Raw genomic sequence first — 54877 nt, 5'->3', positions numbered from 1 at the left:
CTCACGACGATGTACCGGTGCGCTCGCTGCGAACCGTCGCCCTGCTCTTCGTCGCCACCGGCGTCCCGTTCGGCCTGTTGTCGGGCGCTGCCGCCGGATTCGTGATCGATTCGGCGAGGGCAGGCCTCGCGACGGGCATCGGCGCCGGACTCGTCTTCGGCGGCCTCATGGCCGTCCTCCTGGGCTCGCTGGACGCGGTCGCCGACCGTGCCCCGCAGGACGCACGGCGCGGTCCGCGGCAGGACACGACGGTGCCGGTGCGCGGGGGCGCTGACCTGCCCGACCGGATCGTCGCCGTCCTCCGGGGCCTGCCTGCCGAGATCCGGGAGGCCGACGTCGGTGCGGGCCGGTACCGAGCCCGCACCCGGTGGTCGTGGAAGAGCTTCGGCGAGGAGGTCACCGTGCAGCTGACCGGCGATCCGTCCGCTCCCCGGGTCGTTGTCTCGAGCCGACCGGTGATCGCCACCACCGTGGTCGACTACGGAAAGGGACGGTCGAACGTGGCCGAGGTGGCCGACGCCCTTCGCCGGGGGCACTGCCCGACGGGTGATCGTGGCCCGGCGGCCGGACAATCGGGCGTGACCATCGCCGGCCGGTTCGACGCCGCACTGGACGACGTGGACGAGTCCGGGCTCCGCGGGCCGGAACTGCTGCCCGTCCGGCTGGCCCGCGCCTGCGCCCGGACGCTGCGGGTGGACGGGGCGGGGATCAGCCTCGTCGACTCCGCGCAGCAACGGGTGCCCTCGGCGCGAGCTCCGACGAGGCGGCCGTCGCCGAACGGCTCCAGTTCACCGTCGGCTCCGGGCCCTGCATGACGGCACAGGAGACCAGGCAACCGGTGTTCGCCGTCGAGGACGACCTCCGGCGGCGCTGGCCGGTGTTCACCGACCTGCTGCTCGGCTCCACCCCGTTCCGCGCCGTGGTCGCCCTGCCGCTGCAGCCGGCGCTGGCCGGGGCGGGGGCCATCGACCTGTACTTCCGGAGGTCCGGCGACGTCCCCGACCTCGACGTGTTCGAGGCCCTGGCGGTGGGCGAGCTGGTGACCTCCGCCCTGGGCGATGCCGCCGTCTGGTCGTCCTGGTCCCCTGCCGAGGGACCGGACTGGATGCACGGGCCGACGCCTCGGCGCCGGGCCGCGGTGTGGGAGGCCCTGGGCAAGGTGAGCGTCGAGCTCGAGGTCGGCACCCCCGCCGCCCTCGACCTGATGCGGGGCTCGGCGTACGGCCGGGGCGCGACGCTCGAGGACCTGGCCGCCGGCTTGCTGAGCGGCGCCGTCCGCGCCGTCGACCTCGCCGCCGGCAACCGCTGACGGCCAGCGGCTCAGCGGGCGAACGGGCGGACCGCGACCCCGCCTCGGCCAGCGCCGCGCGCACGCCGCGGGCGAGCCGCACGGCACCGGGGGTGTCCCCGTGCAGGCAGACCGACTCCACCGGGACGAGCAGGGTCGTCCCGTCGACGGCGTCGACGACGCCCTCGGTGGCCATCCGCACCGCACGGGCGGCGACGGCCGCCGGGTCCTCCACCAGCGCGCCCGGCGCGCGACGCGGCACGAGCCGGCCGTCGGCGGTGTAGCCGCGGTCGGCGAACCCCTCGGTCACCGGCCGCATGCCGGCGGCCTCGGCCGCGCGGAGCAGCGCCGAGCCGGGCAGGCCCATCAGCGGCAGCCTGCGGTCGAAGGCGAGCACCGCGTCCACGACCGCCTGTGCCTGCGCCTCGTGCGTGACCGCCGCGTTGTAGAGGGCCCCGTGCGGCTTGACGTAGGAGACCCGGGTGCCGACGGTGCGCGCGATCCCGTCGAGAGCGGCGAGCTGGTAGAGCACGTCGTCGGCCAGCTCGCCGGGGTCGGCGTCGATGAACCGCCGACCGAACCCGGCGAGGTCGCGGTAGGAGACCTGCGCGCCGACCGCGACCCCAGCCGCCGCGGCCCGCGCGCAGACACGGCGCATCGTCGACGGGTCACCGGCGTGGAAACCGCAGGCGACGTTCGCGCTGGAGACCAGCTCGAGCAGCGCGTCGTCGTCCCCGAGCCGCCAGACCCCGAAGCCCTCGCCCAGGTCGGCGTTCAGATCGATGCCGCGCGCGTCGCCCACGGGCGCATCCTCGCACCGGGGACGCCGGCACCCCACCTCCGGCGGGGCGCCGGGCGGCTCAGAGCTCCGGCTTGAGCTGCACCTTCACGACGCCGTCCTCCTTCTCCTGGAACTTCCGGTACATCTCCGGCGCCTCGGACAGCGGCACCCGGTGGGTGGCGAACGTGTCCACGCCGAGCGGGTCGTCGTCGGTGAGCAGCGGCATGATCTGGGGGATCCAGCGCTTGATGTTGCACTGGCCCATGCGGAGCTGGATCTGCTTGTCGAACATCGTCATGAGCGGCATGGGGTCGGCTGCGCCCCGTAGACGCCCGACAGCGAGATCGTGCCGCCGCGCCGCACCATGTCGATGGCGGAGTACAGCGCGTTGAGCCGGTCGACACCGGCGTGCTCCATGATCGGTGCGGAGATCGCCTTGGGCAGCAGTCCGGCCGCCTTCTGGATGAAGGACGTCGCCGGCGACCCGTGCGCCTCCATGCCGACGGCGTCCAGCACCGAGTCCGGGCCGCGGCCGTCGGTCATGTCCCGGAGGGCGTCGCCGAGGTCCTTCTCGTGCTCCCGCAGGTCCACGACCTCCACGCCCTGCAGCCGCGCGCGGTGCAGTCGTTCCGGGACCAGGTCCACGCCGATGACCCGGTAGCCCTTGTGCTTGGCGATGCGGCAGGCGAAGTCACCGATCGGGCCGAGGCCGAGGACGACGAGCGTCCCGCCCTCGGGCACGTTCGCGTACTCCACGCCCTGCCAGGCGGTCGGCAGGATGTCGGAGAGGTAGGCGAACCGGTCGTCCGCCGGCCCCTCCGGCAACGGGATGTGGGTGAACTGGGCCTGCGGCACGCGCAGGTACTCCGCCTGTCCGCCGGCGACCTGACCGTAGAGCTTGGAGAAGCCGAACAGCGCGGCACCGGTGCCGTGCTCGCGCACCTGCGTGGTCTCGCACTGGGTGTAGAGCTGCTGGTCGCACATCCAGCAGTGCCCGCAGGAGATCTGGAAGGGGATGGCGACCCGGTCGCCGACCTTCAGGTCTCCCACCTCGGACCCGACCTCGACGACCTGGCCCATGTTCTCGTGGCCGAGGATGTCGCCCACGCCCATGAACGGCGCCAGCGGCTCGTAGAGGTGCAGGTCGGACCCGCAGATGTTGCTCGTCGTCACCCGGATGACCGCGTCGGTGGGCTCCTGCACGAACGGGTCGGGCACCTCCTCGACGCGCACGTCGCGCTGTCCGTGCCAGGTCACTGCCTTCACGGGTTCTCCCGTCGTCGTGCGCGTCCGGGGCCGGACGGCGCTCCGGCTCGGGTGCCCGGTCCGCGACGTGCGCAACCGCACGTCCGACGCGCGGGAGGACCGGAATGCCGCCCTCCACCCCGGCGCTGGGACCAGCGTGACGGCCGGTGATGCGCTCACCCTCTTCGACGACCCGAAGCCGGCGCCCGAGGTGCCGGTCGACGACCGGATGCTCCGGGTGCGGCACATCTACACCGAACCCGCCGCGGCAGCCTCGGCCCGCGGACGCCAGGTGATCGCCCGGTTCCCCGGCGCCGAGGTGCCCTCGCACTGGCAGATCCCCGACCTGCACGGCAACGCCGGCAACGTCGACCGCTGGGTCCGCGTGAAGACCGAGACGCTGGTGCTCGGGGTCAAGAAGTCGCTCTCGGCCCGCCTTAACAAGCGCTCCGCCAACTGGATCGCGCCCTCCACCGCCAACGGCTGCGCGATGGCGTGCGCCTACTGCTATGTGCCGCGCCGCAAGCGCTACGCGAACCCGATCACCGTCTTCACGAACATCGAGCAGATCACCGGGTACCTGCGCCGGCACGTGGCCCGTCAGGGCGAGAAGCCGGCCCCGACCAGTGCGATCCGGTCAGCTGGGTGTACGACATCGGCGAGAACAGCGACTGCTCGGTCGACGCCATGGTCAGCGACAACGTGGCCGACCTGATCGCCACGTTCCGGCAGCTGCCGACCGCGAAGGCCTCGTTCGCCACGAAGTACGTCAACCGGCACCTGCTCGACCTGGACCCGGCCGGCCGGACCCGCATCCGCTTCTCGGTGATGCCCGACCGCGACGCCCAGGCCCTCGACATCCGCACCAGCCGGGTCGCCGAGCGCATCGCCGCGGTCGACGACTTCGTCGAGGCCGGCTACGAGGTGCACCTGAACCTCTCCCCCGTCGTCCTCCGGGACGGGTGGGCCGAGGACTGGACGACGCTGCTGCGGCAGCTCGACGACACCCTCTCGCCGGCGGCCAAGCGGCAGGCGGCCGCCGAGGTGATCCTGCTGACCCACAACCGCGACCTGCACGAGGTCAACCTCGGCTGGCACCCGCGGGGCGAGGAGCTGCTCTGGCGACCGGACCTCCAGCAGCCGAAGCGGAGCGGCAACGGGCAGGACAACGTCCGCTACCGCGACGACGTCAAGCGGGCGGGGTCCTCCGGCTGCGGACGCTGATCGCCGCGCACGCACCCTGGCTCGACGTCCGGTACGCCTTCTGACGGCCGACCCGGGCGGCTGCTCATGCGCGGACGTCGACGTGTCGATGTGTCGACATGGCGACTGGTTTACGATCTGCTGTCGGCACGTAACGCACTGTGTGACAGAGTCCCCGCTGCGGCCGTCACGGGGATGGCCGCGTTGTGGTGTGCGAGGAGACGATCGTTGAGCTGGTCCATGACGAACGCCTCCTCACGCGCCCTGCTCGCGGCGTTGCCCGACACCGTCGTGGTCGCCGACGCGGAGGGCCGCATCGCCTACGTCAACGCGGCGGTGTCGGCGCTGCTCGGCTATCGGCCGACCGACCTGCTGGGCCGCTCCCTCACGGTCCTGATGCCCGAGCGCTTCCGGAACTCGCACGGCGCCGGATTCCGCCGGTTCCGGCTCACGGGTGAGGGCGAGCTGGTGGGTGCGACGACACAGGTGCCCGCACTGCACGCCGGCGGTCAGGAGATCGCGATCGACCTGACCCTGGCGCGACTCGAGCCCACGGCCGGGACCTCCCCGACGACGCCCTGGTCGTGGCCGTCCTGCGGGACGCCAGCACCACGATCCTGCTCGAGCGGCAGCTGCAGGTGAGCCGGTACCTGCAGGCGACGCTGCGCGTCACCGCGGCGCTCACGGAAGCGCGGGACTCCGGCGTGGCGTTCGAGCGACTCCTGCCCAGCCTCTGCGCGGAACTGGACTGGGACGCCGCCACGCTCTGGCAACCAGAGCTAGCAAGCGGCCGGCTGGTCCATACCGGTACGTGGGCGTCGCCCGGCGCTCCCGTGCCGGCGCTGGTGGCCGAGTCGGCCGGCCGCTCGTTCGCCCGGGGGACGGACTCCCCGGTCTGGCCTGGCAGGCGGGAGAGCCGGTGGTCGTCGCCGACCTCTGGCACGATTCCCGCTTCCTGCGCCCCGAGGCGGCCCGGGCCGACTCCCTCCGCACGGGTGTGGCCTTCCCGGTCATGCGTGGCCACACCCTGCTCGCCGTCTGCGAACTGTTCTCCCGCGACCAGCGGGACGTGCCGACCGAACTGCTCGACGTCCTGGGCAACGCCGGTCGCCAGATCGGCCAGTTCCTCGGCCGGCTGCGCGCGGAGTCCGAGGTCAGGGAGCTCGCGAACACCCTGCAACGGAGCCTGCTGCCCTCCCACCTGCCCGCCGTCCCGGGCGTGGACCTGGCCGCCCGCTACCGGCCCGGGGGCGGTTCGGCGCTCGTGGGGGTGACACCTACGACGTCATGCCCCTGCCGGACGGCCGGTGGATGGTGCTGATCGCCGACGTCTGCGGCACCGGGGCGGAAGCGGCCGCCGTCACCGCCCTGACCCGGCACACCGCGCGCGCGGCGGCCGCCGCCGGCAGCCCCGCCGAGATCCTCCGCGCCGTCAACGCCGCCCTGCTGCAGCAGCAGGAGACCGAGGCCGGCCCGCTGCGCTTCGTCACGGCCTGCTGCCTCGTCGTCGAGCCGGGCCGGCACGGACTCCAGCTACGGGCCGCCGTCGCCGGCCATCCGCTCCCGTTGCTGCGCTCTCCGGACGGATCGGTGGCCGAGGTCGGTGTTCCCGGCCGGGCACTGGGCATCGCCGCCGACGTGGACTTCGCCGAGGCGGTCGTCGACCTCCCGCCAGGGAGCACGCTCGTGCTCTACACCGACGGCGTCACCGAGGCCCGGGACGACGCGGGGATCCAGTTCGGCGAGGACGGCCTGGCGGAGGTGCTCGCCGGGCTCCGGTCGGGCGACGCCGAGACCGTGGTCGCCACCGTCACGACGGCCGTGGAGGCGCAGCTGACCGGTTCCCGGCACGAGGCCGACGACCTCGCCGTCCTGGCCCTCGCCGTTCCCGCCTGAGCCGACGTCCCCGGATCCCGCCCGGCTACCGTGGCGGAGTGGCTCGGGTGGCGGTCGTCGGCGCGGGCCTCGGCGGCCTGGCCGCCGCCGCACGGCTGGCCGCGACCGGTCACTCGGTCACGGTGCTCGAGCAGGCGGCCCGCGTCGGCGGGAAGCTCGGCGCGTTCGAGCGGGACGGCCACGTGTTCGACACCGGCCCCAGCCTGGTCACGATGCCGCAGGTCTACCGCGACCTGTTCGCCGCGACCGGCGCGCCCCTGGAGGACGCCGTCGACCTCGTCCGCCTGGACCCGGCGGTCGCCTACCGGTTCGCCGACGGCACCCGGCTGGCCCTGCCCGGTTCCCCGGACGGCATCTCCCGGGCGCTCACCGGCGCCCTCGGCCCCGGTGCGGGGGCGCAGTGGGCGGCACTGATGGACCGGGCCGCGCGCATGTGGCGGGTCAGCGAGGAACCGTTCCTGCGCCGGCCGCTCGAGGGCGCCGCCACCCTCGCCCGCCTCGCCCGCAACCCGGCCGACGTCGCGACCATCGCTCCCTGGCAGACGCTGCGCGGTCTCGGGAAGACACGGCTGGACGACCCGCGCCTGCGCATGCTGCTGGACCGCTACGCCACCTATTCCGGCTCCGACCCCGGCAGGCTCCCGCAGTGCTGGCCACCGTGCCGTACGCCGAGCAGGCGTTCGGGTCCTGGTACGTCCGCGGCGGGCTGCACCGGCTGGCGCTGGCGGTGGCCGAGCGGGCCACCGGCAGCGGCGCCGTGCTGCGGACCGGGAGCACCGTCCGCCGGGTGCTCGTCGAGGGCGGCCGCGCCGCCGGTGTGGAGCTGGCCGGCGGCGAGCGGCTGCGCGCCGACGTCGTCGTGTCCGGCGTGGACGCGACGGCGCTCTACGCCGACCTGCTGCCCGCCGATCCGCGCACCCGCCGGAGCCGCCGCGACCTGACCCGGGCCACGCCCTCGCTCTCGGGAGTGGTGCTGCTGCTCGCCCTGCGGGGCGCACGCCGGGGTTGGCCCACCACACCGTGCTGTTCCCCTACGACTACGACGCGGAGTTCGACGCCGTCTTCGGCACCGGTCGCTTCCGGGGCGCCCTCGCCCGGTGGCCGACCCGACCGTCTACGTGAGCGCGCCGGACGACCCGGAGCTGCGCCCGGACGAGGACAGCGAGTCGTGGTTCGTGCTGGTGAACGCGCCGCGGCACGACCCCGTCGACGGCGTCGACTGGGACGAACCGGGCCTGGCGGCCCGCTACGCGGACGAGGTCCTCGCGGTGCTCGCGCGGCGCGGGCTCGACGTCCGCGACCGGGTGCGCTGGTGCGAGGTACGGACGCCGGCCGACCTGGCCCGCGACACCGGCAGCGTCGGCGGATCCATCTACGGCTCCTCCAGCAACGGCGCCCGGGCGGCGTTCCTGCGCCCGGCCAACGCCTCGCCCGTCCCCGGTCTGTTCCTGGTCGGCGGCTCCGCCCATCCGGGCGGCGGCCTGCCCTCGTGACGCTGTCCGCGCAGATCGTCGCGGACCTCGTCGGACCTGCGTGACCGGGCCGCCGGGTCAGCCGGGCAGGGACGCGGTGACGGTGACGACCGGCATCCCCGCGGCGAGCGGCCGCGCCGGCCCGGCCAGGAATCCCGCCGCGGCCAGCTGCCCCGCCAGGGCGTCCGCGTCGGAGAGCTCCATCTGCCCCTCCTGAGCCTGGAGGAGCAGGTCGAAGTGCCGGCTGAAGAACTGCGGTGCCGCGACGGTGGTCACCACGACGAGCACGCCGCCGGGGGCGAGGAGGTCCGCGATCCCCGGAGGAATCCGACCCTCTCGGCCATGGGCAGGTAGTAGAGGACGTTGGCGAGCAGGGCCAGGTCGAACGGTTCGGCGAAGGCGCCCGAGGGTGGCCCGCAGCCTTCCGCACGTCGGCGTGCAGCACCGCGGCACGCCCGTCCAGCCCACGTCCGGCCAGCGTGCGACCCGCGAGCTCCACGGCGTCCGGGTCGACGTCGATGCCGACGCCGTGCGCCTGCGGAGCGGCCTCCAGCATGGCCGCGAGCTCCAGCGCGGCTCCGCAGCCGACGTCCAGCACCCGTCGCGGGGCGTGCTCGGTGACCGTGCGGCGCAGCACCCCGAGGACCAGGGGCTCGAACCCACCGGACAGCCGCGCGATCAGCTCGCCGCTCTCCGAGATGTCCCGGCGCCGCGGCCCCCGGAGAGCAGCGCCCCGAGGTCCCGGTACAGGCCGGTGTGGAAGCCGGGAAGCCCTCGTAGGAGGCGCGGACGAGCGGATCGTCGATCGCCGCCCGGCCCCGCCCGGTGAGCCGCCAGGGCCCCTCGCCGCCCGCACCGCGGACGAGCCCGACCGAGGCGACGACCCGCAGGAAGGTGCCGAGCAGCTTCTCGTCGGTCATGCCGGTCGACCGCGCCAGCTCGGCGGTGGTCGCGCTCCCGGCGGCCAGCGCGTCGAGCACACCCGTGCCGATGGCGGCGCCCGCGACGTTCAGCCGGATGGCGGCGGTGCCGTCCCGCGTGGCCCGGAGCCGCGCCCGCGGGTGCCCGGTGCGCAGGACCTTCCAGAGCGCGGGTGCCTCGATGAACCGGGCCACGTCAACCTCCTCCGACCGCCGGACCGCCACTCTCGCGAGGAGCGGTCCCGCGCGCCAGGCTCCCCGCGCGGTGTCGGTGGTCGGTGCCAGGCTGACCCGGTGCGCACCGACCCGCCGGACTCCGGCTCCGAACGCGACCTGCTCTGCGCCGTCCTGGACTTCCAGCGCGAGACGGTCCTGCTCAAGGCCGCGGGCCTGACCGCCGAGCAGCTGGCCCGGACCATCCCGTCGTCCTCGCTCACGCTGGCCGGGCTGCTCAACCACCTGGCGCTGGTCGAGAACTCCTGGTTCCGCGAGCGCTTCGCCGGGCTCCCGGAGGACGCGCCATGGGCCGGGATCGACTGGGACGCCGACCCCGACCACGAGTTCCGTACGGCGCTCGACCTCGGGCCCGACGAGCTGCGTGCGCGGTACACCGAGGCGTGCGCGCGCAGCCGGGCGGTCGTGGCCGCGACGGCGAGCCTGGACGTGCTCTCCGTCGCGACGTCGTCCCGGACGGGGAACCGCTGGGACCTGCGCTGGGTGCTGCTGCACATGATCGAGGAGACCGCCCGGCACGCCGGGCACGCCGACCTGCTGCGCGAGGCCGTCGACGGGACCACCGGGGAATGACTAGGCGGGGGCGACCGGACGGCCGCCCCGCGTCAGTCGCGGACCGTCCCGTCCTGGTCGACCGGCGCCCCAGCCTCGAGCCAGCGCAGGAGGGTGCGCGCGCCGAAGCCGGTGCCGCCCTTGACCACCTCCGCGTCGTCGGAGCCGGCCCGCGCCGGGCCCGCCACGTCGAGGTGCGCCCAGGGCAGGTCGCCGGCGAAGGGCCGGAGGAACAGGGCGGCGGTGGTGCCGCCCGGTCCCCCGGGAGCGTTGTTCGCGTCGGCCACCTCGCTGTCGAGCAGGTCCGCGTGGTCCTCGAGCAACGGCATCCGCCACGAGGGCTCGCCGGCCTGCGCGCCCGCCGTCAGCAGGGCGTCGGCGAGACCGTCGGTGGTGGCGAACAGGCCGGCCGTCCGCGTCCCGAGGGCGACCTTCATCGCGCCGGTCAGCGTCGCGACGTCGACCAGCACCGTCGCACCCAGCTCCAGGCGCGCGTGCGCCAGTCCGTCGGCGAGCACCATGCGGCCCTCGGCGTCGGTGTTGAGCACCTCCGTCGTCCGCCCGCCGACGTGCCGGACGACGTCGGCCGGGCGGTAGGAGGAACCGGAGACGGCGTTCTCGGCCGCGGGGACCACCGCGGTCACCGCCACCGGCAGCTCGAGGCGGGCCGCGGCCTCGATGACGGCGAGGACGGCCGCGCCGCCGGCCATGTCGGTCTTCATCTCCCGCATGCCCGCGGTGGGCTTGATGGAGAGACCGCCGGTGTCGAAGGTGATGCCCTTGCCGACCAGCACGGGGTGCGCGGAGCCTGCGGTCGGGGGCGGTAAGCGGCCACGACCACGCGAGGCGGGGACGCCGATCCCCCGCCGACGGCCAGGACGCCGCCGAACCCGCCCGCCCGCAGCTCCTCCGGCCCGAGGACGGTCACCGTGACGTGCGGCAGGGCCCCGAGCCGGTCGACGGCCTGGTCGGCCAGCCAGGCCGGGTCCTTCACGTTGCTCGGGGTGTTGACGAGGTCCCGCGCCCAGGCGACCGCCTCCGCGGAGATCCGGCCGGCGTCCCCTGCGGCGGACACGGCCGGGTCGTCGGCGTCGGCGGCGACCACCGTGACCGCCGCCAGCCGCGGCGGGTGCGGCCGGGAGAGCTCCCGGAACCGGTAGCCGGAGAGCAGGGCGGCCTCCACCGCGGCCCGCACCTCGGCCGCACCGGCCGGGGCGACGGTGCTGTCGAGGGGCAGCACGAGGCGCCGCGCACCGTGCTCGGCGAGCGTCTGCGCGCGGCGGACGGCAGTGGCGACGTAGCTGCGCAGGTCGGGGAGCGTTCCCTCGCCGACGCCCACGGCGACGACGCTGCGCGGTCGCCGCCCGGCGACCGGCACGTTCGTCACCGACCCGGCCGCGCCCTTGTTGCCGGTGTCGGCCAGCGCGCCGGTGAGCAGTTCCGGGCTCACCGGCGGCGCGGTCGCCGAGGCGTCCAGCCACGCCGGCAGGGCGCCGCCGGCGCCGACCGGAACGGCCAGGACGTCGTCGGGCCCCAGCACCGGGACGTCGGACACGACGTCGACCCGCGGCAACGGCGCGGCCCCGGTCGCCGGCGTGCTGCCGGCGGCCGGGGCCGTGTCGTTCGCGGGGCTGCCCGGGGCAGGCTCGCGTCGGTGTTCAGCTGGTCGCGCCCTTCAGTGCCTCCGACAGCGCCGCCGCCTCGTCGGGCGACAGCTCGACGACCAGGCGACCGCCCCCTCGAGCGGTACGCGCATGACCAGGCCGCGCCCCTCCTTGGTCACTTCGAGGGGACCTTCACCCGTGCGCGGCTTCATGGCCGCCATGCGTGCCTCCTTCGTGAGCCCACCACTCCTGCCGGGGCAGAAGCGGTGCGGCGTCCGTCGCTGCTGTGCGCTCTGCGCCAATGATCCCGTATGGACGGCTTCCGTCCAACATGAGGTCCCCGCAGGTCACTCCGACGCGTTCGCCCGGAAGCAGTCGGCGACGTGGTCGTCGACCATCCCGGTGGCCTGCATGAGCGCGTAGGCGGTCGTCGGGCCGACGAAGACGAAGCCGCGCCGCTTGAGCTCCTTGGCCATCGCCACCGACTCCGCGCTCGTGGCCGGCACATCGGCGAGCGTGGCCGGGCGGGCCCGCGGGCCGGCCGGCGCGAAGGACCACAGCAGCTCGGACAGACCCTCCGGCAGCGCCTGCGCCGCGCGGGCGTTGCGCACCGCGGCGGAGATCTTCGCCCGGTTGCGGACGATCGAGGCGTCGGCCATCAACCGCGCCTCGTCGTCGTCGGTGAGCTCCGCGACCGAGGCGATGGCGAACCCGGCGAACGCGGCGCGGAAGGCCGGCCGCTTGCGCAGGATGGTGATCCAGGAGAGCCCCGACTGGAACGCCTCGAGGCAGAGCCGTTCGAAGAGTGCGTCGTCCCCGTGGAGGGGCATCCCCCACTCCTCGTCGTGATAGGTGACGTACTCCGGCGTGCTGGTCGCCCACGCGCAGCGGGACCGCTCGGCATCCACGTCGCGGACGCTAACGGTCGGGTCCGACAGCCGGCCGGATCAGGGGACCGCCGAGTCCACGTCGGCCAGCTCCGACGGTCGGGTGCGCACGGGCGTGCGCCGGGTGGCCAGCGCGCAGCCGGCCAGCACCAGCGGCAGGCCGACGGCGATCCCGAGCGTGAACGGCTCGCCCAGCAGCCACACCCCCAGGAGGACGGCGACGGCGGGGTTGACGAACGTGATCACCAGGGCGCGCTGCGGGCCCACCTCCCGGATGAGCGCGAAAAACAACGCCAGCGCCACCGCCGTGCAGACCACGCCCAGGGCCGCGAGCGACACCGCCGCCTCGCCGGACGCGTCCACGACCTGGCCCGCTCTCGGCAGCGCGAAGGGGGCGTAGACGACGGCGGTGACGAAGAGCGCGATCGAGCTCGCCGCCACCCCCGGGACCTCGGGCAGCTTGCGGCTGACGACCAGCGGCGCGGTCGCGTAGCCGACCACGACGAGCGCCACGGCGAGGATCGGCAACAGCTGCGCACCGTCGACGTCGAGACCGAGCAGCGCCACGATGCCGACCACCCCGAGGCACATGCCGGCGATGCGGACGGGTGTGAACCGCTCCTCCTCCCCGGCCAGGCGGCCCGCGAGGGCGGCGACGAACGGTACGGCGGCCACCAGGAGCCCGGTGAGCGAGCTGGACAGCGTCTGCTCCGCGTAGGACAGCAGCAGCCACGGCCCGGTCATCTCCAGGACGGTGAAGGCCAGCAGGGGCTTCCAGTGCCGCAGCGCCGGCCGGAGCTGGCCCTTCGCGATGGTCCAGGGCAGCAGCAGCGCGGCGCCCACGACGCAGCGGGCGAACACGACCACGACCGGCGAGACCTCGTCGACGGCCACCTTGATCAGCAGGTACGGGATGCCCCAGATGACCGACATGGCCAGGAACAGCGCCCATCCGCGCCGGCTCACGACCGCGGCCTCTCCGTCGTCACCGGAGCATCCTGACGCACGGGCCCGTGCGCCCGGCGACGGGTCAGCCGCGGGCGGCGACCGCGGCGAAGCGGGCGAGCGACCGGCGGATGCCGGCGCGGGCGAACGGCCCCACCAGGAACCAGCCGAGCACGCCCAGGTACCCGTAGGGCAGGTACAGCCGCTCGGTCCAGACGAGCGTCGAGTGCTCTCCGCGCGGCTCGATCACGAAGATGCCCGGACCGCGGATCAGCCGGCCGGTGTGCTGCACCTCGACCAGGCGCGGCGGCTCCCACTTCGTGATGATCATGGTGTCGAGAACACCGACGTGCCGCCCCCGGGCAGCGGCAGCCCCGTGCGTGCGGCCAGCCGGCCGTGCAACCGCTGGGCCGGACCGTCGACGGTGCGGACATCGGTGGCGAGCATCCACTCCCCTGGCGCTCCCAGTCGGTCAGCACCTCCCAGACCCGCTCGGGCGGGGCGTCCACGTCGATGCGCTCGACCAGCTCAGGCACGCGGGTCCTCCTCGTCGTCGGCGGTTCCGGCGTCGTCCGGCGCCGTTCCCTGCTGCTGCTTCGGCGCGGTCACCGGCGCCGGATGCACCCGCGCGCGGAGGGCGGCGATCTCGGCGTCGCGCTCCTCGAGCGCCAGCGCGAACTGGTCGAGCAGCCAGTCCACCTCGGCCATCCGGTAGCCGCGCGCCACGACCGACAGCTGGAGCGCGCGCACGTCGTCCGCGGTGACCGGTCGGTCGCCGGGCAGCGCCACGGGCGAACGGTCGGTATCGGCCGGCGGCTGCGTCTCCCCGCGGCCGAGCAGCAGGGAGGCGCCGAGGAAGAGCAGCGCGCCGACGACGAGGACCCCGACGACGAAGGCGACGAACGAGAGCATCAGGCCTCGAGCGGGCCCTGCTCGGCCGCGACGTGCTGCATCCCCCGCCGCCGTCGCCGCTGCGCCGCGCCTGGTCCGCCGCCTGGATGACCGACATGACCTCGCCGATGTCGTCGGTGACGGTGATCAGGTCCAGATCGGCGGCGTTGATGGTGCCGGTCGCGGCCAGCGTCGTGCGGATCCACTGGAGCAGGCCCGACCAGTACTCGGTGCCGAACAGGATGACCGGGAAGCGGGTGACCTTCCGGGTCTGCACCAGGGTGAGGGCCTCGAACAGCTCGTCGAGCGTGCCGAAGCCGCCCGGCAGGATCACGAACGCCTGCGCGTACTTCACGAACATCGTCTTGCGCACGAAGAAGTAGCGGAAGGCGATGCCGACGTCGACCCACTCGTTGAGGTCCTGCTCGAAGGGCAGCTCGATACCCAGGCCGACGGAGAGGCCACCGGCCTCGCAGGCCCCGCGGTTGGCCGCCTCCATCGCACCCGGTCCGCCGCCGGTGATGACCGCGTAGCCGGCCTGCGCCAGGGCGGCGCCGATGGCGACGCCCGCGGCGTAGTGCGGGTGGTCCCGCGGAGTCCGGGCGCTGCCGAAGACGCTGACCGCCCTCGGCAGCTCCGCGAGCAGCCCGAAGCCCTCGACGAACTCGGACTGGATGCGGAGCACCCGCCACGGATCGGTGTGGACCCAGTCGCTGGGCCCGCGCCGGTCGAGCAGCCGCTGGTCGGTGGTCGAGCCCTCGTTCTGCGCCGGCTCGCCCCGCGCAGCACCACCGGGCCGCGGTGCCGGGTGGGGCGGGGGCGGCGGCCGTCGGTCGGCTGGGCGCCGGACGCAGGCGGGTTCGGCGGGGTCGTCATGCGGTGCTCCCGGACAGGTAGGCGGTCAGTGCGTCTTCGGCGGGGCGGAGCCGGTCGACGAGGACGTGCTCGTCCCGGGTGTGCGCCAGCTGCGGGTCGCCGGGGCCGTAGTTCAGCGCGGGGATGCCGAAGGCGGCGAACCGGGCGACGTCGGTCCAGCCGAGCTTGGCCCGGGCCGGCCGGCCGACGGCGGCGAGGAACGCCGCGGCGGCCGGCTCGGACAGCCCCGGCATGGCGCCACCGGCGTTGTCGGTGACGGTGAGCGTGGCGCCGGCCGCGATGGCGTCGGCGAAGACCTCGCGCACGTGGGCCTCGGCGGCGTCCTCGTCGCGGTCGGGCGCGTAGCGGAAGTTGACGGTGAGCGAGGCCTCGTCCGGGATCACGTTGCCGGCGACGCCGCCCGTGATGCCCACGGCGTTGAGCCCCTCCCGGTAGGTGAGCCCGTCGATCTCCACCTCGCGCGCCTGGTAGGCGGCCAGCGTCTCGAGCGCCCCCGCCAGTCCGTGCACGGCGTTGACGCCCAGCCAGCTGCGGGCGCTGTGGGCGCGGCGGCCCGTGGTCTCCAGCCGCGCCCGCAGGGTGCCCTGGCAGCCGCCTTCGACCTCGCCGTCCGTGGGCTCGAGCAGGATCGCGAGGTCGCCGTACAGCCAGCCCCGGCGCTCCCGGGCCACCCGGCCGAGGCCGTTCTTGACGGCCTCGACCTCCTCGTTGTCGTAGAACACGAACGTCAGGTCGTGCGCGGGCTCCCCGCCCGGGCCGCCGAACCGGCCGGCGAGCCGGAGCATGACCGCGTCGCCGGCCTTCATGTCACTGGTGCCACATCCGTACAGCCGCTGCACCCCGTCGACCTCGCGCAGGTCGGAGGGCAGGTTGTCGGCGATCGGCACCGTGTCGAGGTGGCCGGCGAGAACCACCCGGGTCGGCCGGTCGAGGTTCGTGCGGGCCAGCACGCTGTTGCCGATCCGCTCCACCTCGAGCCCTCCGAGGCCGCGCAGGGCCGCCTCGACCGCGTCGGCCAGCGGCTCCTCCGCGCCGGACACCGACGGCGCGTCCACCAGGGCGCGGGTGAGGGTGAGGACGTCGGCGGACAGGTCGAACTGCGGGAGGTCCGTCACGACCGCCGAGCCTAGGGTAAGGACCCTCCTGCCCCCGCCCTCGCTCGCTCGCGGCGGCCCTGCAGGAGGGCCGCTCCAGCACGTCGCCCCGCTCGGGCGAGCCTCCGGACGAGGCCGCTGCCGTCCGGGACTCGCTGGCGCACGCCCCGGGTCCCTGCAGCCAGGCCGCCCATGGGGCTGGGTAGCGTCGCAGCCGTGACCGCCTCTTCGTCGTCCGCCGTAGCCGCCGGCCTGGCCACCATCACCGCCTCCGGGACGGTGCTGGACACCTGGTACCCCGAGCCCCGCCTCGGCGCTCCCGAGGGCGCGCACGCCGGCACCGCCCGGCTCGGCGCCCTGGAGCTCTCCGGCGAGCTCGGCCCCGACTACGGCGGCCTGGTGCGCCGGGACGAGGCGCGCGGGGTGGAGATCATCGCCGTCCGCACGGTGATCCCCGACCTGTCGCAGCCCCCGGTCGACACGCACGACGTGTGGCTGCGGCTGCACCTGCTCTCCTCCCGGCTGATCCGGCCGCACGGCGCCGACATGACCGGCGTCTTCGGACTGCTCACCAACGTGGCCTGGACCAGCGCCGGACCGGTCGAGGCGGCCGGGTTCAACGCCCACCGGCTGCGTGCCGCGGTCGGGCACGTGACCGTGTTCGGCGTCGACAAGTTCCCGCGGATGGTCGACTACGTCATCCCCTCCGGGGTCCGCATCGCCGACGGCGACCGCGTGCGCCTGGGCGCGCACCTCGCCGAGGGCACCACGGTCATGCACGAGGGCTTCGTCAACTTCAACGCCGGCACGCTCGGCCCGTCGATGGTCGAGGGGCGGATCAGCGCCGGCGTCGTCGTCGGGCCGGACAGCGACATCGGCGGCAGCGCCTCGATCATGGGCACCCTGTCCGGTGGGGGTACCGAGACCATCTCCATCGGCAGCGGCTGCCTCCTGGGCGCCAACTCCGGCATCGGCATCTCCCTCGGCGACGGGTGCGTCGTGGAGGCCGGCTGCTACGTGACCGGGGGCTCGCGCGTCACGCTGCCCGACGGCTCGGTGGTCAAGGCCCGGGAGCTGTCCGGCCGCAACGGCCTGCTGTTCCGTCGCCACAGCGTCACCGGCGCGCTGGAGGCGCTCCCCGCGACGGGAACTGGGGGCGCTGAACGCCGAGCTACACGCGAACTGACGTGGGCATAGGTACCTATACCTGCACTTTCCAGCCCGAGACGCAGGTATAGGTACCTATGCCCCTCAGCGGAGGTTGGCCGGGACCTCTGCGGGGACGTCGAGGTGCTCCAGCAGCGCGACGGCGAACTGCTGCGGGCGTTCGACGTGCGGCGAATGGCCCACATCGGGGAGGACGACCTCGCGGTAGGCGCCGCCGGTGGCGGCGTAGCGGTCGAGCACCGCGCGGGTCTGGGCGACCATCGGCTGGGGCGGGAAGGCCTCCGCGCCCGGCCAGCCCGGCACCGCCCCCACCGAGCCGAGGAACGCCAGGTCGAACGCCGAGGCGTCGGAGACGATCTGGTCGAGGTCCCCGCGGACCCACAGCACCGGTGGCTTGGCCGGAAGGTCGACGATCCCGGACACGTCGAAGACCGTCGGTGCCATCGTGTTCAGCACGCCCCGCGCGCCGGGGGCGACACCGGGCCAGGCGTCAGAGCCGGCGGGCTTCCCCGGGTAGTGGTCGACCCCGGTGCGCGTGCTCAGCATCGACGCCACGAAGACGTCCTCCGACGCCGGGTCCAGCGGCAGGGAACCGGGCGCGACGTAGAAGGCCCGCAGGATCGACCGCGGGCTGGTCGGCGCGTCCGCCGTCGTGTCGCCGGCCGTCAGTGCGGCCACGAACTCGGGGTTGGCGGCGCCCGCGCCCGATCCGGTCCCGTCCGCGTGGACGCGCGCCCCGTCCGTACCCGCTGTCCCGCCGAACCCGTACGGCGAGATGGGCGCGACCAGCGCCACCGACGCGACCCGCTCGGGCGCGTCGAGCAGGTACTGCAGGACGACGCCGGCACCCATGCTCCAGCCCACGAGGTGGACCCGGTCCAGCTGCAACGTCGCGATCAGCGCGGCGAGGTCGTCGGCCCAGTCGCGGACGCCGCGGGTGGCATCGACCGGCAACGGGTCGGTGTCCCCGTAGCCGCGCAGGTCGACGGCGAGGGGCGGTGCCGCCCGATCTGCGCGACGTCGAGCAGCGCCTGCTGCCAGAAGAGGGCCGAGCTCACGTTGCCGTGCACGAACAGCACGACCTCCCCGCCCCGGCCGGGTCGACGCCGTCGGGGTGCAGCACCGACTGGATGAGCCGGGGGTCGGCACGCGGGTCGAAGCGATGCCGGGCAGCAGGACGTCGGCCATGGGAGTCCTCGGGGACGGAGACGGGGAGCCCACGCTAGCGACGTCGGCAAGCAGCGAGCACGGTCCTCGCCCCGCCGACGTGACGTCGGGCACCGCGGTACCGGCGCGTTCCCCGCCTACAGTCGGAGTCGATGTCCAGCGCCCCTCCTCGCCCCGTGCTCGTCCGGGCGGGGCACCCTGCGGCGCGGCCCGGTACTGCGGGAGCCCGGCGCACCAGCGCGGGCCGCCGCCCGCGACCGACAAAGAACCGACGGGGCGGCCTGCGCCGAGGAAGCGTTCCCGCCGTTCCCTCCGCACGGCCGCCGGACGGTGGTGGCCCGCACTGCTCGTGGCGGCTGCGATCCTGGTCGGCGTGGCCTGGGATCACGGCAACGGCGCGGCACCCTCGTCGGATGCCTGCGTCCTGCCGGGTTCAGGGGTGGCCGTGACGCCCGAGCAGATCGGCAACGCGCGGATCATCGCGCAGGTCGCGCGCGACCGCGGACTGCCCGACCGCGCCGTCGTCATCGCCCTGGCCACCGCCCAGCAGGAGTCCACCCTGCGCAACCTCGACTACGGGGACCGCGACTCGCTCGGCCTCTTCCAGCAACGGCCCTCGCAGGGCTGGGGCACGGAGGCGCAGGTGCAGGACCCGGTCTACGCCGCCGGCAAGTTCTACGACTGGCTGGTGACGGTGCCGAACTGGGAGACCGGCCGGCTCACCGACGTCGCGCAGGCGGTGCAGCGGTCCGGCTACCCGGAGCTCTACCAGCAGCACGAGGCGATGGCCGTGGAGCTCACCGCCGCGCTCGGTCCGGACGGCAGCGGCAGTCCGGCCTGCGGGTAGTCGCCGGACCGCCGGGTACCGGTCCGACCGTCCCCCGGCGGAGGGAATTCGCTCAACGAGCCACCGCAGGGCGCCGACACCGTCTCCATGACGATCGCGCCGAACACCCCGACCCTCGCGGCCGTGCCCGCCGCCACCGACGCTGCGATCGCCGACGTGACGAGCCTGCTGCCGGCCCGCGAGGCCGTTCTCGACCGCCTCGCCGAGCAGCTGGCCACCCCGCGTCCGCGCCGGCCGCGCTCGTGGTCATCGGCCTGCTGCACCGGGACGACGGGTGGCCGACCGCACAGAGCACCCTCGCCGCCGTCACCACGCTGCTGGCCCGTTCGCTGCGCGGGGACGACTGGCTGGGCAAGTCCGGCCCCGGCGAGTTCGTCGTCCTGCTGTCCGGACCGGTCATGGCGGCCGAGACCGCCGCGGCCCGCCTCGTGGCCGCCGTTCCGGCCCTCGGCATCGACGGGGTCACCGCCTCCGCGGGCATCGCGGCCGTCACCGACGACGTCGACGCACCGGAGGTGCTCCGCCGGGCCCTGCTGAGCCTCACCGCGGCCCGCCGCGTGGGCGCCGCGACCGTGATCCGGTACCGCGAGCCGCGGTGAGCGGGTAGGGCTCAGGCTCGGAGCCGCTCCGCGGCGGCGGCGATCCGCTCGTCGGTGGCGGTCAGCGCCAGTCGCACGTGCCGGGCCCCCGCCGGGCCGTAGAAGCTGCCCGGGGCCGCGACGATGCCGAGTCCGGCGAGCCAGTCGATGGTCGCCCAGCAGTCCTCGTCACGGGTGGCCCACAGGTAGAGCCCGGCCTCGGAGTGGTCGATGCGCAGGCCGGCGCCGCGGACGGCCGAGGCGAGCGTCTCCCGCCGGGCGCGGTACCGCTCGCGCTGGGCGTCGACGTGCGCGTCGTCCTCGAGCGCGGCTGCCATCGCCGCCTGCACCGGTCCGGGGACCAGCAGCCCGAGATGCCTGCGGACCTCCCAGACCGCGCGGACCAGCGCCGGGTCACCGGACAGCAGGCCGGCGCGGTAGCCGGCCGCCGTCGACTGCTTGGACAGCGAGTGCACGGCGAGCAGACCCGTGTGGTCCTCCCCGCGATCGCCGGGTGCAGCAGCGACCGCGGCTCGACGTCCCAGCCGAGGGTCACGTAGCACTCGTCGGCGACGACCGGGACGCCGTGCGCCCGGCCCCAGGCCACCCACTCGCGCAGCCGGTCGTCGTCCAGGACGCGGCCGTGCGGATTGCCGGGCGAGTTCAGCCAGACCAGCACGACGGGCGGGTGGGAGGCCGACACGGCGTCCGGCGGCGGGACGTCGGTGCGCCGGACCGCGAGCCCCGCGAGGACCGCTCCGACCTCGTAGGTGGGGTAGGCGACCTCGGGGACGATCACCGTGCCGGAGCGCAGCCCCAGCAGGGTCGGCAGGAGGGCCACCAGCTCCTTCGAGCCGACCGTGGGCACCAGCGAGGGCTCCGGGCCCAGCGGATCGGCGACCACCACGCCGAGCCGTCGCCGCAGCCAGGCTGCCGCGGCCGTGCGCAGCGCCGTCGTGCCGAGGGCGGTCGGGTAGCCGGGCGCGTTACCCGCAGCGGCCAGCGCCTCCGTGAGGACGGCGGGGGTGTCGTCGACCGGGGTGCCGATCGACAGGTCGACCACCCCGTCGGGGTGCTGCGCCGCGCGGGCGCGCGCCCCGGTGAGCGCGTCCCAGGGAAGTCCGGCAGCGACGGCGCCGTCCCCCGGCGGAGTCCTCGGGCAACGGGGGCGTCAGTGACCTTCGCCCTGCGGCGGGAGCGCGGCCACCAGCGGGTGGTCCTTGTTGATCTTCCCGGTCTTGGCCGCGCCGCCGGGGCTGCCCAGGTCGGAGAAGAACTCCACGTTGGCGTTGTAGTAGTCCTTCCACTTGTCCGGGACGTCGTCCTCGTAGTAGATGGCCTCGACCGGGCAGACCGGCTCGCACGCACCGCAGTCGACGCACTCGTCGGGGTGGATGTAGAGCATCCGTTCGCCCTCGTAGATGCAGTCCACCGGACACTCGTCGATGCACGCCTTGTCGAGGACGTCGACGCAGGCCTCTGTGATGACGTAGGTCACGGTGGTTCCCTCCCGGGGGACGCGGAGCAGTGAGCCCGGGCCGGAGCCCGGGGCGATCATGCCCGCTCAGTATGACGCGCCTCCGGGGACCCGGGCGCGACGGGTGCCCGGCCGAAACCCCGGCCCCCTCGAAGGGGTGGGCCGGGAGCCTGGCTCAAGCACGGGCGCCAGCTGCCGATCTTGTTCCCGTGGCAGAAGCGTGGACGCCCCCAGGGACGACGCGGCGGTCCGTCCCGCCCGCGTCCCCGTACGACGCGCAGGCAGCCCTGGAGAGCCAGCTGGCCCGGCTGCGTGCCTCGGCCGGCGCGACCCGGGTCTCGGTCTGGGTGCACGAGGCGTCCACCGCCATGGCCGTCCCCTTCCGGGTGGCCACGGCCGACCCGGGCGAGCCCTCGGACGCCTCCGTGCGCACCGCCGTCTCCCTCAGCCGCTCCCCGTTCCTCGCCGCGATCATCCGCAGCCGCCGGTCCCTCGCCGCCCGGGCGGACGGGCACCGGGCCTCGGACAAGGAGCTGGCCGAGCGCGGCATCAGATCCGCCCACGGCGAGCCGCTGCTCGTCGACGGGGAGGTCGTCGGCGTCCTCACGGTCGAACCCGCCGCCGCGGCCGCCCCCACCTGCTCCGGCAGGTCACCCCAAGCTCGCCGTGGCCCTCTCCGAGGCGTGGACCCGGAGGTCGGAGAAGCGGCGCACGGCGCAGGCGGAGGTGCTGCTCGGGCTCATCGAGTCCGCAGCGACGGCCCAGTCGATGGACCACCTGCTCGGCTCGGCCTGCCGTCAGCTGGCCGAGCTCGGCGAGGTCGAACGGGCCTGCATCTTCCTGCTGGAGGACGGTCGGCTCGTGCCGCGCATGGCCGCCTACGCCGACGGGCGGCGCGATCTCGCCACCTGGGAGCAGTTCCGCAACGCGCCGGTCGGCCTCAACCTGGCCGAGACCGTGCTGCGCATCGGCGAGCCGATCACCGCCGACAAGGACTCGGGCCTGCTGTCGGGGTGGTGGGTCGACTCCTTCCACATCGCCTCCGGCCTGGCCGTGCCCATCGGCCGGCGGCCGGACCTGGCCGGCGTGCTCACCCTCGACAGCACCCGGGTGCGCCCTTCTCCGAGAACGTCCGCCGGCTGGCGGCCGCGGCCGGCGCGCACCTCGGCGGCGTCATCGAACAGGCCCGGACCAGCCAGGCGCGGGCGGCCTCCCTGGCGACCGCGCGGGTCGTACGGCAGATGTTGGTCGACGGGGCGGGAGTGACCGGCGTCTCCGAGGCCGCGGAGGTCCTCGCCCGCGCCGTCCAGTGCCTGGCCGGCACCGACCGCAGCGCCGCCTACCTCGTCGACGACCAGGGCCGGATCGGCGAGGTGCGCCACATCGACTGGCCCGATGCGCACAAGGAAGTGGTCCAGACGCGACTCGTCGGCCGCCCAGCCGCCGACGTCGCCCTGTGGCGGCTCACCGCGGAGCAGAAGCTGCCCGTCTTCGTCGAGGACGCCACGAGCAGCGACCTGCTCGATCCGCGGCTGGCGACGGCCCTCGACCTGGCCTCCTACGTCTCGGTGCCGCTCCTCTCCGGCGACCGGTTGCTCGGGCTGGTCGTCACCGGGTCGACGGGTGAGACCCGGGGATGGCCCTCCGCCGTCCGGGAGGCCGTCCGCCAGGTGACCCTGGAGGGCTCCCTCGTCGTCGAGAACGCCGGGCTGCGCGCCGTGGAGAAGCTGCGCCTCGAGCAGCTGGCGACCGAGGCCCACCACGATCCGCTGACCGGCCTGGCCAACCGCCGCCGGTTCGTCGAGCAGCTGGAGGCCACGGTCTACCGGGCCGACGACCCCGACTGCGCGGTGCTGATGATCGACCTCGACCGCTTCAAGGAGATCAACGACAGCTTCGGGCACAGCGTCGGCGACGACCTGCTGTGCCTCGTCGGCCCGCGCCTGGAGCGCGCGCTGCAACCGGGCGACCTGCTGGCGCGCATGGGTGGCGACGAGTTCGCCGTCCTGCTGCCCGACGCGGGCGCCACCCGGGCCGACGACGTCGCCGAGCGGCTCGGGGCCGCCCTGCGCGACGCCTTCGTGCTCGACGGCATGCCCCTGCACGTCGATGCCAGCATCGGCATCGCGCTGTGTCCGGACCACGGCCGGGACCGGTCCCTGCTCCTGGCCCGGGCCGACACCGCCATGTACGTCGCCAAGCGCGGGCGGCGCGGCTTCGAGACCTGGGCGCCCGACGGCACCCCGACTCCCGCGACCGGCTGGAGACCCTGGAGCAGCTGCGCAGCGCCTTGGACGGCGACGAGCTGGACGTGCACTACCAGCCCAAGATGGACCTCCGGACCGGCCGCGTCATCGGGGTCGAGGCGCTCGTGCGCTGGAACCACCCCGAGCGCGGGCTGCTCTACCCCGACGTGTTCCTGCCCCTCGCCGAGCAGGCGGGACTCATGCGGCGGCTGGCCCTGCGCGTGCTGGAGCGGTCGCTCCGCGACCTGCGGGCCTGGCGGGACGGCGGGCTCGACCTGTCCGTCGCCGTCAACCTGTCGGTGTCCAACCTCCAGGACGTCGCCCTGCCGGACCAGGTCGAGATGCTGCTCGACGCCTTCGACGTGCCGGCCGCCTCGCTCATCCTGGAGATCACCGAGGACGTCCTCATGGCCGATGCCGCGCGCAGCCAGCAGGTGATGGCCGGCCTCCGTTCCCTGGGGGTCCGGCTCTCGATCGACGACTACGGCACCGGCTACTCGTCCCTGTCCTACCTCCGCGCCCTGCCCGTGGACGAGCTGAAGCTCGACCGGAGCTTCGTCGCGGACCTGGCGTCGGACGAGCGGGCCGCCGCCATCGTGCGCAGCACCCTGCAGCTGAGCCTGGACCTGGGCATGAGCATGGTCGTCGAGGGCGTCGAGGACGCCCCCACCCTGGCCGCGCTGCGCGCCTGGGGCTGCGACTACGCACAGGGCTACCACATCGCCCGCCCGATGCCGGCCGCGCGGTTCCTCTCCTGGCTGGCCGAGCAGCCGGCGTTCCTCCCCGCGGCGGCCTCGCCCAGCCGTCCTAGCCCGCGGGGCTCCGTGCGGGATCGGGCGCCGCCGCGACGACCGGGCGGACGGGCGGCCGGCGCGGGCCGCCGAGGAGGCGGCCGACCGAGAACGCGGCCGCGACCACGCCGATCATCAGGAACGCCAGGTTCACCGTGCCTTGGGCGCCCCTCCCGTCATCACCAGGTCGCCTTCCGGCCGCCGGTTCATCGCGCCGATCGCCACCACCAGCCAGACGGCGGGCGGCAGCAACGCCACCAGGCGGCTGCCGGAGAGGTGCAGGGCCGCGGCGGGGAGCAGCAGGTTGCCCAGGACGGCGGCCGCGATGGACAGCGGCACCAGCAGGCCACCCACCCTCAGGGGCAGCCAGAACACCTCGACCAGGGCGAGCCACGCGGGGACGACGACGGCCGCCGCAGCCCAGCCGAGGCGCTCCACCACCGTGGTCATCCGGGGAGACCCGCGAACAGGTCGTCCTCCCAGCCCTCGGTACCGGGCCCGCCCGGTCCGCGCTCGCCCCGGACCAGCCGGTAGTACTCGACGCCCAGCACCTCGAGACCCAGGTTGTTGGACAGGGCGAAGAAGGGGCCGTCCACCAAGATCTGGGTCGGGTGGGACCGCATGGCCGCGTCCTTGCGGGCGGCGAAGGACCGGCCGTCGACGGCCGCCGTCACGAGGTCGTCCGGCACCCCGAAGGGGATGTCGTCGGCGCTGGTGACTCCTCGAAGAAGCCTCGTCCCCGAAGGCGGCCATCGCGTCGATGCCCTGCTGCAGGACCGAGCGGGGCACGCAGCACCAGTAGACCTTGGCCACCGCCCAGGCCTGCCCGAGATCGGGGCGGTACGCCGGATCGGCCGCGGCGGCGACCGCGCCCATCGCGACCCGGTGGGCCTGGATGTGGTCCGGGTGGCCGTAGCCGCCGTTCTCGTCGTAGGTCACCACCACCTGCGGCCGGGCCTCGCGCACCACCGCGACGGCATGGGCGACGGCCTCGTCCAGGTCGGCGTTCCAGAACGCGCGGGGATGGGTGTTGGCGGGCACGCCCATCATCCCGGAGTCGCGGTACCGGCCGGGGCCGCCGAGGAAGCGGATGTCAGTGACCCCGAGGGCGTCCATCGCGGCACGCAGCTCCCAGATCCGGTAGCCGCCCAGCTGATCGGCCTGGTCGGCGGCCAGCTGCGCGAGCTCCGGAACGAGGATCTCACCCTCCTCACCCAGCGTGCAGGTGAGCAGGGTGACCTGCGCTCCCTCGGCGACGTACCGGGCCATCGTGGCGCCGTTGTTGATGGTCTCGTCGTCGGGGTGGGCGTGGACGAGGAGCATCCGGCGGGAAGGAGTCACGTCCGCATTCTCCCTGCCGTGCCGAGTGGGGCCCGGAGGGCTCCGCGCAGGCACGACTCAGCGGCTCAACGCCACGAGGACGACACCTGGCCGCGGTGCGGTCCGGAGGACCGCGATGTCATTGCGGGGACCCTCCGGGCCCGCTCGGCGCGACGACATCGTGACCTCGCTAGTCCACGTCGACGGGGACGACGTGGCGGGCCTCGGCGAAGTGACAGGCGGCGGGATGGCCCTGGCCGCGGTCGACCAGTGCCGGGGGCTCGGCTGCGCAGATGTCCTGAGCCTTCCAGCACCGGGTCCGGAATCGACAGCCCGAGGGCGGGTTGGCCGGGCTCGGCACGTCCCCTCCAGCAGGATGCGCTCCTTCTGCCCCGCAGGTGCGGCTCGTGCAGCGGGACCGACGACAGCAACGCCTGCGTGTAGGGGTGCGACGGCGAACCGTAGACGTCGGCGTCCGTGCCCTCCTCGACGACGCTGCCCAGGTACATCACGGCGACGCGGTCGGAGATGTGCCGCACCACCGACAGGTCGTGGGCGATGAAGAGATAGGACAGCCCGAAGTCGTCCTGCAGGTCCTCGAGCAGGTTCACCACCTGTGCCTGGACCGAGACGTCGAGCGCCGAGACAGGCTCGTCGCAGACGATCATCTCCGGCTGCAGCGCCAGTGCCCGGGCGATGCCGATGCGCTGGCGCTGCCCCCGGAGAACTGGTGCGGGTACCGGTTGACGAAGTCGGGATTGAGGCCCACGCGCTCGAGCAGCTCCTGGGTGCGCTTGAGCCGGCCCTTCTTCGGCGCGATGTCGCTGTGCACGGACCAGCCCTCGGCGACGATGTCGCCCGCGGTCATCCGCGGGTTCAGGGACGCGTACGGGTCCTGGAAGATGATCTGGACTTCACGGCGGTACTGCTTGAGCTCCCGCCGCCCCATGCGTGCGACATCCCGACCCTTGTAGAGGATCTGCCCGTCGCTCGGCTTCTCCAGTGCTACCAGCAGCTTCGCCACCGTCGACTTGCCGCAACCGGACTCGCCGACCAGACCGAGCGTCTCCCCGCGACCGAGCGTCAGCGTGACGCCGTCCACGGCGCGGACGTGCCCGACTGTCTTCTTGAAGACGATTCCCTGGGTGAGGGGAAGTGCTTCTGCAGGTTCCGGAGCTGCAGCAACGGCTCGGGCGCCGTCGTGCCGCCGTGCTCGGATCCGCCGGCGCCGGTGGGCGCCGCCCTGCTGGCGCGAGCGACCTCGTCGTCCCGGTCAGACCGCGTCCTCCGGTCCGACTCCGCGCCCCGGTCCGCTCCTCGCTCGACGCCCATCGGCTCCTCCGCGGTCGCTCCGCTCCTCGCTCGCTGGCGCTCGCTGCGATGCTCACTCCCTGTCGGCGCCGGCCTCCCTGCGATGCTCCCGAAGCTGTCGTCAGACACCGAGCACCTCCTCGCTGTAGTGGCACGCGGCCTCGCGTCCCGGCACGACCAGGCGCAGCGGCGGGACGTCGACCGCGCAGTCGCGGCCGGAGGGCGCCTCGGCGCCGATCCGGCGGCGGGGACAGCGCGGGTGGAACGGGCATCCGGGAGGGATGCGGGCGAGGTTCGGCGGCTGCCCGGCGATCGGCACGAGCCGGCCACCCTTCGCCTCCACCTGAGGGATCGACGTCATGAGCCCGTCGGTGTAGGGCATCGCCGGGTTGCTGAAGACGTCGTCGACGGTGCCGCGCTCGACGATGCGCCCGGCGTACATGACGGCCACGTTGTCGGCCACCTCGTTGACCACGCCGAGGTCGTGCGTGATCAGGATCAGACCCATCCCGGTGTCGCGCTGCAGGTCCTTGAGCAGGTCCATCACCTGCGCCTGCACCGTGACGTCGAGCGCGGTGGTCGGCTCGTCGGCGATGAGGATCTTCGGGTCGAGGGCGATGGCCATCGCGATCATCACGCGCTGCCGCATGCCGCCGGAGAACTGGTGCGGGAAGTCGTTCACCCGCTGGGCCGCCCCGGGGATGCGCACGCGGTCCATCAGCTCGATGGCCTTCTGCTTGGCCTCCTTCTTGGAGAGGCCCCGGTGGGCGCGGAACATCTCGCCGATCTGGAAGCCCACGCTGTACACGGGGTTCAGCGCCGACAGCGCGTCCTGGAAGACCATCGAGATCCCGGGCCCACGGACCAGCCGCTGTTCCTCGGCGCCCACGGTGAGCAGGTCGCGCCCTCGAACAGGATCCGCCCGCTGGTGATCTCGGCGGGCGGGCTGTCCAGGATCCCCATGATCGCCTGGGCGGACACGGACTTGCCCGAACCCGACTCGCCGAGGATGGCCAGCGTCTCCCCTCGGCGAGGGTGTAGCTGATCCCGTTGACGGCCTTGACCACGCCGGACCCGGTACGGAACTCCACCTGCAGATCCTCGACGGCGAGCAACGGCGACGCGCCGGCGCCGCCCCAGGGCGCCGTCTCCGGGGTGGGGAGGATGCTCGTGAACGCTGCCTCGGGTCGAGGGCGTCGCGCAGCGCGTCGCCCATGAGGATGAAGGCCATCACCGTCATGGTCAGGACGGCGCTGGGGAACAGCACGATGTGCGGCGCCGTGCGCAGCAGGTTCTGACCCTCGTTGATCTGCAGACCCCAGGAGATCGCCGGTCGCTGCAGGCCCACGCCGAGGAAGGTCAGCGTCGCCTCGGCGGCGATCAGGATGCCGACCGTGATCGTCGCGTAGACCAGCACCGGGGCCACCGCGTTGGGCAGGATGTGCCGCACCAGGATGCGCGTGTCACCGGCACCCATCGCCCGGGCCGCGGCCACGTAGTCCGAGCTCTTCACCGCGATGACCTGCGATCTGACCAGTCGCATGGCGGTCATCCAGCCGAAGGCGGCGAGCGCGATGGCGACCGCCCCGCCCCGCGGTCGTTGATGATGGGGATGTCCGTCGACGGCCCCACCCGCAGCAGGACCAGCGCCCCGAGGATCAGCGGCATCGCGTAGAAGATGTCGGCGAGCCGCGAGAGCAGGCTGTCGGTGAACCCGCCGTAGAACCCGGCGATCGCCCCGACGATCACGCCCAGCAGCAGGATGAACAGCACTGCCAGGACGCCGATGATCAGCGAGTTGCGCGCCCCGTACACCACCTGGGCGAGGTAGTCGCAACCCTGCTGGTCGAAGCCGAACCAGTGCGCCGCCGACGGCGGGTTCGACGAGTTGACCAGATCGCAGTCGCGCGGGTTCGCGCCACGGGCGAACAGCTGCGGGAACACGGCCATCAGGATGAACACCACGCCGAGAAGGGCTCCCAACCAGAAGAGCACGCTCTTCCGGAGGGCCTTCCACGCATCGCTCCACAGGCTGCCCTGCAGCACCGTGGCGGTCTCGGCGTCGGTCGGATCCGCGACACCGGTGGTCCGGCCGGCACCGACCTCGTCGTGCCCCACGTCAGTCAGCCGGCCGTCAGTCATAGCGGATCCTCGGGTCGAGGACGGCGTACAGCACGTCGACGACCAGGTTGAAGAAGATGAAGAAGAAGACCAGGAGCGTGACGATCCCGACGACGACCGCCCCTCCTGCCGCTGGATCGACTCGAACACGGCGCGGCCGATGCCCGGGATGTTGAACACCGTCTCGGTCACGATGGCCCCGCCCATCAGCGTGCCGATGTCGGCCCCGATGAAGGTCACGACCGGGATGAGGCTGTTGCGCAGGGTGTGGCGGACCACCACCGTGCTGGGCTTGAGACCCTTGGCGCGCGCGGTGCGCACGTAGTCGGCGCGGAGATTCTCGGCCATGCTCGTCCGGGTCAGTCGCGCCACGTAGGCCACCGATCCGGCGGCCAGCACCAGGCCGGGGAGCAGATAGCTGTACCAACCCTCGCGGACGCCGGCGATCGGGAACAGCTCCAACTTCAGGCCGAACACGAACTGGGCGAGGAAGGCGAGCACCAGGATCGGCACCGAGACGACGATCGTCGTCGACACGAGCACCAGGTTGTCGAAGAAGCTGTTCCGCCGGATACCGGCCAGGACGCCGGCCACGATGCCGATCACGATCTCGAACAGGATCGCGACCAGGGCGAGCTTCGCGGTCACCGGCAGGCGGTCGAGGATGGTCTCGAGGACGGGCCGGCCCGCGAAGTCGGTGCCGAAGTCGCCCTGGAACAGGCCGCCCACGTACTTCACGTACTGCAGCCACAGCGGGTCGTTGAGGTTGAACTCCTCGCGCAGCTGCGCGGCCACGGCGGGCGCGAGCGGCCGGTCGCCGGCCAGGGCACGGATGGGGTCGCCCGGCAGGGCGTAGACCATCGCGAAGATCAGGATCGATGCACCCAGCATGACGGGGATCGTGAGCAAGAGGCGGCGCGCCACGTAGCGGCCCATGTCCCCCTCGGTTCGGTGTGTGCGGCCAGCACCTCGTGCGGCGTCGCTGGGAATGCTGTCAGCCCCCACACGCTCCGCGCCGCCGGGGGTGACTGTCACGAGGACAGCACCCCCGGCGGCGACGGATGATGCGGTGGCGCCGAGGGGTTGCGTCAGTTACCGCTGACCTCAGCGGTCCGGATGTGGCCGAACACGTCGATCACCACGCCCGAGACGTTCTCGCTGTGGACTGCCTGCTCCACGTCGAAGAACATCGGGATGATCGGCATGTCCTCGCTGAGGATGTCCTCGGCCTGGTTGTAGAACTCGATGGCCTCCTCGTTGCTCTCCGCCGAGTTGCCCTGCTCGATGAGCGCGTCGAACTCGGGGTTGGAGTAGAAGGTGGCGTTCGAGCCGGCCGGGGGCAGCGCCTCGGTGGAGTAGAGCGGCTCCAGGTAGTTCTGCGGGCTCGGGTAGTCCATGCTCCAGCCGAGCCGGAAGGGGCCGGTCACGCCCTGCTGGTCCAGCAGCGGCAGGTACTGGGCGAAGTCGAGGTCGCCGCGGAGGACGTAGTCGACACCCAGGCCGTCCCGGATCTGGTTGCCCGCCGCCTGGACCCAGGCGTCGTGCCCTGCCCCCGAGTTGAACCACAGCTCGATCGGCTGGCTGCGGTCGAACCCGGCCGCGTCCAGCAGCTCGTTGGCCGCCTCGACGTCCACGACGCAGTACTCGCAGGCCCCTCGCGGTAACCGTCGACGACCGGCGCGATGAACGCGTCCGCCGGCTGACGGGTGCCCTGGAAGATGGCCTCCGAGATGGCCTCCCGGTCGATGGCCATCGAGAAGGCCTGGCGCACGCGCGGGTCGGAGAAGCGCGGGTCGTAGGTCGGGTAGCCGAGGTACTGGAAGCCCGACGACGGCGCCTCGAGGTAGGCCTCACCGAACACGTCCTGCGCGGAGGCGATGGCGTCCGGCGGCAGGTCCGGGGCGACGTCGAGGTTGCCGCCCTGCACGTCGAGGTAGGCGGTGTCGACGTCGCTGTAGACGCGCATCTCGACGGTGTCGGCCTGGGCCTCGTTCTCGCCGGCGTAGTCCTCGTAGCGGGACAGCGTGATGCCCTGACCCGGCTCGAACTCACCGTCCGCCTGGAACGGGCCGTTGCCGATCGGCAGGCGGCCGGCGGCCTCGGGGTCCTCGAAGAAGGACTCCGGCAGCGGGTAGAACGCCGTGTAGCCGACGGTCACCGGGAACTGCGCGAACGGCGCGGAGAGGGTGACCTCGAAGGTCTGGTCGTCGATGACCTCCAGTCCGCTCATCTCCGTGGCGACCGGGCCGCTGATGATGGTGCCGGCGTCGTCGGTCTCCGCCTGCAGGTCGGCGTACCCTCGATGTTCGAGAAGAAGTACGAACCACCCTGGGCGTTCTCGCTGTTCGCGGCGTAGTTCCACGCGTCCACGAAGGAGTTGGCCGTCACCGGGGTGCCGTCGTGGAAGGTCCATCCCTCGTTCAGGGTGACCGTCCAGGTCTGGTTGTCCTCGGACTCGATCGACTCCGCGACACCGGTGTACTCGACCGCACCGTCGGCGGCGTACTGGACCAGACCGGTCCAGATGGCCTCGAGGACCTGCGCGCCCTCGCTCTCCGTCGTGTTGCTCGGGACGAGCGGGTTCTCGGGGTCGCTGTAGAGCGCGAGGCTGTAGCTGCCACCGGTGGCAGCACCCTCACCCTCGCCGCTGTCGGCGTCGTCGCCGCCACAGGCGGACAGCACCAGCGCGGCGGCGATGGCCGTCGCGACGAGCGAACTACTGCGCTTGCTCAACTTCACGTGCAAGGCCTCCCTCGTCCCGCGTCTGCGGGGGAACGGACAGGTCGGTCCACGGCCAGCAGGTGGGCCGTCGGACGACTGATTGGTCACGAGCGAAACGCACCCGATTGGCGAAGACCGCCCCAAGTGCGACGACTGGACCCTAGGCACGGCTCGGAGAGGGTGTCCAACGCCGTCATCGAGTTGTGACCTGCGCTCACGATCTGCGCCCCACCCGTAACTTCCACGCCTCCACTCCCCTCCGCCACCGTGTCCTTCCGCTCGTTCGCCCCTGGAGCCGGACGACTTGCGGTTGCGGCCCCCGGCGCGGGTTCAGCGGTACGCACGCGGGTACCTGCACGTCGAACGCACACCCAGGAGAGAGGTGCACGGCATGAGCGGCACGGACAAGCTGACGAACAAGATCGAAGAGGTCTCCGGCAAGGGCAAGCAGGCGGTCGGTGACGCCACCGACGACCGCGACCTCCAGGCGGAGGGCAAGAAGGAAGAGTCGAAGAGCAACCTCAAGCAGGGCGTCGAGAACATCAAGGACGCCTTCAAGAAGTAGGAGCAGGCCCCTCTCCCCCGGCAGGCTCGCCATCCGGCAGGGGCTGCACGACGACGGGCACCGCCGCTCTCCGGAGCAGCGGTGCCCGTCGTCGTGTCCGCGCTTCCGTCGCGAGGCAGCCCGTCAGCGGTGGTCGGCCAGGAGGGTCCGGACGGCGGGGAGGAGCGGACGGTCGGCAGCGATCCAGTCCAGGCCGTCCAGCTCGCTCCCCGCACCCACCGGAGCGCGGCGTGCTCGTGCGCCACCGGCTCTCCGGCTGCCAGCCGTGCCGACCAGACGCGCAGGGTGGAGGTTCCGGGCGGGCCGCCACCGACGACGCCGTCGAGCAGCACCTCGCCGACGAACGCCTGCGGCACGATGTCCACCCCGAGCTCCTCGGCGATCTCCCGCACCAGCGCGGCCAGGTCCGACTCGCCCGGCTCGACCTTCCCGCCCGGGAACTCCCATAGCCCGGCGTAGGGGCCGCCCGACCGCTGGGCGACCAGGACGCGGCCGTCCTCGACGATCGCCGCCCCGACCACCTGCAGCACGTCCAGGGCACGGCGTTCGGCGGCCACGGCGTAGAGGTCCAGGTGGGGCCGCATCGCCCGGAGGATCCGCCGCCGCAGGACGACACGGTCGAGCAGCCCGCCCAGCACCCCGGCGGACCATGCCTCCACCTGCTCCTCGACGAGCGTGCCGGCACCGGTGGCCGAGAAGCGGCGGGAGTGGGTGATCCGGCGTCGCCCGGCCCCGGTCACCAGGGTGTGCACGTCGCGCTCGGGCCGGACCGAGACGACGTCGTCCAGCGGCGCTCCCCAGGGGCGCCCCAACTCGCGCGCCACGTCGAAGGCGACGGTCAGGGGCGCCTCCACCAACGTGGTGAATCGCAGCTGGATCACCGGCTCACCCTCCCAGAGCAGGCAGGATGGAGCCGCCACGACCCGGCCGGAGGAGACCGGCAGGACCCGGCCGGAGGAGACCCGGCAGGACCCGGCCGGAGGAGACCCGGCAGGACCCGGCCGAAGGAGACCCGGCAGGACCCGGCCGAAGGAGACAGAGTGCGCATCACCGCCCGCGTGGACTATGCCGTCCGCGCCGCCCTGGAACTGGCCGCCGTGGCACCCGAGGCGCTGACCGCCGAGCGCATCGCGACGACGCAGGGCATCCCGGCCCGCTTCCTGCAGACGATCCTCGGCGACCTCCAGCACGCGCGCCTGGTCACCAGCCAGCGCGGCCGAGAGGGGGCTACCGGCTTGCCCTCCCACCGTCGGAGATCTCCATCGCGCGGATCATGCGGGTGGAGCAGGGCTTCCTAGCGGAGGTGCACGGGCAGCGCCCCGAGGACGTCGAATACCCGGGAGCGGCCGGCGCGCTGGCGTCGGTCTGGGTGGCCGCCCGCGAGGGCTACCGGAAGGTGCTCGAGGGGGTGACGCTGGCCGACGTGATCTCCGGCGAGCTGCCCGCCCACGCCGCAGAGCTGATCGCGCTCGAGAACGCCTGGCGGTCCTTCGGCGACCCCCGAGCGCCTGATCGGGTGCGCGTCGCCCGGGTCACACCACCAAGTCGCTCGGATTATGCGACCATGGACGGCGTGATCGACCGCGGCAGTCTCCTCGTCGCGCGTCTGCACATCGACTTGGCGCTCGTCTCCAGCGCTGCCTGTCGCGCTCAGCGCTGAGCTCGGTCCCCTCCGCGCAGCCACGCCGCTGCGCCCCGATCATCAGCGCTCCTCCCTGGTCGGCCGGGCCCGACGGGGAGAGGAGCGCAGGAAGAAGTTCGAGCGTGACCACCCCCACCCGCGTGAGCAGCCGTCCCCAGCGGGGAGGGCCAGTGGGCCCTCGGCTACCGCGAGCCGCTCAACCCGAACGAGCGCATGAAGAAGGACTCCGACGGCCTCGAGGTGCGCCAGCGCATCATCGACATCTACGCGAAGTCCGGCTTCGACAGCATCGACCCGGGTGACCTCCGCGGCCGGATGCGCTGGATGGGCCTCTACACCCAGCGGGCGCAGGGCATCCCCGGCGGCAAGACGGCCGTCCTGGAGCCCGAGGAGCTCGAGGACTCCTACTTCATGATGCGCGTGCGCATCGACGGCGGGCAGCTGACCAGCGACGCGCTGCGCGTCATCGGCGGCATCAGCACGGAGTTCGGGCGCGACGTGGCCGACGTCACCGACCGGCAGAACGTGCAGTACCACTGGATCCGCATCGAGGACGTCCCCGAGATCTGGCGCCGGCTCGAGTCGGTCGGCCTGAGCACGATGGAGGCCTGCGGCGACGTCCCGCGCGTGATGCTCGGTTGCCCGCTGGCCGGGATCCTCGAGGACGAGGTGCTCGACGCCACCGACGTCATCGCCGAGACCGTGGCGAAGTACGTGGGCAACCCCGAGTTCAGCAACCTGCCCCGCAAGTGGAAGACGTCGATGTCCGGCTGCGTCGACCACTGCACCGAGCCCGAGATCGACGACGTCTCCTTCGTCGGCGTCGTGAACGGGGCGGGTGAGGCGGGCTACGACCTGCAGGTCGGCGGCGGTCTGTCCACCAACCCGAAGTTCGCGCAACGGATCGGCGTGTTCGTCCGGCCCGACCAGGTCACCGACGTCTGGGCGGCGTGCACCGCCGTCTTCCGCGACTACGGCTACCGCCGCCAGCGCAACCGCGCCCGCATCAAGTTCCTCATGGCCGACTGGGGCCCGGAGAAGTTCCGCCAGGTCCTGCAGGACGAGTACCTGCAGGAGCAGCTGCCCGACGGCCCGGCACCCGCACCCGCCAAGCACGACCAGCGCGACCACGTCGGCGTCGCCAAGCAGAAGGACGGCGCCAACGCCGTCGGCTTCGCGCTGCGCACGGGCCGGATCAGCGGCAGCCTGCTGACCCGCATCGCCGACCTCGCCGACGAGTACGGGGCCGGGCGGATCAGGACGACGACGCAGCAGAAGCTGGTCATCCTCGACGTGCCCGACGAGCGCGTCGAGGACCTGGTCGCGGCGCTGGCCGAGCACGACCTGCAGGTGCGGCCGAGCGCCTTCCGCCGCGGCACCATGGCCTGCACCGGCCTGGAGTTCTGCAAGCTGGCGATCGTCGAGACCAAGCAGCACGCGCAGGACCTGTACGCGGAGCTGGAGAAGCGGCTGCCGGACTTCGACGTGCCGATCGGCATCAACGTCAACGGCTGCCCCAACAGCTGCGCCCGCTTCCAGACGGCCGACATCGGGTTCAAGGGCTCGATGGTCCGCGACGCGAACGGCGAGATGGTCGAGGGCTTCCAGGTCCACCTCGGCGGCCACCTCGGCGTCGAGGCCACCTTCGGCCGCAAGTTCCGCGGGCACAAGGTGACCAAGGTCGAGACCGCCGACTACTGCGAGCGGGTCCTCCGGGGTTTCCTCGACCGGCGCACGGCCGGCGAGTCCTTCGCCGCCTACGTCGCCCGGGCCGACGAGGACTGGCTGCTGTGACCACGGACCCCGGAACGGGAAGGGCCCGGCAGCTGCCGGTGTTCCACTGCCCGTACTGCGGGGACGAGGAGCTCACCCCGCACGGGGAGAGCTCCGACGGGTGGCGCTGCGGCGCCTGCCTGCGGGCCTTCTCGGTCCGCCTGATCGCGACGGGGGTGCAGGAGTGACCATGGCCGTCCGGCCGACGCCGGAGCTCGCCGCGGATGCCGACGCCCGGTTCGCCGACATCGCCGACCCGGTCGAACAGGCGCTCGTGGTGCTGCGCTGGGCCGGGGAGACGTTCGGCGCGGACTTCGCGATCACGTCGTCCATGGCCGACGGGCTGCTCGCCCACCTGGCGAGCCGCGCCATCCCCGGCGTCAACGTCGTCTTCCTCGACACCGGCTACCACTTCGCCGAGACGATCGGCACCCGCGACTGGATCACCGGCGTCCTGCCGATCACGCTGGTGAACGCGACCCCTCCGCAGACCGTCGCCGAGCAGGACCTCTCCTTCGGTCCCCGGTTGTTCGAGCGGGACCCGGACCTGTGCTGCGAGCTGCGCAAGGTGAAGCCGCTGGCTCAGGCGCTGGCCGGTTTCGCGGCCTGGGGCTCGGGCGTCCGCCGCGATGAGTCGCCCACCCGCGCCGGGACACGGCTCGTCGACTGGGACGCCACGCGCGGGATGGTGAAGGTCAACCCCATGGCGGCATGGACCCAGGACGACGTGGACGCCTACGTCGCCGAGCACCAGGTGCCGGTCAACCCGCTGTTCGAGCTGGGCTACGGCTCCATCGGCTGCGAGCCCTGCACCCGCCCGGTCGCTCCCGGGAGGACCCGCGCGCCGGCCGCTGGGCCGGTCGGGGCAAGACCGAGTGCGGCATCCACACCTGACGGAGGACCCCGTCCCACCCCACGCGTGACGGGACCCTGGGACGGGGCCGCTCCAGCACGTCACCATGGGTGGCATGTCCCGTCCTCCACGCCTCTCCCCGACCAGATCGCCGCTGCCCTGCCCGAGCTCCCGGAGTGGAGCGGTGACGCAGGTGGCATCCGCCGCTCCGTCCAGCTGCCGACCTTCCGGGACGCCGTCGCGGCGATCGTCGCGATCGCCGACGTCGCCGAAGAGATGGACCACCACCCCGACGTGGACCTCCGGTGGCGCACGCTGCACCTGTCGGTGGTCACCCATTCGGCCGGCGGTGTCACCGAGCTCGACCTGCAGCTCGCCCGGCGCATCGACAGCCTGTTGCCGCACTGATTGCAGCCGCTGTAGCGACTCTGCCTGGCCCGAGCGCGAGGTGCGCGGACGTCCTCACCCCTCGACGGGCAGGACCAGCAGCCTCAGGAGCCTGTCGGCCTCCGCGTCCGGGTCCGCCGTCAGGCCGGTGTGCACCGGGCCGGGCTGGATGACGGTGCTCCGCGGCGCGGTCAGCCAGCGGAACCGCGAGCCCAGCGCCTCGCGTCCCGCCGCGCCGGCAGCCGGGTCCGCGGCGCAGACATCGGCGGCGGCCTGCAGTGCCCGGCCGATCGCGTCGGCATCGGCGGTCGGATCCAGTGAATGCAGTCGCTGTAGGTCCAGGTGCACGCGCGAGCCGAGGAAGTCCCGCTGCCGGCAGTACACGAGGACGCCGGCGTTGAGCGCCTCGCCGCGTTCGACGCGCGGCACGACGCGCAACACCGCGTACTCGAAGGTGTCCCTCGAGGTGGTCATCGCTGGGTCACCCCTCGGGCGGCGGCGGACCCAGCCAGGCGGGCCGATTCTCCCCGCGCGGCACCCGCCGACGTCCGCCGCCGCCGGCCTCCGCGGTGGCGACGAGCGCGGGCAGCCATGCCTCGCGCGCCGCCAGCCGGGCGAGCAGCTGGTCGACGTACCGGTCCCGGAGGGCACCGGGGTCCTCGTCCATCCACTCGTCCGGGACCTGGGCGAGGACGTTCTCCAGCAGGGGCCGGGTCACCCGGCCGGCCAGCGCCTCGTCGGCAGCCGGGACGCGGGGCCCGCACTCGAGCAGCGCGTGCGCGGACGCGTCGTAGGCACGGGCGACGGCAGCCTCGGCCCCGGGCCAGTGGTGGTGGAAGGTCAGGGCCGCACCGTGGTCGATCAGCTGCAGCCGGCCGTGCCAGAAGAGCATGTTGGGGTTGCGCCACGACCGGTCGACGTTGCCCACCAGGGCGTCGAACCAGAGCACACGCCCGGCGAGCTCGGGGTCGACGCCGTCGGCGCCGGCCTCGAAGTCCAGCGCTCCGGGCAGGTAGTCCAGGCCCAGGTTGCGGCCTGCCGAGCGCTGCAGCAGCTCCTGCACCTCGACGTCCGGCTCCCCACCGCCAGCTCCGGGACGACGTCGACGGTCACCAGGGCGGGCACCGGCAGGTCCAGCGCGCGGGCGAGCTCGGCGCACACCACCTCGGCAACCAGGACCTTCACGCCCTGACCGGCGGCGCGCCACTTCACCACGTACGTGCCGAGGTCGTCGGCCTCCATCAGCCCCGGGAGCGAGCCACCCTCGCGCAGCGGGGTGACGTAGCGGGTGGCGGTGACGGCGGGCAGCACAGTGTCGACAACCTACGTGGTGGGCAGGGCGCGCGGGGGCCGAGATGTCGACCGACATTCCGGCCACCTGCGGAACGATCAGGGCCGTTTCGCAACGCACCGAACTCTGCAGGCCTCGCTGGGTGGCAAACCGCCGTACGCCCCTCCACCGAGCCGGGCGCGAAGACGCCGGCCACCCGTCCGGCGCCCCGAGGACTGGATGCTGTGCCGCCAGACCCGAGCGCCCATGTCCGGAGAAGCCCGTGCGCCAGAGAAGTCGACCGACTCAGACGTTCCCGTCGGGCTGGGCGGGCCGGCGGCCCGCTGATGCAGTCTTCGTCCTCGTCCTGCTCTGCGCGGCGGGAGTGGCCGCGCTGGTGATCTACGCGACGACAGGTGGGGGCTCTCCGAGCTCCGTCCGCCCCGACGCGTTCATCGGGGCAGGCAGGTCGGATGCACCAGACGATCCGCGCCGCCTTCCGGAGCGCGGCGGCGCCCCTGCCGGGGCGTCTGCCGGGGGCTCCGCGGGGGCTCGGCCGAGGTGTTCGCCGGAACGGCGGCGACCGGAGCGCGTGTCCCCCTGGGATCGGGATCGGCGGCTCGCAGGGACCCGCCTGTCCGGGCCGCGAGCAGGGCGGCTGGCGTCTCATCGGCAGTGGGCGCCCGCGGGGCGCCCGCGTCCGCAGCGCCGACCGCTTCGGGACCGGCGACGTCAGCACCGGCCGCATCCGCACCGCCGCCACCCGCTGGGCCGCCGTCCGCCGGACAGCCGGCGCCCACCGAGCCACCCCCGCCGGACAGCCGCCACCCAGCGAACCGCCACCCAGCGAACCGCCACCCAGCGAGCCGCCACCGCCCACCGAGCCGCCACCGCCCACCGAGCCGCCACCGCCCACCGAGCCGCCACCGCCCACCGAGCCGCCACCGCCCACCGAGCCGCCACCGCCCACCGAGCCGCCACCGCCCACCGATCCACCACCGCCCACCGAGCCACCACCCAGCGAGCCACCACCCAGCGAGCCACCACCCAGCGAGCCACCACCCAGCGAGCCGCCACCCAGCGAGCCGCCACCCAGCGAGCCGCCACCGACCGAACCACCGCCGTCCACCGAACCGCCGTCCACCGATTCGCCGTCCACCGAGGCACCACTCGTCGAGCCGACCGCTCCCTGACGGTGACACCAGGGTCCGGCGCCGTACCGGCCCTGGTGTCGTGGCGGTGCCCGCCTCGACTCATGTCAGGCACCTCCGGTGTTGATCGCGCTGGGTGGTCTCGGGTTGCGGCTGGTCCGGTGGGTGGAGTCGAGTTCGGCTCTGGGAGTCGCGTCGTGGATGGGTGCGGGGTCTCGTTGCACTGATTGCCACCGCTGGCCCGGTCACGGAGTCCCGGATGAGGAAGTGGGCCGGCCCGGCGAGGCCGGGCTCGCTTGCAGCACATGGGCGGGAGCCGCGATCGGGAACCTCCGGCCGGCGCTCGTCGCGCGTGGGGCCCGTGACCGTGATCTTCGGGTCGCTCGTCGCGGCCGACCGGCGACAACGCCGGTCAAGGCCGGGACTCGGCGCCACAGCCCCCATGGGGAATCAGCGCAGTGCTGCGCTGTCGCTGGTTGGCACCTCGCCGTGCTCCGGCGACCGGCGACCGGCCACCGCGTCGGCGACGTCCCCTTCTCCTCGTGGCCGGCGCACTCCTCCGGGGAGGCCGTCCGGTTCGATCTCAAGTGGGGGCGCGGCTGTCCGATGACGATCGGAGGACAATCGGGGGTGAGGGTGGTGCAGCGAGAGCGGACGGACGGCGTCGCCGCCCTGCGGGCACGAGTGCTCCGCGAGGCCGCCGTCGTCCTCCTGCTGACCGGGCTCTTCGGCGCGGCCAGCGTGGCCTGGGACCTGCCGCAGATGCTCAGCGGCCCTGTCGACGACGTCGTCCTCGTCCTCGCCTTCTCGCACGTGCTGATGATGGTCTTCGGCAAGCGGCGGTCCGACGAGCTCAAGGCGGAGGTCGATTCCCGGCGGCTGGCCGAGGCGGAGCTCCGCCACCGCGTCCGGCACGACGCCCTGACCGGGCTGCTCAACCGGTCGGCTCTCGTGGAGGAGATCGACGCCGCGGTGGCCGAAGGAGGACAGCTCGCTGTCGCGCTGATCGACCTCGACCGCTTCAAGGAGGTCAACGACACGCTGGGGCACCACGTCGGGGACGCGCTGCTCACCGCGGTGTCCGCGCGCCTCGTCGACGAGCTCCGCAGCGACGCCGTCCTCGCAAGGCTGGGCGGGGACGAGTTCGTCGTCCTCCTTCCCGGTGCCGGGACGCATGAGGCGGAGCAGGTGGCCGGACGCGCCCTCCAGTGCGTCCGTCGCCCCTTCGCCGTCGACGGGTTCCTGCTCGAGATCGACGGTAGCTGCGGGGTGGCGTCCGGCCCCGGCTCGGCCGCCGACCTGCTCAGGCACGCCGACGTGGCGATGTACGTCGCGAAGGCCGACCACCTGGGGGTGGTCACCTACAGCCCGGCGCTGGACGCCGGAGCGCCCGAGCAGCTCGCCTTCTTCGGTGACCTCCGGCGGGCCATCCGGGACGGCGACCTCGCGGTCCACTACCAGCCGAAGGTCCGGATCGGGGACGGGCGCGTCGTCGGGGTGGAGGCACTGGTCCGCTGGGAGCACCCCGAGCGCGGCATGGTGCCCCCGCCGTCTTCATCCCGGTCGCCGAGCAGACCGGGCTCATCCGCCCCTCACCGACGCCGTGCTCGACCGCGCGCTCCAGGACTGCGCGGCCTGGCGGCAGCAGGGCCTGGACCTCACCGTCGCCGTGAACCTCTGCGCCCGCAGCCTGCTCGACCCCACGCTGCCCGAGCGGGTCGCCGACTCACTGCGCACCCATGCCCTGCCGAGCTCGTGCCTCGAGCTCGAGATCACCGAGAGCGCGGCGATGAAGGACCCCGGCCGCGCGCTCGAAGTGCTCCACCGCCTGCGCGGGCTGGGCGTGCACCTGTCCGTCGACGACTACGGCACCGGGCACGCCTCGCTCGCCTACCTGACCCGGCTGCCCGTGGGGACGCTGAAGATCGACAGGTCCTTCGTGCAGGCCATGGAGCTGGACTCCAGCGACGGCGTCATCGTGCGCAGCACCATCGAACTGGCGCACAGCCTCGGGCTCCGGGTGGTCGCGGAGGGCGTCGAGACCCGAGCATCCTGGGCGGAGCTGGCTGCGCTCGGTTGCGACGAGGCACAGGGCTACTGGTTGGCGCGTCCGGGACCCGCCGGGACCGTCCCGGCCGCGGTGGCGGAGATCGAGCGGCGGTTGGCGTCCTCGTCGATCCGGGAGCCCGAGACCCGGTCGGTATCAGCGCCTGTCCCCGGGACACACTGATCGACGTGAGCGTCGTCCGGATGCACGGGGCCTCCTGATGGCCCTGCTCCGGAGCACCCGCCCTGCCGACCTGCTCGACGCACCGCTGACCTACGACGCGGTGGGCACCGCCTGCTCCGGGGCGGTACCGGAGGGCTTCCGGAGCGCCCGCCGCAGTGTCGTCGTCGGCTCGGGACGGACGGCCTTCGAACGGGCCGCCACGGCGGTCTTCGACTGGCAGGCGCAGCGTGCCGTCGGGCTGCGGGTGCGCGCCAGCGGCCCGAGCACCGCCCCCGGCACCGTCGTCGTGCTCACCGCGGGTCTGCCCCGGCTCGGCTACGACATCCCCTGCCGGGTCGTGTGGGCCAAGACCGGGGCGCCGAGCGCGGCTTCGCCTACGGCACCCTGCCCGGCCACCCCGAGAGCGGCGAGGAGTGCTTCCTCGTCCGGCTGACCCCCGGCGGGGAGGTCGTCTACGAGATCCGGGCGTTCTTCCGCCTCGCCTCTCCCCTGGCCAGGCTGGGTGGACCGGTCAGCCTGCTCGCCCAGCGGCTGGCGACGGACCGGTACGTGACGGCGATCCGGCGGGCCGCGGGCGGCTGACCGCCTGCGCGACACCGCGCACGTCCGCCGCTCCGGTGCGTGGCAACGCGCCGAGGGCGGACGCGCCCGTTCGCCCGCCGCGCGGGGCGGCCCCATGGGCGACCCGGGTGGCGAAGGTGTGCCGGCGAGGAGGCCGTCAGCACGCATCTTCGGGAGGAACCCGTGGCAGAGAAGCCTGCGGACCGGGGCACCCGGCGCGCGCGCCGGAGTGAGTCGGTCGGCGCCCAGTGGCTGGCGCTGCCGGGATGGCGCAAGCCCCTGGATGCCCTCGTCGTCCTCGCCGTCGCGGCCGCGACCGCCTGGATCGCGCTGATGGTGGTGCCCGCGACGACGACCTCCGGCGCGGCGTCCGACGCCCAGCCGGCCGGCGACCCGCCGGTGGCGGCCGCCACCGGCTCGAGCGAACGGCCGCACACCGATCCGGGCGAGTGGCTCGCGGGCCCGGTCATGGCCGGGCCGGGCGTCCAGCCGACGGCGCCTCCGCCGGCGGCCGCCCCGTCGACGGCCGCCCCGTCGACGGACACCGTCGTCCGCCCGGCCGTGGCCAGCGCGCGGGCGCGGACGACGACGGCCCGCCCGACACCGGCGCGCACGCCGGCGAGGACGACGGCGTCGGCACAGGCGGCCGCCGCGACGACGGCTCCTGCCACGACCGCTGCCTCGAGCGCGAGCGCGGCGCCGGCGACCACGCCGGCGACCAGCAGCACGCCGGCCACCAGCAGCGCGCCCGCCACGAGCACACCCCCGCCACCAGCACACCCCCGACCACCAGCACACCCCCGACCACCAGCACACCCCCGACCACCAGCACACCCCCGACCACCAGCACACCCCCGACCACCAGCACACCCCCGACCACGAGCACGCCCCCGGCGACCAGCGACCCCGCCGACACGGGGACGGCGGTGCCGTGAGCCCCGGCTGGACGTCCCGGCGCTCCAGCAGGGCGGCCCCGGCCGCCCACGCACCGGCCGCCCAGGCGCAGAGGATGCCCATGCCGACCGGCCACGGCGCCGAGTCGGCGAGGAAGGCGTCGGCCCCCACCCGCAGCGCCGGCAGGCCCTGCGACCCGGAAGAAGAGATCGCCCCCGCCAGGGAGAACACCGGCGGCAGGACGAACACCAGAGCCATGCCCGTGCCGACCGCGCCGGCCGTCGAGCGCAGCACCGCGCCCAGTCCGACCGAGAGGACGGCGACCAGCCCGGCCGCGCCACCCTGCAGCCCCAGCACCCGCAGGACGGCGGGGTCATTCGGCTGCACACCGCCGGGCACCGCCGTCAGCGTCCGCGCGGCGAGCGCGCACACCCCCGCCAGCACCGCGCTGAGCGCCAGGCACCAGCCCGTCACGACGACGGTCTTCGCGGCGAGGAGGCGGGTGCGCCGGGGCGCGGCGGCCAGGATCACCAGCACCATGCCCGAGGCGAACTCCGTGGTCACCGCCAGGACGCCGAGCACCACGAGCACCAGCTGCCCGAACCCGAAGCCGGTGAGGGCCGCCTGGACGGCGATGTCGGCGCGGGCCGCGGAGGCGGTGCTCGCGGCGGCCAGCCACCCGGCCCCTCCGACGGCGAGCAGGTAGAGCCCGGAGCACCACCAGGTGGCACGCACCGACCGCAGCTTCGTCCACTCGCTGCGCAGCAAGGCCACGAAGGGCACGTCGCGGCGCATCGCAGGACCGCCCGGTACTCGACGTCGTCCCCCGTGAGGGCGAGGTAGGCCGCCTCCAGCGACGCGGTCACCCGGCTCAGCTCGTGCACCCGCGCGCCGGCCGCGAAGGCGACGTCGCCCACCGCCCGGTGAGGTCGTCGACGGCGACGCGGTCCCGGTAGACCTTCGCCAGACCGTCGAGTCCGATCACACCGGCCAGCATGCCGACCGTCACGGGCGACAGCGGCCAGGCGCGCATCAGTCGTCGGCGTCGGCCTCGCGGCGCTCCTGCTCGATCAGCTCCTTGCTCCGGACCAGCCGGATCATGGTGACGACGAGCAGCCCGCCGGCCATGTTGAGCACGGTCGTGTACCAGAACCAGGCCAGCCAGTCGCCGTAACCGAACGGGGCGCCGGCGTGCAGGGCGCCGAAGATCAGCAGCGAGTCCAGGATCGAGTGGAACAGCACCAGCCCGGCGAGCAGGAACCCACCGATGACGGAGGCGACGATCTTCCCGGTCTCCGAGTGGGCGCCGTGCTGCATGCGGGTCATCAGGGTGATGACGCTGCCCGCCAGGAAGGCCAGGCAGACCGACTGCAGGTCCAGCGGAGCCTCGACGAAATGGGTCGCGGACTCGACGGCCGTGTTCGTCAGCTCGGGGAAGGCGTGGACGACCACCCACATCACCGCCCACCCGCCGATCAGGTTGGCGACCAGCGTCCCGGCCCACAGCTTGGCCAGCTGCGCGACGCTCGCCCGGCCGGCGAACACCGCGGTGACCGGGATGAGGAAGCCCTCGGTGAACAGCTCGCTGCGCCCGAGCATGAGCGCGATGAACCCGACGCTGAACGCGAGGCCGGCGAGCAGCTCGCTGCCCGTGGCTTCCAGGACCGCCAGCAGAGCGAGGACGCCGACGGCGATCTCCAGCCCGCCGGCCAGACCCGTGGCCAGGACCTCGCGCCACCGGCGGTGCAGGCGCTGCGCGCCCTCGCTGACGATCTTCTCGAACGCCTCGGCGATCTCGTCCTCCGCCGGCGCGTCGGTCTCGCCCAGCTCGGCACGCTTCTGGTCCTGCTCGTCCACGCTTCCTCCTTCTCGGCGGTCGGACGTCCGGGCCGGAGGAAGCGCCGCTCGTCCGTGCCCCGCCTACCCCCGGCCCGGCGTTTCCACCCACCGGGACGGATCGTTTGCCCGCGCAACGACACCGGGTAGCCGTCAGGGGCCCGAACGACTCTGAAGCACCCAGGAGCCCTCATGCCTCCCGCACGCCAGCCCGATCAGTCCGCTCCGAGGACCGTCAGCCCTACGGGCGTCGGCTACGACGGCCCCAAGGAGGGCCCGGACCCGCGGGCGCAGGCCGGCGACAAGCTGACCACGCCGAACGGCGTGCGCATCCCCGACAGCGACCACTCGCTCAAGGCGGGGCCGCGCGGGCCCGTCCTCCTCGAGGACTTCCACCTGCGCGAGAAGATCATGCACTTCGACCACGAGCGGATCCCGGAGCGCGTGGTCCACGCCCGGGGCGCCGGCGCGCACGGGATCTTCACCGCCAACGGCGCCGCGGCTAGCGTCACCCGGGCCGCCGTCCTCGCCGAGAAGGGCCTGCAGACGCCGGTCTTCGTCCGCTTCTCGACCGTGCTCGGTTCGCGCGGCTCGGCCGACACGGTGCGCGACACCCGCGGCTTCGCGACGAAGTTCTACACGAAGGAAGGCACCTGGGACCTCGTCGGCAACAACATCCCGGTCTTCTTCATCCAGGACGCGATCAAGTTCCCCGACATCATCCACGCGGGCAAGCCGCACCCGGATCGCGAGATCCCGCAGGCCCAGTCGGCGCACGACACCTTCTGGGACTTCGTCACCCTGCACACCGAGGCCACGCACCACACGCTCTGGAACATGAGCGACCGCGGGATCCCGCGCAGCTACCGGACGATGGAGGGCTTCGGCGTCCACACCTTCCGGCTGGTGAACGAGAAGCGGGAGACCGTCCTGGTCAAGTTCCACTGGAAGCCGAAGGCGGGCGTGCACTCCCTCACCTGGGAAGAGTCGCAGATCGCGGCCGGCGTCGACCCCGACTTCCACCGCCGCGACCTCTACGACGCCATCGAGAACGGCGCCTTCCCCGAGTGGGAGCTCGGCATCCAGGTCTTCCCCGACACCCCGGAGGAGACGTTCGAGGGCATCGACCTGCTCGATCCCACCAAGATCGTTCCGGAGGAGCTGGCGCCGGTGCAGCCGATCGGCACGCTCGTGCTGAACGGCAACCCGACCAACTTCTTCGCCGAGACCGAGCAGGTCGCCTTCCACACCGGGCACCTGGTACCGGGCATCGAGGGCACCAACGACCCGCTGCTGCAGGGCCGGAACTTCTCCTACCTCGACACCCAGCTCACCCGGCTCGGTGGACCGAACTTCACCCAGATCCCGATCAACCGGCCGCACGCCCCGGTGAACGACAACACCCGGGACGGCTTCCATCAGCAGGCGGTGCACACCGGGCAGGCGCCGTACACGCCCAACAGCGTCGACGACGGCGTCCCTTTCCCGTCGGACTGGGCCGAGGGGGTTACGTGCACGTCCCGCGGCACGTCGAGGGCGCGGTCGGCCGCACGGCGCCGGCGTCCTTCGACGACCACTTCTCCCAGCCGGCGCTGTTCTACGCCAGCCTCACCAGCGTCGAGCAGCAGCACGTGGCCGACGCGTACACCTTCGAGCTCGGCAAGTGCTACGAGCAGTCGATCAAGGAGCGCGGGCTGTCGGTGCTGGCCCGCATCGACGCGAAGCTCTGCGCACAGGTCGCCGCCGGCCTCGGGCTGCCGGTGCCGAAGAAGATCAAGGCCGAGAAGCCGGGCATGGAGTCCCCCGCCCTGCGGCAGATCAGGCCGACGCCGTTCCCGATCGACGGCCGGATCGTCGGCGTGGTCGCCGGGCCCGACGCCGATCTCACCGGCATCGCCACCCTGCGCACGGCGCTGGAGGCCGAGGGGCGCTGCTCCGTGTCATCGCCCCGCACGGTGGGCAGCTCGGCAAGGGCAAGAACGCCGAGATCGTGGAGCGCACCTTCGCCACCGGCCGGTCGATCGAGTTCGACGCGATCGTGGTCGCCGACGGCGCACCCAAGGACGGGGACTTCCGCGCGCTGATCATGCTGCAGGAGGCCTTCCGCCACCTGAAGGCCGTCGGAGCCTGGGGCGACGGCGTCGAGGTGCTGAAGGCGGCGGGGATCGACACGGGGGCGCCCGGGGTCCTCACCGGGAAGAAGGCCAACGCGAAGCTGGCCGCGGCCACCGTGGCCGCGCTGGGCATGCACCGCGCGTGGGACCGCACGCCGCTGGTGAGCGCCTCGATGGTGCCGCCGACGGTCTGACCGCACGACGACCGAGGGGCGGGACGGCAGCTGCCGTCCCGCCCCTCCGTCATCCCGCCGGTCCGTGACGTCCGTCATGGGTCGGTCGTGACGGCGGCCGCCCAGGTCGTGCACGACGGCACCTGACGCGGCGCTGTCTGGGCGGCACCGTCGGAGGTGCGTCCGGGATGACCGGCCCGACGGCGACCGGCGGGCGCACCGAGGAGGCCACGGACCGGCGTCGACGCGCATCGAGCCCGCAGGCCGACCCGCTCCGACCGGCGACGTGCCCGCCGTCGAGGTCGTCGAGGCCCGGCGGCACGGCTGGATCTGACCTGACTGCGGTAGCGTCCGGGCCGGCGAACCCCACGCCGCACCCTCTGACCGGTTGCCCACGCCACCGGCCGTGCGAGGGCAGAGGGGATCAGGTCCTCGGGGAGCTCCGGTCGGCACCTCTTCTTCGTCGCGGCCGGGCCCGGGACGCGTGGGGTCGGGGCCCGCGGCCGCCGAAGGAGTTCCCGTGACCAGCCACAAGCACCTCAAGTCCGCCGTCCGCGCCCGGATGGCCCGCACCGGCGAGCGCTACACGACCGCCCACCGGCACCTGACCGGGTCGCCGGCAGCGACCGACCCCGGCCTGGTCCCTGGTTACCGCCACTTCGGTGGCGGCCGGTCCCACGACAGCGCCCTGCTCACCCATCTCCTCGAGGCCGTCGGCGTCACCGCCGCCCACGACGGCGAACCGCTCGACGAGCCGATGACGGCGGGCCTGGCCGGTGGGATCGGCTTCATGTACTTCTCGTTCTCCTACGCCGGGCACGTGCCGACGATGACGATCGTGCCGCGGATCCACCCGCGGCCCTTCCTCATCGGCGCCCTCGAGCGCACCGGCATCCGGCACCAGGTCAGCGAGACGACGAGCGCGGCGAAGGCCGCCCGCGGTCTCGATGCCGCCCTCGGGGCCGGCCGCCCGGCACTGGTCACCGTCGACCGGGCGGGGCTGGGCCACCAGGTCTGGGCAGACAGCATCACGGGCAGCGACCCCTACGACGTCGTGGTCGCCGGCCGGCACGGGGACGTCGCGCTGCTCGACGACGACGCGCTGGCACCGATCGGGGTACCCGTCGACGTGCTCGCCTCCGCTCGCGCGGCGCACCGCGCGAGCAGGCACCGGATGGTCGTCGTCGAGTCGGCCGGAGCACCGGTCGACCTGACCCGGGCCGTGCGCGCCTCGATCGCCGTGACCGTGCACGACCTGACGGAGGACGTGATGCCGGGCAACTTCGCGGGCAACTTCGGGCTGCGCGGGCTCACGCGGTGGGCCGACGCGCTCGCCGACCGACGCACGAGGACCGGCTGGGCGCAGCTGTTCGACAGCGGCCCGGCGTTCGGGCACGCCATGCGACGGCTGCACGACTGCCTGACCTTCGACCACTCCTCCCCGGCGCGATGCGGCCGCTCTACGCCGACTACCTGACCCAGGCAGCCCGGCTGCTCGGCGAGCCCGCACTCGGCCAGGCAGCACAGCTCTACTCCCGGGCCGGGGACCTCTGGGCGCAGCTGGCCGAGACCGCTGTCGCCGGCCACCTCGCCCCCTACCGCGGGCTGGTGGAGCGCCGTCTCGAGCTCCTCCTGGGCGGGGCCGGTGCCGACCGGCTGCGACCGCTGGCCGAGGAGGCCGAGGCACTCACCGCCGGACTCGACCTCGCCGAGCCGGACCGGCTGGTCGTCCTGGACTCGCTGGCCGGGCTTGCCGCCGAGGTGGTCCCGCTGGAGCGCGAGGCGTGCGCAGCGCTCCAGGCTGCCGCCGGCGCGTAGGACCGTCGACGGGGTGGACCGGAGGAGCCCACGACCGGACCCGTTCCGGGCTCCCCGGTCCACCGGTACGCGCGACGGCCATCAGGCAGGCGCCCCGCTGGGGCCGAAGCGCTCCACGCGGACGTCGGCGGCCGGGAACCCCATGCCGACCAGCAGCTGGCTCGCCGCCTCGGCGAACGACGCCGAGCCGCACACGTAGGCGGTCTGGCCGGGTTCCCAGAGCGGCACGAGATCCGGAGCGGTCAGCCGCCCGGCCGGACGGATGCCGCGCGCCTCCCGGGTGAGGACGATCAGCGCGCCGGCGTCCGTGAGCTCCTCGGCGTAGGGCAGCTCGGCCAGGGTGCGGCTGGACACGGCGACGCGCAGCAGGTCCAGCCGGCCGAGGTCCCGGGCGTGCCGGACCATCGCGACGAAGGGGACGACGCCGAAGCCGCCGGCCACCAGCAGCGCGGGGGTCTCGCCGTCCCAGACGAACCAGCCACCGATCGGTCCCCGGAGCTCCAGCTCGTCGCCGGGCTCGACGACGTCGGCCAGGTAGGTGGACACCTCGCCGTCGTCCAGCCGCTCGACGAACAGCTCGACCAGCGGGTCACCGGGCGCCGAGGCCACCGAGTACGAGCGCTGCGCGGTGTACCCGTCCTCCGCGGTCAGCCGCACGACGTAGTGCTGGCCGGGCATGTGGTCGATCCGGTCGTGGACGTCCAGGCGCAGCTCGACCGACCGCCGGATGGGGCGGCGGACGCCCGCGACGGCCGCCGTCCGCCAGCCACCCGCCGGCGCCGGCGGACGTCCCGCGCCGAGCACGGCCCCGTCGTCAGTCACCCTGGTAGCGCTGCTGGCGCCAGGGGTCACCGAGGTCGTGGTAGCCGTTCTGCTCCCAGAACCCCTGCTGGTCGCGGGCGAGGAGGGTCAGCTTGCTGATCCACTTGGCGCTCTTCCAGAAGTACAGGTGCGGGACCAGCAGCCGGACCGGGCCACCGTGCTCGATGGGCAGCGGCTTGCCGTCGAACTCCCAGACCACCCACGCCTTGCCGCCGGTCACGTGCTCGAGGGGCAGGTTGGTCGTGTAGCCGGTCTTCGACGTCGCCATCACGAAGTGCGCCTCGGGCGTCGGCCGCGCGGCCTCCAGCAGGGTGTCCACGCTGACGCCGGCGAACTGCGTGTCGAACTTCGACCACGTGGTGACGCAGTGGATGTCGCCGCGGTACTCCGACGACGGCAGCCGGTGCGCCTCGTCCCAGGACCAGGTGGTCGGGGACTCGACCTTGCCGTCGACGGTGATGCTCCACGTCTCGGGGCTGATGCGCGGCGTCGCCTCGGCGGTCAGCACCGGCCAGTCGCCGCCGACGTCGTACTGCCCCGGCGGCAGCCGCGGGTCGCGCTCGCGGCGGCGGCCGAGGAAACCTCTGGTAGGTCCGGGCACGCTGTGGTCCTCCCCATCCGGACGGCGCGGCACCTCGACCCCCGACCGCGCAACGCCCGACCCTAGGGCCTGAGCTGCGGTGAGGGCAGCCTTACATGAGCTGAGTCACCTCGTGTTTACCTGGCCGCAAAGTGCTGCGGCACCTAGCTTTGTGCCTGTGGTGACAGTGACGCACGCGGGACGCCGGACCCCGAAGGTGGCGAAGACGAACTCGGTCTTCAAGAAGGCCGTCATGGCCGTGAGCGGCATCATCATGGTGCTGTACCTGATCGCGCACGTGGTCGGGAACCTGAAGGCCTTCTCCGGGGCAGACGCCTTCAACTCCTACTCCGGGTGGATCCGCACGGTCGGCAACCCCGCGGTTCCGGGCCAGACCGCGCTCTGGACGATCCGCATCGTCCTGCTGGTCGCCGTGGTCGCCCACTTCTGGGCCGCCGTCTCGCTGTGGCGACAGGCCAAGCGGGCCCGCCCCGAGAGCTACGTGACGAAGAAGTCGGTGGCGCAGAGCTACGCCTCACGCACCATGCGCTGGGGCGGGGTCATCGTGCTGGCCTTCATCATCTACCACATCCTCGACCTCACCACCGGCACGGTGAACGCCGAGGGCTTCGACAGCACGCCCTACGACCGACTGGTCGCCAGCTTCTCCAACCCCTTCGTCACGGCGTTCTACGCGATCGCGGTCATCCTGCTGGGCATGCACCTGCGACACGGCATCTGGAGCGCCACGCAGACCCTGGGCCAGAGCAACCGGCGGCGCGAGAAGACGGTCAGCCTGTTCGCCCTCGGGTTCTCGACCGTCCTGACCCTCGGCTTCCTGCTGGTGCCGTTCTCCGTCCTCTTCAACATCATCGACTGAGGAGCTCCAGCGATGCCTCTCGATCTCTTCACCACCGGCGACCCGATCGCCGACAGCAAGGCCCCGACCGACGTCGAGATCGGCGAGCGGTGGAGCGAGCGCCGCTTCCGCGGCCGACTGGTCAACCCGGCCAACCGCCGGAAGATGACGATCATCGTCGTCGGCACCGGCCTGGCCGGCGGTGCCGCGGCCGCTACCCTCGGCGAGGCCGGCTACAAGGTCTCGTCCTTCTGGTACCAGGACAGCCCGCGCCGGGCGCACAGCGTCGCCGCGCAGGGCGGCATCAACGCCGCCAAGAACTACCGCAACGACGGCGACAGCGTCCACCGGCTGTTCTACGACACGGTCAAGGGCGGCGACTTCCGCTCGCGCGAGAACAACGTGCACCGCCTGGCCGAGGTCAGCGTCAACATCATCGACCAGTGCGTCGCGCAGGGCGTGCCCTTCGCCCGCGAGTACGGCGGCCTGCTCGACAACCGCTCCTTCGGTGGCACCCAGGTCTCGCGCACCTTCTACGCACGCGGCCAGACGGGCCAGCAGCTGCTCTACGGCGCCTACCAGGCGCTGGAGCGGCAGATCGCGGCCGGCAGCGTCGAGCAGCACGCGCGCACCGAGATGCTCGACCTGATCGTGGTCGACGGCCGCGCCCGCGGCATCGTCGCCCGCGACCTGGTGACCGGCGAGATCACCACGCACTTCGCCGACGCCGTGGTCCTGGCCACGGGCGGGTACGGGAACGTCTTCTACCTCTCCACCAACGCGATGGGCTCCAACGCGACGGCGATCTGGCGGGCGCACAAGAAGGGCGCGTACTTCGCCAACCCCTGTTACACCCAGATCCACCCGACCTGCATCCCGGTCAAGGGCGACTACCAGTCCAAGCTGACGCTGATGAGCGAGTCGCTGCGCAACGACGGCCGTGTGTGGGTGCCCAAGGAGCGCGGCGACGACCGCGACCCGCGGGAGATCCCCGAGGACCAGCGCGACTACTACCTCGAGCGCATCTACCCGGCGTTCGGCAACCTGGTGCCCCGCGACATCGCCTCCCGCCAGGCCAAGAACGTCTGCGACGAGGGCCGCGGCGTGGGCCCGGGCGGGCTGGGCGTCTACCTGGACTTCGCCGAGGCCATCGAGCGGCTGGGCCGCCCGGCGGTCGAGGCCAAGTACGGCAACCTCTTCGACATGTACGCGCAGATCACCGGCGAGGACCCCTACTCGGTCCCGATGCGGATCTACCCCGCCGTGCACTACACGATGGGCGGGCTGTGGGTCGACTACGACCTGCAGTCCTCGATCCCCGGCATGTTCGTGATCGGTGAGGCGAACTTCTCCGACCACGGCGCCAACCGGCTGGGCGCCTCGGCCCTGATGCAGGGCCTGGCGGACGGCTACTTCGTCCTGCCGGCCACCATCACCGAGTACCTCGCCGACGCCCCCTTCGAGAAGATCACCGACGAGCACCCGGCCGCCGTCGAGGCGCTGCGAGGCGTCCAGGAGCAGGTGCAGAAGCTGCTCGACATCAACGGCACCCGCACCCCGGCGTCCTTCCACCGGGAGCTGGGCAAGCTGATGTGGGACCTCTGCGGCATGGAGCGCTCCGAGGAGGGCCTGCGCAAGGCGCTGGACCGGATCCCGGAGATCCGCCAGGAGTTCTGGACCAACGTGAAGGTGTCCGGCGACTGGCACTCCTTCAACCAGACCCTGGAGCTGGCCGGCCGGGTGGCCGACTTCATCGAGCTCGCCGAGCTGATGTGCATCGACGCCCTGCACCGCCGCGAGAGCTGTGGCGGGCACTTCCGTGCCGAGAGCCAGACCCCCGAGGGCGAGGCACTGCGCGACGACGAGAACTTCGCCTACGTGGCCGCCTGGGAGTGGACGCCGGAGGGCCAGCCCCCGTGCTGCACCAGGAAGCCCTCGAGTACGAGTACGTCCACCTCGCACAGCGGAGCTACAAGTGACCCTCACCCAGGACGGCCCGCACTCGTCCGCCGGCGCTCCGGCGCAGAAGCGCGGCATGAACCTGACGCTGCGCATCTGGCGGCAGAAGGACCCGACGGTCAAGGGCAAGATGGTGACCTACAAGGTCAGCGACATCTCCCCGACATGTCCTTCCTCGAGATGCTCGACGTGCTCAACGAGCAGCTGATCATGCAGGGCGAGGACCCGGTCGCCTTCGACCACGACTGCCGCGAGGGCATCTGCGGCATGTGCGGCGTCATGATCAACGGCGAGGCGCACGGCCCCCAGCAGACGACCACGTGCCAGCTCCACATGCGGTCGTTCAACGACGGCGACAAGATCGACATCGAGCCGTGGCGGGCCAGCCCCTTCCCGGTGATCAAGGACCTCGCCGTCGACCGGCGGGCCTTCGACCGGATCATCCAGGCCGGTGGCTACATCTCCGTCCCGACCGGGACGGCGCCGGAGGCGCACGCGACGCCGGTGCCCAAGAAGGACCCGACGCCGCGTTCGACGCCGCCACCTGCATCGGGTGCGGCGCCTGCGTGGCGGCCTGCCCCAACGCGTCGTCGATGCTGTTCACCGCCGCGAAGGTCACCCACCTCGGCCTGCTCCCCAGGGACAGCCCGAGCGCGACGACCGGGTGGTCAACATGGTCGCCCAGCAGGACCGCGAGGGCTTCGGTGGCTGCACCAACATCGGCGAGTGCTCGCACGCCTGTCCCAAGGGCATCTCGATGGAGACCATCTCCCGCCTCAACCATGACCTGCTCGGCGCGCTCCGGGCCGGAGCGCGCCCCAAGAGCTAGCACCGCGGCCGTCAACGTTTGCCTCGTTGGCGTGGTGATCGTTGTGTCGGTGGTGTCGTGCAGGGTGCGGGCATGCCTCGCATTCAGGAGTCGTCGGCGCCGCCGGTGGTGTACCGGACCGCGCGGGTGGCGCTGCGGGTCACCGGGGGCAGCGGCGGCGGCTGTTCGGCCTGCTGCGGTCCGGTGGGGACGTGTGGGCGGCGGTGCTGCTGCTCAACCGCTGGCGGCGGCAGCGCGGCGACCGGCCGATCGTCGGCTATCAGGAGCTGTGCCGGGAGCTGGCCGCCGCCGGCGCGGGCACCTTCGGTGAACTGTCGACGACAGGCGCCCGCTCGGTGCTGCGGGCCTACTCCGATGCGTGGATGAGCGCCGCCCGGCGACGCCGGGCCGGGGATATGGCGGCGCGGTTTCCGCGGCGGCGGCGGGCGCTGGTCCCGGTCCGCTTCTACGCCGGCACCTTCACCGTGGCCGACGGGCGGGTGCGGCTGCCGGTGGCGCGCGGCCGCCCGCCGCTGTGGGTGCGGCCGGCCCGCCCGCTGCCCTATCCGGCCGGGCAGGTGCGCTCGGTGCGCCTCGTCAACGACGGTCGGCGGCTGTTCCTGGACGTCACCGCCGAGATCCCGGTCGCCACGTATCCGCCGGGGTCGGGCCCGGATCCGGCCCGGGTCGCCGGGGTCGACCTCGGCATCATCCACCCCTACGCCGTCCTCGCCCCCGCGGCGGCCCGGGCGGCCAGGGGGCGCCGGCGCGGGGCTGCTGGTGTCGGGGCGGGCGTTGCGCGCCGAGCACCGGCTGCACCTGGCCGAGCGCAAGGCGCGTTCTCGCGCGGTCGCCCGCCGCGCCCCCACCCGCGGGTAGTCCGGGTCGCGGCGGTGGAAGCAGTACCGCCGGCGCACCCGCGTCCTGCAGGGCCGCCACCGAAGGCGC

Annotated in this window: 56 protein-coding genes and 15 pseudogenes (1 of these 71 only partly in view); 35 read left to right on the top strand and 36 right to left on the bottom strand. The window is 73.3% G+C overall.

Going from position 1 to position 54877, the window contains the following annotated elements; all coding sequences use genetic code 11:
• The first annotated feature begins 17 nt into the window (after positions 1 to 17).
• Both U6N30_RS04255 and U6N30_RS04250 read left to right on the top strand, forming a co-directional pair.
• A complete protein-coding gene (locus U6N30_RS04255) occupies positions 18 to 815 on the top strand; it encodes a hypothetical protein (protein ID WP_324276269.1) in 798 nt (265 codons plus the stop codon).
• A 23-nt stretch (positions 816 to 838) separates the two neighbouring features.
• The gene (locus tag U6N30_RS04250; protein ID WP_324276268.1) at positions 839 to 1309 is read left to right on the top strand and encodes a GAF domain-containing protein; all 471 of its coding nucleotides are present in this window, start codon (positions 839 to 841) and stop codon (positions 1307 to 1309) included.
• A 94-nt stretch (positions 1310 to 1403) separates the two neighbouring features.
• Here the strand turns inward: U6N30_RS04250 and U6N30_RS04245 are convergent.
• The 3 genes and pseudogenes from U6N30_RS04245 to U6N30_RS04235 all read right to left on the bottom strand — a co-directional run.
• Positions 1404 to 2090, bottom strand: a pseudogene (locus U6N30_RS04245) (LamB/YcsF family protein); the annotation flags it as partial.
• Between the two features lie 58 nt (positions 2091 to 2148).
• On the bottom strand, positions 2149 to 2376 hold the full coding sequence (locus U6N30_RS04240; protein WP_324276267.1) for a hypothetical protein: 228 nt from the start codon (positions 2374 to 2376) through the stop codon (positions 2149 to 2151).
• The gene (locus U6N30_RS04235) at positions 2364 to 3335 is read right to left on the bottom strand and encodes an alcohol dehydrogenase catalytic domain-containing protein (protein WP_324276266.1); all 972 of its coding nucleotides are present in this window, start codon (positions 3333 to 3335) and stop codon (positions 2364 to 2366) included. Before U6N30_RS04235 ends, U6N30_RS04240 begins: the two co-directional genes overlap by 13 nt.
• Before the next feature lie 136 nt (positions 3336 to 3471).
• On the opposite strand from U6N30_RS04235, the gene U6N30_RS04230 reads away from it, so the two are divergent.
• The 7 genes from U6N30_RS04230 to U6N30_RS04200 all read left to right on the top strand — a co-directional run bounded on the left by U6N30_RS04230 (position 3472) and on the right by U6N30_RS04200 (position 7906).
• Positions 3472 to 4029 carry a spore photoproduct lyase family protein gene (locus U6N30_RS04230; protein WP_324276265.1) on the top strand — a complete coding sequence of 186 codons (558 nt, stop codon included), beginning with the start codon at positions 3472 to 3474 and terminating at the stop codon, positions 4027 to 4029.
• Complete coding sequence (locus U6N30_RS04225) at positions 4002 to 4538, top strand: spore photoproduct lyase family protein (protein ID WP_324276264.1); 537 nt, start codon at positions 4002 to 4004, stop codon at positions 4536 to 4538. The genes U6N30_RS04230 and U6N30_RS04225 overlap by 28 nt, the downstream gene beginning before the upstream one ends.
• A gap of 219 nt (positions 4539 to 4757) precedes the next feature.
• Complete coding sequence (locus U6N30_RS04220) at positions 4758 to 5159, top strand: PAS domain S-box protein (protein WP_324276263.1); 402 nt, start codon at positions 4758 to 4760, stop codon at positions 5157 to 5159.
• A 169-nt stretch (positions 5160 to 5328) separates the two neighbouring features.
• Positions 5329 to 5838 carry a GAF domain-containing protein gene (locus U6N30_RS04215; RefSeq protein WP_324276262.1) on the top strand — a complete coding sequence of 170 codons (510 nt, stop codon included), beginning with the start codon at positions 5329 to 5331 and terminating at the stop codon, positions 5836 to 5838.
• A complete protein-coding gene (locus U6N30_RS04210) occupies positions 5805 to 6413 on the top strand; it encodes a PP2C family protein-serine/threonine phosphatase (protein WP_324276261.1) in 609 nt (202 codons plus the stop codon). Before U6N30_RS04215 ends, U6N30_RS04210 begins: the two co-directional genes overlap by 34 nt.
• A gap of 38 nt (positions 6414 to 6451) precedes the next feature.
• Entirely contained in the window at positions 6452 to 7354 is a 903-nt protein-coding gene (locus U6N30_RS04205; RefSeq protein WP_324276260.1) for a phytoene desaturase family protein, read from the top strand.
• Between the two features lie 156 nt (positions 7355 to 7510).
• Positions 7511 to 7906, top strand: a complete 396-nt coding sequence (locus U6N30_RS04200) for a phytoene desaturase family protein (RefSeq protein ID WP_324276259.1) — start codon at positions 7511 to 7513, stop codon at positions 7904 to 7906.
• A gap of 57 nt (positions 7907 to 7963) precedes the next feature.
• On the opposite strand, the gene U6N30_RS04195 is transcribed toward U6N30_RS04200, so the two are convergent.
• Entirely contained in the window at positions 7964 to 8173 is a 210-nt protein-coding gene (locus tag U6N30_RS04195) for a hypothetical protein (protein ID WP_324276258.1), read from the bottom strand.
• A gap of 190 nt (positions 8174 to 8363) precedes the next feature.
• A pseudogene (locus U6N30_RS04190) lies at positions 8364 to 8483 on the bottom strand (methyltransferase domain-containing protein); the annotation flags it as partial.
• Between the two features lie 616 nt (positions 8484 to 9099).
• Here U6N30_RS04190 and U6N30_RS04185 point away from each other — a divergent pair.
• The gene (locus U6N30_RS04185; RefSeq protein WP_324276257.1) at positions 9100 to 9612 is read left to right on the top strand and encodes a DinB family protein; all 513 of its coding nucleotides are present in this window, start codon (positions 9100 to 9102) and stop codon (positions 9610 to 9612) included.
• Between the two features lie 32 nt (positions 9613 to 9644).
• On the opposite strand, the pseudogene U6N30_RS04180 reads toward U6N30_RS04185, so the two are convergent.
• The 8 genes and pseudogenes from U6N30_RS04180 to dapE all read right to left on the bottom strand — a co-directional run bounded on the left by U6N30_RS04180 (position 9645) and on the right by dapE (position 15909).
• A pseudogene (locus U6N30_RS04180) lies at positions 9645 to 10969 on the bottom strand (leucyl aminopeptidase family protein).
• 280 nt (positions 10970 to 11249) lie between these two features.
• Positions 11250 to 11407 (bottom strand): annotated as a pseudogene (locus tag U6N30_RS04175) (DUF3117 domain-containing protein).
• 135 nt (positions 11408 to 11542) lie between these two features.
• Positions 11543 to 12103, bottom strand: a complete 561-nt coding sequence (locus tag U6N30_RS04170; RefSeq protein ID WP_324276256.1) for a DNA-3-methyladenine glycosylase I — start codon at positions 12101 to 12103, stop codon at positions 11543 to 11545.
• 39 nt (positions 12104 to 12142) lie between these two features.
• The gene (locus tag U6N30_RS04165) at positions 12143 to 13048 is read right to left on the bottom strand and encodes a DMT family transporter (RefSeq protein WP_324276255.1); all 906 of its coding nucleotides are present in this window, start codon (positions 13046 to 13048) and stop codon (positions 12143 to 12145) included.
• Between the two features lie 64 nt (positions 13049 to 13112).
• Positions 13113 to 13358, bottom strand: coding sequence for a hypothetical protein (locus U6N30_RS04160; RefSeq protein ID WP_324276254.1), 246 nt, complete (start codon positions 13356 to 13358; stop codon positions 13113 to 13115).
• Positions 13359 to 13555: 197 nt separating this feature from the next.
• Positions 13556 to 13939 carry a DivIVA domain-containing protein gene (locus tag U6N30_RS04155; RefSeq protein ID WP_324276253.1) on the bottom strand — a complete coding sequence of 128 codons (384 nt, stop codon included), beginning with the start codon at positions 13937 to 13939 and terminating at the stop codon, positions 13556 to 13558.
• Between the two features lie 142 nt (positions 13940 to 14081).
• Positions 14082 to 14603, bottom strand: a pseudogene (locus U6N30_RS04150) (LOG family protein); the annotation flags it as partial.
• 187 nt (positions 14604 to 14790) lie between these two features.
• On the bottom strand, positions 14791 to 15909 hold the full coding sequence (gene dapE / locus U6N30_RS04145) for a succinyl-diaminopimelate desuccinylase (protein ID WP_324276252.1): 1119 nt from the start codon (positions 15907 to 15909) through the stop codon (positions 14791 to 14793).
• 195 nt (positions 15910 to 16104) lie between these two features.
• Between dapE and dapD the strand changes: the two genes are divergently transcribed.
• Complete coding sequence (gene dapD / locus U6N30_RS04140) at positions 16105 to 17085, top strand: 2,3,4,5-tetrahydropyridine-2,6-dicarboxylate N-succinyltransferase (RefSeq protein WP_324276251.1); 981 nt, start codon at positions 16105 to 16107, stop codon at positions 17083 to 17085.
• A 54-nt stretch (positions 17086 to 17139) separates the two neighbouring features.
• Here dapD and U6N30_RS04135 read toward each other — a convergent pair whose 3' ends face one another.
• The gene (locus U6N30_RS04135; RefSeq protein WP_324276250.1) at positions 17140 to 18243 is read right to left on the bottom strand and encodes an alpha/beta hydrolase; all 1104 of its coding nucleotides are present in this window, start codon (positions 18241 to 18243) and stop codon (positions 17140 to 17142) included.
• 328 nt (positions 18244 to 18571) lie between these two features.
• On the opposite strand from U6N30_RS04135, the gene U6N30_RS04130 reads away from it, so the two are divergent.
• Together U6N30_RS04130 and U6N30_RS04125 are read left to right on the top strand one after the other, a co-directional pair.
• Positions 18572 to 19069, top strand: coding sequence for a hypothetical protein (locus U6N30_RS04130; RefSeq protein ID WP_324276249.1), 498 nt, complete (start codon positions 18572 to 18574; stop codon positions 19067 to 19069).
• A 242-nt stretch (positions 19070 to 19311) separates the two neighbouring features.
• On the top strand, positions 19312 to 19668 hold the full coding sequence (locus U6N30_RS04125) for a GGDEF domain-containing protein (protein WP_324276248.1): 357 nt from the start codon (positions 19312 to 19314) through the stop codon (positions 19666 to 19668).
• Positions 19669 to 19679: 11 nt separating this feature from the next.
• On the opposite strand, the gene U6N30_RS04120 is transcribed toward U6N30_RS04125, so the two are convergent.
• The 3 genes and pseudogenes from U6N30_RS04120 to fdxA all read right to left on the bottom strand — a co-directional run bounded on the left by U6N30_RS04120 (position 19680) and on the right by fdxA (position 21145).
• Positions 19680 to 20123, bottom strand: a complete 444-nt coding sequence (locus U6N30_RS04120; protein WP_324278158.1) for an aminotransferase class I/II-fold pyridoxal phosphate-dependent enzyme — start codon at positions 20121 to 20123, stop codon at positions 19680 to 19682.
• A 122-nt stretch (positions 20124 to 20245) separates the two neighbouring features.
• Positions 20246 to 20710: pseudogene (locus U6N30_RS04115) on the bottom strand (aminotransferase class I/II-fold pyridoxal phosphate-dependent enzyme); the annotation flags it as partial.
• A gap of 108 nt (positions 20711 to 20818) precedes the next feature.
• Positions 20819 to 21145 carry a ferredoxin gene (gene fdxA / locus U6N30_RS04110; protein ID WP_324276247.1) on the bottom strand — a complete coding sequence of 109 codons (327 nt, stop codon included), beginning with the start codon at positions 21143 to 21145 and terminating at the stop codon, positions 20819 to 20821.
• Between the two features lie 71 nt (positions 21146 to 21216).
• Between fdxA and U6N30_RS33225 the strand changes: the two are divergent.
• The 4 genes and pseudogenes from U6N30_RS33225 to U6N30_RS33220 all read left to right on the top strand — a co-directional run.
• Positions 21217 to 21678 (top strand): annotated as a pseudogene (locus U6N30_RS33225) (hypothetical protein); the annotation flags it as partial.
• Between the two features lie 112 nt (positions 21679 to 21790).
• Positions 21791 to 22390: a GAF domain-containing protein gene (locus U6N30_RS04100; protein ID WP_324276245.1), complete on the top strand. Its 600-nt coding sequence runs from the start codon at positions 21791 to 21793 to the stop codon at positions 22388 to 22390.
• Positions 22366 to 23325: pseudogene (locus U6N30_RS04095) on the top strand (diguanylate cyclase domain-containing protein); the annotation flags it as partial. The gene U6N30_RS04100 and the pseudogene U6N30_RS04095, both read left to right, overlap by 25 nt.
• Positions 23326 to 23453: 128 nt before the next feature.
• A pseudogene (locus tag U6N30_RS33220) lies at positions 23454 to 24041 on the top strand (EAL domain-containing protein); the annotation flags it as partial.
• A gap of 136 nt (positions 24042 to 24177) precedes the next feature.
• On the opposite strand, the gene U6N30_RS04090 reads toward U6N30_RS33220, so the two are convergent.
• The 10 genes from U6N30_RS04090 to U6N30_RS04030 all read right to left on the bottom strand — a co-directional run bounded on the left by U6N30_RS04090 (position 24178) and on the right by U6N30_RS04030 (position 31652).
• Positions 24178 to 24315 (bottom strand): hypothetical protein, encoded by a 138-nt coding sequence (locus U6N30_RS04090; protein ID WP_324276243.1) that lies wholly within the window; start codon positions 24313 to 24315, stop codon positions 24178 to 24180.
• On the bottom strand, positions 24312 to 25502 hold the full coding sequence (mshB, locus tag U6N30_RS04085; RefSeq protein WP_324276242.1) for an N-acetyl-1-D-myo-inositol-2-amino-2-deoxy-alpha-D-glucopyranoside deacetylase: 1191 nt from the start codon (positions 25500 to 25502) through the stop codon (positions 24312 to 24314). Before mshB ends, U6N30_RS04090 begins: the two co-directional genes overlap by 4 nt.
• A gap of 65 nt (positions 25503 to 25567) precedes the next feature.
• The gene (locus U6N30_RS35260; RefSeq protein ID WP_479690572.1) at positions 25568 to 26149 is read right to left on the bottom strand and encodes an ABC transporter ATP-binding protein; all 582 of its coding nucleotides are present in this window, start codon (positions 26147 to 26149) and stop codon (positions 25568 to 25570) included.
• The gene (locus U6N30_RS35255; RefSeq protein ID WP_324276241.1) at positions 26146 to 26583 is read right to left on the bottom strand and encodes an ATP-binding cassette domain-containing protein; all 438 of its coding nucleotides are present in this window, start codon (positions 26581 to 26583) and stop codon (positions 26146 to 26148) included. Before U6N30_RS35255 ends, U6N30_RS35260 begins: the two co-directional genes overlap by 4 nt.
• On the bottom strand, positions 26565 to 26813 hold the full coding sequence (locus U6N30_RS35250; protein WP_324276240.1) for a hypothetical protein: 249 nt from the start codon (positions 26811 to 26813) through the stop codon (positions 26565 to 26567). Before U6N30_RS35250 ends, U6N30_RS35255 begins: the two co-directional genes overlap by 19 nt.
• 100 nt (positions 26814 to 26913) lie before the next feature.
• Entirely contained in the window at positions 26914 to 28344 is a 1431-nt protein-coding gene (locus U6N30_RS33210) for a dipeptide/oligopeptide/nickel ABC transporter permease/ATP-binding protein (protein ID WP_422678022.1), read from the bottom strand.
• On the bottom strand, positions 28341 to 29849 hold the full coding sequence (locus tag U6N30_RS04045) for an ABC transporter permease subunit (protein ID WP_324276239.1): 1509 nt from the start codon (positions 29847 to 29849) through the stop codon (positions 28341 to 28343). The genes U6N30_RS33210 and U6N30_RS04045 overlap by 4 nt, the downstream gene beginning before the upstream one ends.
• A 152-nt stretch (positions 29850 to 30001) precedes the next feature.
• Positions 30002 to 30340, bottom strand: coding sequence for a hypothetical protein (locus tag U6N30_RS04040; RefSeq protein ID WP_324276238.1), 339 nt, complete (start codon positions 30338 to 30340; stop codon positions 30002 to 30004).
• Positions 30337 to 31143 carry a peptide ABC transporter substrate-binding protein gene (locus tag U6N30_RS04035; RefSeq protein WP_324276237.1) on the bottom strand — a complete coding sequence of 269 codons (807 nt, stop codon included), beginning with the start codon at positions 31141 to 31143 and terminating at the stop codon, positions 30337 to 30339. The genes U6N30_RS04040 and U6N30_RS04035 overlap by 4 nt, the downstream gene beginning before the upstream one ends.
• On the bottom strand, positions 31140 to 31652 hold the full coding sequence (locus U6N30_RS04030) for an ABC transporter substrate-binding protein (protein WP_324276236.1): 513 nt from the start codon (positions 31650 to 31652) through the stop codon (positions 31140 to 31142). Before U6N30_RS04030 ends, U6N30_RS04035 begins: the two co-directional genes overlap by 4 nt.
• Before the next feature lie 373 nt (positions 31653 to 32025).
• On the opposite strand from U6N30_RS04030, the gene U6N30_RS04025 reads away from it, so the two are divergent.
• Complete coding sequence (locus U6N30_RS04025; protein WP_324278154.1) at positions 32026 to 32199, top strand: CsbD family protein; 174 nt, start codon at positions 32026 to 32028, stop codon at positions 32197 to 32199.
• A 272-nt stretch (positions 32200 to 32471) separates the two neighbouring features.
• Here the strand turns inward: U6N30_RS04025 and U6N30_RS04020 are convergent.
• A pseudogene (locus tag U6N30_RS04020) lies at positions 32472 to 32783 on the bottom strand (NUDIX domain-containing protein); the annotation flags it as partial.
• On the opposite strand from U6N30_RS04020, the pseudogene U6N30_RS33205 reads away from it, so the two are divergent.
• The 4 genes and pseudogenes from U6N30_RS33205 to U6N30_RS03995 all read left to right on the top strand — a co-directional run bounded on the left by U6N30_RS33205 (position 32772) and on the right by U6N30_RS03995 (position 36875).
• Positions 32772 to 33859, top strand: a pseudogene (locus tag U6N30_RS33205) (RrF2 family transcriptional regulator). The pseudogenes U6N30_RS04020 and U6N30_RS33205 sit on opposite strands and share 12 nt — an antisense overlap.
• A gap of 195 nt (positions 33860 to 34054) precedes the next feature.
• Positions 34055 to 35635: a nitrite/sulfite reductase gene (locus U6N30_RS04005; protein ID WP_324276233.1), complete on the top strand. Its 1581-nt coding sequence runs from the start codon at positions 34055 to 34057 to the stop codon at positions 35633 to 35635.
• Positions 35632 to 35802 carry a hypothetical protein gene (locus U6N30_RS04000; RefSeq protein WP_324276232.1) on the top strand — a complete coding sequence of 57 codons (171 nt, stop codon included), beginning with the start codon at positions 35632 to 35634 and terminating at the stop codon, positions 35800 to 35802. The genes U6N30_RS04005 and U6N30_RS04000 overlap by 4 nt, the downstream gene beginning before the upstream one ends.
• Before the next feature lie 2 nt (positions 35803 to 35804).
• Positions 35805 to 36875: a phosphoadenylyl-sulfate reductase gene (locus U6N30_RS03995; RefSeq protein ID WP_324278153.1), complete on the top strand. Its 1071-nt coding sequence runs from the start codon at positions 35805 to 35807 to the stop codon at positions 36873 to 36875.
• Between the two features lie 54 nt (positions 36876 to 36929).
• Here the strand turns inward: U6N30_RS03995 and U6N30_RS03990 are convergent, their stop codons facing one another.
• The 3 genes from U6N30_RS03990 to U6N30_RS03980 are packed head-to-tail and all read right to left on the bottom strand — an operon-like array spanning position 36930 to position 38165.
• A complete protein-coding gene (locus U6N30_RS03990) occupies positions 36930 to 37328 on the bottom strand; it encodes a DUF3037 domain-containing protein (protein WP_324276231.1) in 399 nt (132 codons plus the stop codon).
• Between the two features lie 7 nt (positions 37329 to 37335).
• Entirely contained in the window at positions 37336 to 37803 is a 468-nt protein-coding gene (locus U6N30_RS03985; RefSeq protein WP_324276230.1) for a hypothetical protein, read from the bottom strand.
• On the bottom strand, positions 37716 to 38165 hold the full coding sequence (locus U6N30_RS03980) for a HipA family kinase (protein WP_324276229.1): 450 nt from the start codon (positions 38163 to 38165) through the stop codon (positions 37716 to 37718). Before U6N30_RS03980 ends, U6N30_RS03985 begins: the two co-directional genes overlap by 88 nt.
• Positions 38166 to 38597: 432 nt before the next feature.
• Here U6N30_RS03980 and U6N30_RS03975 point away from each other — a divergent pair, with 432 nt between their 5' ends.
• The 4 genes and pseudogenes from U6N30_RS03975 (at position 38598) to U6N30_RS33195 (ending at position 42087) form a co-directional block, all read left to right on the top strand.
• Positions 38598 to 39317 carry a hypothetical protein gene (locus tag U6N30_RS03975; RefSeq protein WP_324276228.1) on the top strand — a complete coding sequence of 240 codons (720 nt, stop codon included), beginning with the start codon at positions 38598 to 38600 and terminating at the stop codon, positions 39315 to 39317.
• Positions 39318 to 39476: 159 nt separating this feature from the next.
• A pseudogene (locus U6N30_RS33200) lies at positions 39477 to 41505 on the top strand (putative bifunctional diguanylate cyclase/phosphodiesterase).
• A gap of 37 nt (positions 41506 to 41542) precedes the next feature.
• Positions 41543 to 41938 (top strand): DUF1990 family protein, encoded by a 396-nt coding sequence (locus U6N30_RS03960; protein ID WP_324276225.1) that lies wholly within the window; start codon positions 41543 to 41545, stop codon positions 41936 to 41938.
• Positions 41845 to 42087: a DUF1990 family protein gene (locus U6N30_RS33195; RefSeq protein WP_422678085.1), complete on the top strand. Its 243-nt coding sequence runs from the start codon at positions 41845 to 41847 to the stop codon at positions 42085 to 42087. The genes U6N30_RS03960 and U6N30_RS33195 overlap by 94 nt, the downstream gene beginning before the upstream one ends.
• A gap of 1170 nt (positions 42088 to 43257) precedes the next feature.
• On the opposite strand, the pseudogene U6N30_RS33190 reads toward U6N30_RS33195, so the two are convergent.
• The 3 genes and pseudogenes from U6N30_RS33190 to U6N30_RS03940 all read right to left on the bottom strand — a co-directional run.
• Positions 43258 to 43695, bottom strand: a pseudogene (locus U6N30_RS33190) (hypothetical protein); the annotation flags it as partial.
• A gap of 136 nt (positions 43696 to 43831) precedes the next feature.
• On the bottom strand, positions 43832 to 43993 hold the full coding sequence (locus U6N30_RS03945; RefSeq protein WP_324276222.1) for a hypothetical protein: 162 nt from the start codon (positions 43991 to 43993) through the stop codon (positions 43832 to 43834).
• Positions 43993 to 44817 carry a formate/nitrite transporter family protein gene (locus U6N30_RS03940; protein ID WP_324276221.1) on the bottom strand — a complete coding sequence of 275 codons (825 nt, stop codon included), beginning with the start codon at positions 44815 to 44817 and terminating at the stop codon, positions 43993 to 43995. Before U6N30_RS03940 ends, U6N30_RS03945 begins: the two co-directional genes overlap by 1 nt.
• A gap of 171 nt (positions 44818 to 44988) precedes the next feature.
• On the opposite strand from U6N30_RS03940, the pseudogene U6N30_RS03935 reads away from it, so the two are divergent.
• The 5 genes and pseudogenes from U6N30_RS03935 to U6N30_RS03915 form a co-directional block, all read left to right on the top strand.
• Positions 44989 to 46206 (top strand): annotated as a pseudogene (locus U6N30_RS03935) (catalase); the annotation flags it as partial.
• A gap of 101 nt (positions 46207 to 46307) precedes the next feature.
• Complete coding sequence (locus tag U6N30_RS03930) at positions 46308 to 46880, top strand: catalase-related domain-containing protein (RefSeq protein ID WP_324276220.1); 573 nt, start codon at positions 46308 to 46310, stop codon at positions 46878 to 46880.
• Positions 46784 to 47104, top strand: a complete 321-nt coding sequence (locus U6N30_RS03925; protein ID WP_479690611.1) for a hypothetical protein — start codon at positions 46784 to 46786, stop codon at positions 47102 to 47104. The genes U6N30_RS03930 and U6N30_RS03925 overlap by 97 nt, the downstream gene beginning before the upstream one ends.
• Positions 47105 to 47603: 499 nt before the next feature.
• Positions 47604 to 48560 carry a BtrH N-terminal domain-containing protein gene (locus U6N30_RS03920; protein WP_324276218.1) on the top strand — a complete coding sequence of 319 codons (957 nt, stop codon included), beginning with the start codon at positions 47604 to 47606 and terminating at the stop codon, positions 48558 to 48560.
• Entirely contained in the window at positions 48533 to 48901 is a 369-nt protein-coding gene (locus U6N30_RS03915) for a DUF4872 domain-containing protein (protein WP_324276217.1), read from the top strand. The genes U6N30_RS03920 and U6N30_RS03915 overlap by 28 nt, the downstream gene beginning before the upstream one ends.
• Before the next feature lie 81 nt (positions 48902 to 48982).
• On the opposite strand, the gene U6N30_RS03910 is transcribed toward U6N30_RS03915, so the two are convergent.
• Together U6N30_RS03910 and U6N30_RS03905 are read right to left on the bottom strand one after the other, a co-directional pair.
• Complete coding sequence (locus U6N30_RS03910) at positions 48983 to 49705, bottom strand: FAD-binding oxidoreductase (RefSeq protein ID WP_324276216.1); 723 nt, start codon at positions 49703 to 49705, stop codon at positions 48983 to 48985.
• A 10-nt stretch (positions 49706 to 49715) separates the two neighbouring features.
• Positions 49716 to 50324 carry a sulfite oxidase-like oxidoreductase gene (locus U6N30_RS03905; RefSeq protein WP_324276215.1) on the bottom strand — a complete coding sequence of 203 codons (609 nt, stop codon included), beginning with the start codon at positions 50322 to 50324 and terminating at the stop codon, positions 49716 to 49718.
• Positions 50325 to 50520: 196 nt separating this feature from the next.
• On the opposite strand from U6N30_RS03905, the gene U6N30_RS03900 reads away from it, so the two are divergent.
• The 4 genes and pseudogenes from U6N30_RS03900 to U6N30_RS03885 all read left to right on the top strand — a co-directional run.
• Complete coding sequence (locus U6N30_RS03900; RefSeq protein ID WP_324276214.1) at positions 50521 to 51183, top strand: succinate dehydrogenase cytochrome b subunit; 663 nt, start codon at positions 50521 to 50523, stop codon at positions 51181 to 51183.
• 12 nt (positions 51184 to 51195) lie between these two features.
• Positions 51196 to 53493: pseudogene (locus U6N30_RS03895) on the top strand (fumarate reductase/succinate dehydrogenase flavoprotein subunit); the annotation flags it as partial.
• On the top strand, positions 53391 to 54260 hold the full coding sequence (locus U6N30_RS03890) for a 4Fe-4S binding protein (RefSeq protein ID WP_324278152.1): 870 nt from the start codon (positions 53391 to 53393) through the stop codon (positions 54258 to 54260). The pseudogene U6N30_RS03895 and the gene U6N30_RS03890, both read left to right, overlap by 103 nt.
• A protein-coding gene (locus U6N30_RS03885; RefSeq protein WP_324276213.1) for a zinc ribbon domain-containing protein crosses the window boundary here: on the top strand, positions 54154 to 54877 show its 5' end (the start). 779 nt of this gene lie beyond the right edge of the window; only the first 724 of its 1503 coding nucleotides appear in the window; it begins with the start codon at positions 54154 to 54156; its stop codon lies beyond the right edge, outside the window. Before U6N30_RS03890 ends, U6N30_RS03885 begins: the two co-directional genes overlap by 107 nt.

The organism is Blastococcus brunescens (assembly GCF_035320885.1).
Lineage (GTDB): Bacteria > Actinomycetota > Actinomycetes > Mycobacteriales > Geodermatophilaceae > Blastococcus_B > Blastococcus_B brunescens.
This window is presented reverse-complemented; position numbering and strand designations above follow the sequence as displayed.

Excerpts from the sequence above, each read along its gene's own strand:
- U6N30_RS04240 (WP_324276267.1), bottom strand. The coding sequence starts at position 2,376 with ATGCCGCTCATGACGATGTTCGACAAGCAGATCCAGCTCCGCATGGGC.
- U6N30_RS04225 (WP_324276264.1), top strand. The coding sequence starts at position 4,002 with ATGGTCAGCGACAACGTGGCCGACCTGATCGCCACGTTCCGGCAGCTG.
- U6N30_RS04220 (WP_324276263.1), top strand. The coding sequence starts at position 4,758 with ATGACGAACGCCTCCTCACGCGCCCTGCTCGCGGCGTTGCCCGACACC.
- U6N30_RS04210 (WP_324276261.1), top strand. The coding sequence starts at position 5,805 with ATGCCCCTGCCGGACGGCCGGTGGATGGTGCTGATCGCCGACGTCTGC.
- U6N30_RS04160 (WP_324276254.1), bottom strand. The coding sequence starts at position 13,358 with ATGATCATCACGAAGTGGGAGCCGCCGCGCCTGGTCGAGGTGCAGCAC.
- U6N30_RS04155 (WP_324276253.1), bottom strand. The coding sequence starts at position 13,939 with ATGCTCTCGTTCGTCGCCTTCGTCGTCGGGGTCCTCGTCGTCGGCGCG.
- U6N30_RS04135 (WP_324276250.1), bottom strand. The coding sequence starts at position 18,243 with ATGGCCGACGTCCTGCTGCCCGGCATCGCTTCGACCCGCGTGCCGACC.
- U6N30_RS35260 (WP_479690572.1), bottom strand. The coding sequence starts at position 26,149 with ATGATCGTCTGCGACGAGCCTGTCTCGGCGCTCGACGTCTCGGTCCAG.
- U6N30_RS35250 (WP_324276240.1), bottom strand. The coding sequence starts at position 26,813 with ATGGGCGTCGAGCGAGGAGCGGACCGGGGCGCGGAGTCGGACCGGAGG.
- U6N30_RS33210 (WP_422678022.1), bottom strand. The coding sequence starts at position 28,344 with ATGACCGCCATGCGACTGGTCAGATCGCAGGTCATCGCGGTGAAGAGC.
- U6N30_RS04045 (WP_324276239.1), bottom strand. The coding sequence starts at position 29,849 with ATGGGCCGCTACGTGGCGCGCCGCCTCTTGCTCACGATCCCCGTCATG.
- U6N30_RS04035 (WP_324276237.1), bottom strand. The coding sequence starts at position 31,143 with ATGAGCGGACTGGAGGTCATCGACGACCAGACCTTCGAGGTCACCCTC.
- U6N30_RS04025 (WP_324278154.1), top strand. The coding sequence starts at position 32,026 with ATGAGCGGCACGGACAAGCTGACGAACAAGATCGAAGAGGTCTCCGGC.
- U6N30_RS04005 (WP_324276233.1), top strand. The coding sequence starts at position 34,055 with ATGAAGAAGGACTCCGACGGCCTCGAGGTGCGCCAGCGCATCATCGAC.
- U6N30_RS03995 (WP_324278153.1), top strand. The coding sequence starts at position 35,805 with ATGGCCGTCCGGCCGACGCCGGAGCTCGCCGCGGATGCCGACGCCCGG.
- U6N30_RS03990 (WP_324276231.1), bottom strand. The coding sequence starts at position 37,328 with ATGACCACCTCGAGGGACACCTTCGAGTACGCGGTGTTGCGCGTCGTG.
- U6N30_RS03975 (WP_324276228.1), top strand. The coding sequence starts at position 38,598 with ATGCACCAGACGATCCGCGCCGCCTTCCGGAGCGCGGCGGCGCCCCTG.
- U6N30_RS03960 (WP_324276225.1), top strand. The coding sequence starts at position 41,543 with ATGGCCCTGCTCCGGAGCACCCGCCCTGCCGACCTGCTCGACGCACCG.
- U6N30_RS03945 (WP_324276222.1), bottom strand. The coding sequence starts at position 43,993 with ATGCGCGCCTGGCCGCTGTCGCCCGTGACGGTCGGCATGCTGGCCGGT.
- U6N30_RS03915 (WP_324276217.1), top strand. The coding sequence starts at position 48,533 with ATGCGGCCGCTCTACGCCGACTACCTGACCCAGGCAGCCCGGCTGCTC.